At 33.7% G+C, this 51,767-nt stretch carries 45 protein-coding genes and 1 other annotated feature; of the genes, 40 read left to right on the forward strand and 5 right to left on the reverse strand.

Going from position 1 to position 51,767, the window contains the following annotated elements:
- Positions 1–540 precede the first annotated feature (540 nt).
- Positions 541–1,923 (reverse strand): MocR-like pyridoxine biosynthesis transcription factor PdxR, encoded by a 1,383-nt coding sequence (locus tag HMPREF2658_RS08465; RefSeq protein WP_000799259.1) that lies wholly within the window; start codon positions 1,921–1,923, stop codon positions 541–543.
- A gap of 103 nt (positions 1,924–2,026) precedes the next feature.
- On the opposite strand from HMPREF2658_RS08465, the gene pdxS reads away from it, so the two are divergent.
- On the forward strand, positions 2,027–2,914 hold the full coding sequence (gene pdxS / locus HMPREF2658_RS08470; RefSeq protein ID WP_000034728.1) for a pyridoxal 5'-phosphate synthase lyase subunit PdxS: 888 nt from the start codon (positions 2,027–2,029) through the stop codon (positions 2,912–2,914).
- 3 nt (positions 2,915–2,917) lie between these two features.
- Positions 2,918–3,478 (forward strand): pyridoxal 5'-phosphate synthase glutaminase subunit PdxT, encoded by a 561-nt coding sequence (pdxT, locus tag HMPREF2658_RS08475; RefSeq protein ID WP_070854345.1) that lies wholly within the window; start codon positions 2,918–2,920, stop codon positions 3,476–3,478.
- Positions 3,479–3,685: 207 nt separating this feature from the next.
- On the opposite strand, the gene HMPREF2658_RS08480 is transcribed toward pdxT, so the two are convergent.
- On the reverse strand, positions 3,686–4,900 hold the full coding sequence (locus HMPREF2658_RS08480; protein ID WP_000547794.1) for a NupC/NupG family nucleoside CNT transporter: 1,215 nt from the start codon (positions 4,898–4,900) through the stop codon (positions 3,686–3,688).
- A 157-nt stretch (positions 4,901–5,057) separates the two neighbouring features.
- Here HMPREF2658_RS08480 and HMPREF2658_RS08485 point away from each other — a divergent pair, with 157 nt between their 5' ends.
- The 28 genes from HMPREF2658_RS08485 to tuf all read left to right on the forward strand — a co-directional run bounded on the left by HMPREF2658_RS08485 (position 5,058) and on the right by tuf (position 36,405).
- Positions 5,058–5,519 (forward strand): CtsR family transcriptional regulator, encoded by a 462-nt coding sequence (locus tag HMPREF2658_RS08485; RefSeq protein WP_000551763.1) that lies wholly within the window; start codon positions 5,058–5,060, stop codon positions 5,517–5,519.
- A gap of 18 nt (positions 5,520–5,537) precedes the next feature.
- Positions 5,538–6,104, forward strand: coding sequence for a UvrB/UvrC motif-containing protein (locus HMPREF2658_RS08490; RefSeq protein WP_000882065.1), 567 nt, complete (start codon positions 5,538–5,540; stop codon positions 6,102–6,104).
- Complete coding sequence (locus HMPREF2658_RS08495; protein ID WP_000149503.1) at positions 6,094–7,101, forward strand: protein arginine kinase; 1,008 nt, start codon at positions 6,094–6,096, stop codon at positions 7,099–7,101. The genes HMPREF2658_RS08490 and HMPREF2658_RS08495 overlap by 11 nt, the downstream gene beginning before the upstream one ends.
- Before the next feature lie 13 nt (positions 7,102–7,114).
- On the forward strand, positions 7,115–9,571 hold the full coding sequence (locus HMPREF2658_RS08500; RefSeq protein ID WP_000897128.1) for an ATP-dependent Clp protease ATP-binding subunit: 2,457 nt from the start codon (positions 7,115–7,117) through the stop codon (positions 9,569–9,571).
- A gap of 483 nt (positions 9,572–10,054) precedes the next feature.
- Positions 10,055–11,419 (forward strand): DNA repair protein RadA, encoded by a 1,365-nt coding sequence (gene radA, locus HMPREF2658_RS08510; protein ID WP_054194619.1) that lies wholly within the window; start codon positions 10,055–10,057, stop codon positions 11,417–11,419.
- A 24-nt stretch (positions 11,420–11,443) separates the two neighbouring features.
- The gene (locus HMPREF2658_RS08515; protein WP_001028373.1) at positions 11,444–12,517 is read left to right on the forward strand and encodes a PIN/TRAM domain-containing protein; all 1,074 of its coding nucleotides are present in this window, start codon (positions 11,444–11,446) and stop codon (positions 12,515–12,517) included.
- Positions 12,518–13,073: 556 nt separating this feature from the next.
- Complete coding sequence (gene gltX / locus HMPREF2658_RS08520; RefSeq protein WP_001283786.1) at positions 13,074–14,528, forward strand: glutamate--tRNA ligase; 1,455 nt, start codon at positions 13,074–13,076, stop codon at positions 14,526–14,528.
- A 423-nt stretch (positions 14,529–14,951) separates the two neighbouring features.
- Positions 14,952–15,599: a serine O-acetyltransferase gene (gene cysE, locus HMPREF2658_RS08525; RefSeq protein ID WP_001805237.1), complete on the forward strand. Its 648-nt coding sequence runs from the start codon at positions 14,952–14,954 to the stop codon at positions 15,597–15,599.
- Entirely contained in the window at positions 15,583–16,983 is a 1,401-nt protein-coding gene (cysS, locus tag HMPREF2658_RS08530; protein WP_000631980.1) for a cysteine--tRNA ligase, read from the forward strand. Before cysE ends, cysS begins: the two co-directional genes overlap by 17 nt.
- Positions 16,976–17,380: a Mini-ribonuclease 3 gene (locus HMPREF2658_RS08535; RefSeq protein ID WP_000370179.1), complete on the forward strand. Its 405-nt coding sequence runs from the start codon at positions 16,976–16,978 to the stop codon at positions 17,378–17,380. Before cysS ends, HMPREF2658_RS08535 begins: the two co-directional genes overlap by 8 nt.
- Positions 17,381–17,387: 7 nt before the next feature.
- Positions 17,388–18,134, forward strand: a complete 747-nt coding sequence (rlmB, locus tag HMPREF2658_RS08540; protein WP_000390332.1) for a 23S rRNA (guanosine(2251)-2'-O)-methyltransferase RlmB — start codon at positions 17,388–17,390, stop codon at positions 18,132–18,134.
- Entirely contained in the window at positions 18,134–18,658 is a 525-nt protein-coding gene (locus HMPREF2658_RS08545) for an NYN domain-containing protein (RefSeq protein WP_000664731.1), read from the forward strand. Before rlmB ends, HMPREF2658_RS08545 begins: the two co-directional genes overlap by 1 nt.
- 80 nt (positions 18,659–18,738) lie before the next feature.
- Positions 18,739–19,308 (forward strand): sigma-70 family RNA polymerase sigma factor, encoded by a 570-nt coding sequence (locus tag HMPREF2658_RS08550; protein WP_000872878.1) that lies wholly within the window; start codon positions 18,739–18,741, stop codon positions 19,306–19,308.
- 114 nt (positions 19,309–19,422) lie between these two features.
- Entirely contained in the window at positions 19,423–19,566 is a 144-nt protein-coding gene (rpmG, locus tag HMPREF2658_RS14215; protein WP_001788193.1) for a 50S ribosomal protein L33, read from the forward strand.
- Positions 19,567–19,621: 55 nt separating this feature from the next.
- Entirely contained in the window at positions 19,622–19,804 is a 183-nt protein-coding gene (gene secE, locus HMPREF2658_RS08555) for a preprotein translocase subunit SecE (RefSeq protein ID WP_001074473.1), read from the forward strand.
- Between the two features lie 12 nt (positions 19,805–19,816).
- Entirely contained in the window at positions 19,817–20,365 is a 549-nt protein-coding gene (gene nusG / locus HMPREF2658_RS08560; protein WP_001288302.1) for a transcription termination/antitermination protein NusG, read from the forward strand.
- 180 nt (positions 20,366–20,545) lie between these two features.
- Positions 20,546–20,968, forward strand: a complete 423-nt coding sequence (rplK, locus tag HMPREF2658_RS08565) for a 50S ribosomal protein L11 (protein ID WP_001085792.1) — start codon at positions 20,546–20,548, stop codon at positions 20,966–20,968.
- A gap of 207 nt (positions 20,969–21,175) precedes the next feature.
- The gene (rplA, locus tag HMPREF2658_RS08570; protein ID WP_001074619.1) at positions 21,176–21,868 is read left to right on the forward strand and encodes a 50S ribosomal protein L1; all 693 of its coding nucleotides are present in this window, start codon (positions 21,176–21,178) and stop codon (positions 21,866–21,868) included.
- Between the two features lie 87 nt (positions 21,869–21,955).
- Positions 21,956–22,102, forward strand: a sequence feature (ribosomal protein L10 leader region).
- Positions 22,103–22,139: 37 nt separating this feature from the next.
- A complete protein-coding gene (rplJ, locus tag HMPREF2658_RS08575; protein WP_001273085.1) occupies positions 22,140–22,640 on the forward strand; it encodes a 50S ribosomal protein L10 in 501 nt (166 codons plus the stop codon).
- A 42-nt stretch (positions 22,641–22,682) separates the two neighbouring features.
- Complete coding sequence (gene rplL, locus HMPREF2658_RS08580; RefSeq protein ID WP_001273586.1) at positions 22,683–23,051, forward strand: 50S ribosomal protein L7/L12; 369 nt, start codon at positions 22,683–22,685, stop codon at positions 23,049–23,051.
- A gap of 174 nt (positions 23,052–23,225) precedes the next feature.
- Entirely contained in the window at positions 23,226–23,834 is a 609-nt protein-coding gene (locus tag HMPREF2658_RS08585) for a class I SAM-dependent methyltransferase (RefSeq protein ID WP_000020295.1), read from the forward strand.
- Between the two features lie 214 nt (positions 23,835–24,048).
- Positions 24,049–27,600, forward strand: coding sequence for a DNA-directed RNA polymerase subunit beta (gene rpoB, locus HMPREF2658_RS08590; RefSeq protein ID WP_000918680.1), 3,552 nt, complete (start codon positions 24,049–24,051; stop codon positions 27,598–27,600).
- 163 nt (positions 27,601–27,763) lie between these two features.
- Entirely contained in the window at positions 27,764–31,360 is a 3,597-nt protein-coding gene (rpoC, locus tag HMPREF2658_RS08595; RefSeq protein WP_001827373.1) for a DNA-directed RNA polymerase subunit beta', read from the forward strand.
- 136 nt (positions 31,361–31,496) lie between these two features.
- Positions 31,497–31,751, forward strand: coding sequence for a ribosomal L7Ae/L30e/S12e/Gadd45 family protein (locus HMPREF2658_RS08600; protein WP_000031892.1), 255 nt, complete (start codon positions 31,497–31,499; stop codon positions 31,749–31,751).
- A 97-nt stretch (positions 31,752–31,848) separates the two neighbouring features.
- Positions 31,849–32,262 (forward strand): 30S ribosomal protein S12, encoded by a 414-nt coding sequence (gene rpsL / locus HMPREF2658_RS08605; RefSeq protein ID WP_001142337.1) that lies wholly within the window; start codon positions 31,849–31,851, stop codon positions 32,260–32,262.
- A gap of 65 nt (positions 32,263–32,327) precedes the next feature.
- Positions 32,328–32,798, forward strand: coding sequence for a 30S ribosomal protein S7 (rpsG, locus tag HMPREF2658_RS08610; protein ID WP_001137495.1), 471 nt, complete (start codon positions 32,328–32,330; stop codon positions 32,796–32,798).
- A 122-nt stretch (positions 32,799–32,920) separates the two neighbouring features.
- The gene (fusA, locus tag HMPREF2658_RS08615; RefSeq protein WP_000090315.1) at positions 32,921–35,002 is read left to right on the forward strand and encodes an elongation factor G; all 2,082 of its coding nucleotides are present in this window, start codon (positions 32,921–32,923) and stop codon (positions 35,000–35,002) included.
- 218 nt (positions 35,003–35,220) lie between these two features.
- A complete protein-coding gene (gene tuf, locus HMPREF2658_RS08620) occupies positions 35,221–36,405 on the forward strand; it encodes an elongation factor Tu (RefSeq protein ID WP_001040566.1) in 1,185 nt (394 codons plus the stop codon).
- 281 nt (positions 36,406–36,686) lie between these two features.
- Here the strand turns inward: tuf and HMPREF2658_RS08625 are convergent, their stop codons facing one another.
- A complete protein-coding gene (locus tag HMPREF2658_RS08625) occupies positions 36,687–37,862 on the reverse strand; it encodes a M20 family metallopeptidase (RefSeq protein ID WP_000887909.1) in 1,176 nt (391 codons plus the stop codon).
- A 170-nt stretch (positions 37,863–38,032) separates the two neighbouring features.
- Between HMPREF2658_RS08625 and HMPREF2658_RS08630 the strand changes: the two genes are divergently transcribed.
- The 6 genes from HMPREF2658_RS08630 to HMPREF2658_RS08655 all read left to right on the forward strand — a co-directional run bounded on the left by HMPREF2658_RS08630 (position 38,033) and on the right by HMPREF2658_RS08655 (position 45,650).
- Positions 38,033–39,220 carry a glycine C-acetyltransferase gene (locus HMPREF2658_RS08630; protein ID WP_000250816.1) on the forward strand — a complete coding sequence of 396 codons (1,188 nt, stop codon included), beginning with the start codon at positions 38,033–38,035 and terminating at the stop codon, positions 39,218–39,220.
- A gap of 232 nt (positions 39,221–39,452) precedes the next feature.
- Positions 39,453–40,331 (forward strand): glyoxalase III HchA, encoded by an 879-nt coding sequence (gene hchA / locus HMPREF2658_RS08635; protein WP_000076398.1) that lies wholly within the window; start codon positions 39,453–39,455, stop codon positions 40,329–40,331.
- A gap of 157 nt (positions 40,332–40,488) precedes the next feature.
- Positions 40,489–42,126, forward strand: coding sequence for a ribulokinase (locus HMPREF2658_RS08640; protein WP_000122350.1), 1,638 nt, complete (start codon positions 40,489–40,491; stop codon positions 42,124–42,126).
- 213 nt (positions 42,127–42,339) lie between these two features.
- Positions 42,340–43,305 (forward strand): NAD-dependent epimerase/dehydratase family protein, encoded by a 966-nt coding sequence (locus HMPREF2658_RS08645; protein ID WP_000723303.1) that lies wholly within the window; start codon positions 42,340–42,342, stop codon positions 43,303–43,305.
- Between the two features lie 334 nt (positions 43,306–43,639).
- Positions 43,640–44,716: a branched-chain amino acid aminotransferase gene (locus HMPREF2658_RS08650; RefSeq protein WP_000076024.1), complete on the forward strand. Its 1,077-nt coding sequence runs from the start codon at positions 43,640–43,642 to the stop codon at positions 44,714–44,716.
- A gap of 250 nt (positions 44,717–44,966) precedes the next feature.
- A complete protein-coding gene (locus tag HMPREF2658_RS08655; protein ID WP_000454778.1) occupies positions 44,967–45,650 on the forward strand; it encodes an HAD family hydrolase in 684 nt (227 codons plus the stop codon).
- Positions 45,651–45,766: 116 nt separating this feature from the next.
- On the opposite strand, the gene HMPREF2658_RS08660 is transcribed toward HMPREF2658_RS08655, so the two are convergent.
- Positions 45,767–46,429 carry a deoxynucleoside kinase gene (locus tag HMPREF2658_RS08660; RefSeq protein ID WP_001067257.1) on the reverse strand — a complete coding sequence of 221 codons (663 nt, stop codon included), beginning with the start codon at positions 46,427–46,429 and terminating at the stop codon, positions 45,767–45,769.
- The gene (locus HMPREF2658_RS08665) at positions 46,422–47,039 is read right to left on the reverse strand and encodes a deoxynucleoside kinase (RefSeq protein WP_001039519.1); all 618 of its coding nucleotides are present in this window, start codon (positions 47,037–47,039) and stop codon (positions 46,422–46,424) included. Before HMPREF2658_RS08665 ends, HMPREF2658_RS08660 begins: the two co-directional genes overlap by 8 nt.
- Before the next feature lie 66 nt (positions 47,040–47,105).
- Between HMPREF2658_RS08665 and tadA the strand changes: the two genes are divergently transcribed.
- From tadA to HMPREF2658_RS08685, 4 genes are all read left to right on the forward strand, one after another.
- The gene (tadA, locus tag HMPREF2658_RS08670; protein WP_000180281.1) at positions 47,106–47,576 is read left to right on the forward strand and encodes a tRNA adenosine(34) deaminase TadA; all 471 of its coding nucleotides are present in this window, start codon (positions 47,106–47,108) and stop codon (positions 47,574–47,576) included.
- A gap of 146 nt (positions 47,577–47,722) precedes the next feature.
- Complete coding sequence (locus HMPREF2658_RS08675; RefSeq protein ID WP_000593357.1) at positions 47,723–48,592, forward strand: Cof-type HAD-IIB family hydrolase; 870 nt, start codon at positions 47,723–47,725, stop codon at positions 48,590–48,592.
- Between the two features lie 19 nt (positions 48,593–48,611).
- On the forward strand, positions 48,612–49,178 hold the full coding sequence (locus HMPREF2658_RS08680) for an NADPH-dependent FMN reductase (protein ID WP_000677257.1): 567 nt from the start codon (positions 48,612–48,614) through the stop codon (positions 49,176–49,178).
- Between the two features lie 431 nt (positions 49,179–49,609).
- Positions 49,610–51,767 (forward strand): SdrD B-like domain-containing protein (locus tag HMPREF2658_RS08685; RefSeq protein WP_070854347.1); only part of this gene is annotated, 2,158 nt, incomplete at its 3' end.

Here is a 51,767-nt window from a genome sequence, read left to right on the forward strand (position 1 = left end):
TGAGACCGCAAGGTCTCTTTTTTTATGTCTAAAATGTCAAAGTAAAAAAGAAAACACAAAGAAAAATGGCTTGGCGAAGTGAAAACGTTTGAATCTGACGAAACAAGAAAAGAGCGTAACGAGTTTAGTAGAGCTAAATGAGTAAGCGAGAGCCGAAGAAGAGGAAAGAAGCAAGCGATTGTCACAAGACAAGAAAGGTTCTTAGCGACGATGGTAGCCAACTTACGTTCCGCTAGAGTAGAACGTTGCCAGGCAAAAATGGATGCGATGAGCCGCATTGAGTTTTGGAAATGATAATTTAATAATGTTCATTTTCGATTGTCTAAGTATGTACAATTTTAATTTTGTGTTTATATAAATCTAAAATGATATCATCTAAAACAAAATATTGTATAAATAGAGAAGAGCAGTAAGACAGTATCTAATTGAAAATGATCTTACTGCTCTTTTATATACTTTATCGAATTACAAAAAGGAAATTAATTATTATACAATAGACAAGCTATTGCATAAGTAACACTAACTTTTGTCAAAGAAGTGTTACTTTATAATTAATGATTTTATTAGAGCGTCTACATGCGGTTTTAAAGCATCATCGTCTATACCGCCAAAGCCTAATATAAATTTAGGGGTTTTCTTATAGTCTTGATCATCATCGAAATTATAAACTTGTAATTTTAAGTTTACTTTGTTTGCTCTATCAAGACACTTTTGTAATGTTAATCCATTTTTTACTGTAATTGTAAAATGCATACCCGTTTCAGCACCTTGAATATCAAGCTGCTCTTTGTAAGGTTTCAATCTTTTTAAAATATAGGTTAGTTTTCTACGATAAATTCGTCTCATTTTATTTAAATGCCTTTCAAAACCACCGGAAGATATAAACGTTGCAATAAGGTTTTGCATATGAACAGGTACAGTGTTGCCTTCAATGTGATTTTGAGAATGATATTTTTTCATTATAGAATAGGGTAACACCATATATGCAACACGACAGCTAGGAAAAATAGACTTTGAAAATGTACTGATATAAATCACTTTTTCTCCTCTTGAATATAGACCTTGAATTGCTGGAATGGGTTTACCGAAATATCTAAACTCGGAATCATAATCATCTTCTATAATAAATCGTTCTTCTTTTTCTTGGGCCCATTGTATTAATTGAGTTCGCTTTTTTAAGTCCATTACATATCCAGTTGGAAATTGATGGGAAGGTGTTATATAAACTATATTTTTTTGTGATTTAATAACTTCATCTACGTTTATTCCATTATCTTCAACTTCAATTTGTTCATATTCAACTTGTTTTTTATCTAAAATATTTTTGATTGGTGGATAACTAGGTTTTTCGATAATAAACGTTGAAGTATAAAGTAAATCGACTAATTGATTTACTAATTGTTCGGTAGATGAGCCAATTATAATTTGATTAGGATCACAAATTACACCACGATTAGTAAATAAATAAAATGCCAGTTGAAATCTTAAATGTAATTCTCCTTGAAAGTGTCCTCTACGTAATTGATTTAAATGATTTGTATCATAAAGATCTTTGGAATACTTTCTGAAAAGTTCTATAGGGAAATGTTTCGTATCTATTTCATCCAAATTAAAAGCATAATCATAAGATTCATCACTCGCTTTTGGATTATATGAATCATCATCAAAAAGAGAAGGGATAGGTTGATTGTTTAAAATTGTTAAAGATTCAATTTCGGACACAAAATATCCAGAGCGAGGTCTTGAATAAATGTAACCTTCATCTAATAGAAGTTGATATGCATGTTCTACGGTTGTTTGGCTGATAGATAAATGTTTGCTTAATTGTCTTTTAGAATAAAATTTATCGCCTTCTTTAAATTGACCTTCAATTATTTGTTTTTTTAATTTTTCATAAAGTTGATGGTATAAAGTGTTTTTCAATTTTATAACTGACCTCCTAAATTTATCTTATTTTGTACCTTTTTAAATATCAGTTTATACATTACAATGTATTTAATCAACTTGAAAAGGGATTTTATGTATAATGAGTAAAATTATTGGATCAGACAGAGTCAAAAGAGGTATGGCTGAAATGCAAAAAGGCGGCGTTATTATGGATGTCGTTAATGCTGAGCAAGCAAGAATTGCAGAAGAAGCTGGCGCGGTAGCAGTTATGGCATTAGAACGAGTACCTTCTGATATTAGAGCTGCTGGTGGCGTTGCACGTATGGCAAACCCTAAAATTGTAGAAGAAGTAATGAATGCTGTTTCTATTCCAGTCATGGCTAAAGCACGTATTGGTCATATCACTGAAGCAAGAGTATTAGAGGCGATGGGTGTTGACTATATTGATGAATCAGAAGTGTTAACACCAGCAGATGAGGAATATCACTTAAGAAAAGATCAATTTACAGTACCATTTGTATGTGGATGTCGTAATTTAGGTGAAGCTGCGCGTAGAATTGGTGAAGGTGCTGCTATGTTACGTACTAAAGGTGAACCAGGTACAGGTAATATTGTTGAAGCTGTAAGACATATGAGACAAGTTAATTCAGAAGTTAGTCGATTGACTGTAATGAATGATGATGAGATTATGACTTTCGCGAAAGATATCGGTGCGCCTTATGAAATTTTAAAACAAATTAAAGACAATGGTCGTTTACCGGTAGTTAACTTTGCAGCTGGTGGCGTTGCGACTCCTCAAGATGCTGCTTTAATGATGGAATTAGGTGCCGATGGTGTATTCGTTGGATCAGGTATTTTTAAATCAGAAGATCCAGAAAAATTTGCTAAAGCAATTGTTCAAGCAACAACACATTACCAAGACTATGAACTAATTGGAAGATTAGCAAGTGAACTTGGCACTGCTATGAAAGGTTTAGATATCAATCAATTATCATTAGAAGAACGTATGCAAGAGCGTGGTTGGTAAGATATGAAAATAGGTGTATTAGCATTACAAGGTGCAGTACGTGAACATATTAGACATATTGAATTAAGTGGTCATGAAGGTATTGCAGTTAAAAAAGTTGAACAATTAGAAGAAATCGAGGGCTTAATATTACCTGGTGGCGAGTCTACAACGTTACGTCGATTAATGAATTTATATGGATTTAAAGAGGCTTTACAAAATTCAACTTTACCTATGTTTGGTACATGCGCAGGATTAATAGTTCTAGCGGAAGATATAGTTGGTGAAGAAGGATACCTTAAAAAGTTGAATATTACTGTACAACGAAACTCATTCGGTAGACAAGTTGACAGCTTTGAAACAGAATTAGATATTAAAGGTATCGCTACAGATATTGAAGGTGTGTTTATAAGAGCGCCACATATTGAAAAAGTAGGTCAAGGCGTAGATATCCTATGTAAGGTTAATGAGAAAATTGTAGCTGTCCAGCAAGGTAAATATTTAGGCGTATCATTCCATCCTGAATTAACTGATGACTATAGAGTAACGGATTACTTTATTAATCATATTGTAAAAAAAGCATAGCTTAATGTATGCTAAATCAACGAATTATTGATATTTATAGATTTGTTGAGAAGACAATATCTCCTTCAAACTTAGCTTTGGAGGAGTTATTTTTTATGTCAAAATTAAAAATGATAAAAAATAAAGATATACATAAGAAAAAACCCCTTCAAAGAGACTGAGAATAGTCAAATTTTTGAAGGGGTAAATTCGATGTTGATGTATTTGTTAAATAAAGAATCCAGCGATTGCAGCTGAAATGAATGATACTAGTGTTGCACCGAATAATAGTTTCAAACCAAAGCGGGCAACTGTATCTCCTTTTTTGTCATTAAGTGATTTAATCGCACCTGAAATAATACCAATAGAGCTAAAGTTAGCAAATGATACTAAGAATACAGATGTAACACCTTTTGCGTGTTCAGATAAATCACTAAGTTTACCAAGTGCTTGCATTGCTACAAATTCGTTAGATAATAGTTTTGTCGCCATAACTGAACCGGCTTGAACTGCATCTTGCCATGGCACACCGACTAAGAATGCAAATGGTGCAAAGACAAAACCAATTAATGTTTGGAAATCCCAAGAAATAGCGCCACCTGAAACTGTACTAAAGATATTGCTTACAATTCCATTTAATAGAGCGATAATGGCAATGTATCCGATTAACATTGCGCCTACAATGACAGCTACTTTAAATCCATCTAAAATATATTCTCCTAGCATTTCGAAGAATGATTGTTGTCTTTCTTCAGTTTCTTCAACTAATAATTTGTCATCTTCTTCATTAACTTTATAAGGGTTAATAATTGAAGCGATAATGAAACCACCAAATAAGTTTAAGACAACAGCCGTTACAACATATTTAGGTTCAATTAAGGTAAAGTACGCACCGATAATTGAAGCAGATACAGTCGACATTGCTGAAGCTGTTAATGTGTATAAACGTTGCTTAGGTATGTATGGTAATTGTTTTTTAATTGAAATAAATACTTCAGACTGTCCCAAAATTGCTGCAGCAACTGCATTGTATGATTCTAAACGTCCCATACCATTAATTTTAGAAATTAAGAATCCTAAAACATTAATGATTAAAGGTAAAATCTTTGTGTATTGAAGGATACCGATAATCGCTGAAATAAATACGATAGGTAATAATACACTGAAGAAGAATGGTGGTTGCTTAGGATCGATATATTGAATACCACCGAATACAAAGTTAACACCATCTGCAGCTTTTAATAATAAGTAGTTAAAACCGTTTGAAATACCACCAATAACCTTGATTCCCATTGTAGTTTTAAGCAAGATAAATGCAAAGATAAGCTGAATTGCAAGTAAAATTCCTACATATTTCCAGCGAATATTTTTCCTGTCTGAGCTAAATAGAAACGCAAGTGCTAAAAAGAAGATAATTCCGATAATCCCAATTAGAATATGCATATATTTCTCATTCCTTTAGTTTTTTCTACAATCTATCATACAATAAAATGGAAGGGCTAACATCATAAATTTTTGAAAATATAAAAACAAATTAATTGAAAAAGGTCAAAATAGGTCATATAATATAGTCAAAGAAGGTCAAAAAGGGGTGATATACATGCACAATATGTCTGACATCATAGAACAATACATCAAACGTTTATTTGAAGAGTCGAATGAGGATGTCGTTGAAATTCAGAGAGCGAATATCGCGCAGCGTTTTGATTGCGTACCATCACAATTAAACTATGTAATCAAAACACGATTCACTAATGAACATGGTTATGAAATCGAAAGTAAACGTGGTGGTGGTGGTTACATCAGAATCACTAAAATTGAAAATAGAGATGCAACAGGTTATATTAATCATTTGCTTCAGCTGATTGGACCTTCTATTTCTCAACAACAAGCTTATTATATTATTGATGGGCTTTTAGATAAAATGTTAATAAATGAACGTGAAGCTAAAATGATTCAAGCAGTTATTGATAGAGAAACGCTATCAATGGATATGGTTTCTAGAGATATTATTAGAGCAAATATTTTAAAACGTTTGTTACCAGTTATAAATTATTACTAAATGAAATGAGGTGTTGAAGTGCTTTGTGAAAATTGTCAACTTAATGAAGCGGAATTAAAAGTTAAAATTACAAGTAAAAATAAAACAGAAGAAAAAATGGTGTGTCAAACTTGTGCTGAGGGGCACCATCCGTGGAATCAAGCTAATGAACAACCTGAATATCAAGAACATCAAGATAATTTCGAAGAAGCATTTGTTGTTAAGCAAATTTTACAACATTTAGCTACGAAACATGGCATTAATTTTCAAGAAGTAGCGTTTAAAGAAGAAAAACGTTGCCCATCATGTCATATGACTTTGAAAGATATTGCACATGTTGGTAAATTTGGATGTGCTAATTGTTATGCAACATTTAAAGATGACATCATTGATATCGTCCGCAGAGTTCAAGGTGGACAATTTGAGCACGTTGGAAAGACACCACATTCTTCACATAAAAAGATAGCTTTAAAGAGAAAAATCGAAGAAAAGAATGAATATTTGAAAAAACTTATTGAAATCCAAGATTTTGAGGAAGCGGCCATTGTTAGAGATGAAATTAAAGCACTAAAAGCTGAGAGTGAGGTGCAACATGATGACGCATAATATTCATGATAATATCAGCCAATGGATGAAAAGTAATGAAGAAACACCAATTGTTATGTCTTCTAGAATTCGGTTAGCGCGTAATTTAGAAAATCATGTGCATCCACTAATGTATGCTACTGAAAATGATGGATTTAGAGTTATAAATGAGGTACAAGATGCCTTGCCAAATTTTGAATTAATGCGTCTTGATCAAATGGATCAACAAAGTAAAATGAAAATGGTTGCAAAGCATTTGATTAGTCCTGAACTAATAAAACAACCAGCAGCCGCAGTATTAGTGAATGATGATGAATCTTTAAGTGTCATGATAAATGAAGAGGACCATATTCGTATTCAAGCTATGGGAACTGACACGACATTACAGGCTTTATATAATCAAGCTTCATCAATTGATGATGAATTAGATCGAAGCCTTGATATAAGTTATGATGAACAACTTGGTTATTTAACTACATGTCCTACCAATATAGGTACTGGTATGAGAGCAAGCGTGATGCTACATTTACCAGGTCTATCTATTATGAAAAGAATGACACGGATTGCTCAAACCATTAATCGTTTTGGATATACAATCAGAGGTATTTACGGTGAAGGTTCGCAAGTTTATGGACATACTTATCAAGTATCCAACCAACTTACACTTGGTAAATCTGAGTTAGAAATCATAGAAACATTAACAGAAGTTGTTAATCAAATCATTCATGAAGAAAAACAAATACGACAAAAGTTAGACACTTATAATCAATTAGAAACACAAGACCGTGTTTTTCGCTCGCTAGGTATTTTACAAAACTGTAGAATGATAACTATGGAAGAGGCTTCTTATAGATTAAGCGAAGTTAAACTTGGTATAGATTTAAATTACATTGAATTACAAAACTTTAAATTTAATGAATTGATGGTAGCTATACAGTCACCATTTTTATTAGATGAAGAAGATGACAAATCTGTAAAAGAAAAACGAGCAGATATACTAAGAGAACATATAAAGTAGGAGGTCATTATTTATGTTATTTGGTAGATTAACTGAACGTGCACAGCGCGTATTAGCACATGCACAAGAAGAAGCAATTCGTTTAAATCATTCAAATATAGGAACAGAACACCTATTATTGGGGTTAATGAAAGAACCTGAAGGAATTGCTGCAAAAGTATTAGAAAGTTTTAATATCACTGAAGATAAAGTAATTGAAGAAGTTGAAAAATTAATCGGACATGGTCAAGATCATGTTGGTACATTGCATTATACACCTAGAGCTAAAAAAGTCATTGAATTATCGATGGATGAAGCTAGAAAATTACATCATAATTTTGTTGGAACGGAACATATTTTATTAGGCTTGATTCGTGAAAATGAAGGTGTTGCAGCAAGAGTTTTTGCAAATCTAGATTTAAATATTACTAAAGCACGTGCACAAGTTGTGAAAGCTTTAGGCAACCCTGAAATGAGTAATAAAAATGCACAAGCTAGTAAGTCAAATAATACTCCAACTTTAGATAGTTTAGCTCGTGACTTAACAGTCATTGCCAAAGACGGTACATTAGATCCTGTTATAGGACGTGATAAAGAAATTACACGTGTAATTGAAGTATTAAGTAGACGTACGAAAAACAATCCTGTGCTTATTGGAGAGCCAGGTGTTGGTAAAACTGCTATTGCTGAAGGTTTAGCGCAAGCCATAGTGAATAATGAGGTACCAGAGACATTAAAAGATAAGCGTGTTATGTCTTTAGATATGGGAACAGTAGTTGCAGGTACTAAATATCGTGGTGAATTTGAAGAGCGTCTGAAAAAGGTTATGGAAGAAATCCAACAAGCAGGTAATGTCATCCTATTTATTGATGAGTTGCATACTTTAGTTGGTGCTGGTGGTGCTGAAGGTGCTATCGATGCTTCGAATATTTTGAAACCGGCATTAGCACGTGGTGAATTACAATGTATTGGTGCTACTACATTAGATGAATATCGCAAAAATATTGAAAAAGACGCGGCTTTAGAACGTCGTTTCCAACCTGTACAAGTTGATGAACCTTCAGTAGTAGATACAGTTGCTATTTTAAAAGGATTAAGAGATCGTTACGAAGCACACCATCGTATTAATATTTCAGACGAAGCTATTGAAGCAGCTGTTAAATTAAGTAACAGATACGTTTCAGATCGTTTCTTACCAGATAAAGCAATTGATTTAATTGATGAAGCAAGTTCTAAAGTAAGACTTAAGAGTCATACGACACCTAATAATTTAAAAGAAATTGAACAAGAAATTGAAAAAGTTAAAAATGAAAAAGATGCCGCAGTACATGCTCAAGAGTTTGAAAATGCTGCTAATCTGCGTGATAAACAAACAAAACTTGAAAAGCAATATGAAGAAGCTAAAAATGAGTGGAAAAACGCACAAAATGGCATGTCAACTTCATTGTCAGAAGAAGATATTGCTGAAGTCATTGCAGGATGGACAGGTATCCCATTAACTAAAATCAATGAAACAGAATCTGAAAAACTTCTTAGTCTAGAAGATGCATTACATGAGAGAGTTATTGGGCAAAAAGATGCTGTTAATTCAATCAGTAAAGCGGTTAGACGTGCTCGTGCAGGGTTAAAAGATCCTAAACGACCAATTGGTAGCTTTATCTTCCTTGGACCAACTGGTGTTGGTAAAACTGAATTAGCTAGAGCTTTAGCTGAATCAATGTTTGGCGATGATGATGCGATGATCCGTGTAGACATGAGTGAATTTATGGAAAAACACGCAGTGAGCCGATTAGTTGGTGCTCCTCCAGGATATGTTGGTCATGATGATGGTGGACAATTAACTGAAAAAGTTAGACGTAAACCATATTCTGTAATTTTATTTGACGAAATTGAAAAAGCACATCCGGATGTATTTAATATTCTATTACAAGTTTTAGATGACGGACATTTGACAGATACAAAAGGACGTACAGTTGATTTCAGAAATACAATTATCATAATGACATCAAACGTTGGAGCACAAGAATTACAAGATCAACGATTTGCTGGATTCGGTGGTTCAAGTGATGGACAAGATTATGAAACAATCCGAAAAACAATGTTGAAAGAATTGAAAAATTCATTCCGCCCAGAATTCTTAAACCGTGTTGATGATATCATTGTATTCCATAAATTAACAAAAGAAGAATTAAAAGAAATCGTAACAATGATGGTTAATAAATTAACAAACCGATTGTCAGAACAAAATATTAATATTATTGTTACTGATAAAGCGAAAGATAAAATCGCTGAAGAAGGATATGATCCTGAATATGGTGCAAGACCATTAATTAGAGCGATACAAAAAACTATCGAAGATAATTTAAGTGAATTAATATTAGATGGTAATCAAATTGAAGGTAAGAAAGTTACAGTAGATCATGATGGTAAAGAGTTTAAATATGACATTGCTGAACAAACTTCAGAAACTAAAACATCATCGCAAGCATAATTAAAAAACAGTCCAAAACAAATTAAAGTTTTGGGCTGTTTTTTAGTAGCATTGAACTATAGAAATTCGTGAAAGTATCCACCAACGAAACAATCTAATAAAATAATCATCAAAGGATAGTTAAGAATTATATGAAACAAGTTAATGAGCCTACAGCGATAGCACAAAGGTGTGAATTTTTATAAAGGTTTTTTGTTTGAAGATACTAGCAACTTACGTCAAAATAAAATAGGTCTATATAATATTGTGATAAATCTAGAGAAAAGAGTTTACTAAGAAATTATTAAGATTTTATCTTTGAAAGATACCGACTATCAACATGATGTAAGTTTATTTTATAATATTCATAAAAAATAAATATGATAAAACAGTTTGCGTTAGTAGTCATGTTAAAATACAAACAAATGTAACTCACATTTAATTTGTCATAATGGGAATGTGCGTTTAAAATAGATTTGTTCAAAGGAAAGTGGAGGTGCAATTTTGGCCAAGAAAAAAGTGATTTTTGAATGTATGGCTTGTGGTTATCAATCTCCTAAATGGATGGGGAAATGTCCTAATTGTGGCGCTTGGAATCAAATGGAGGAAATTGTTGAAAAAGCAGCCAATCCTAAACATGGAGTGAAAACCAAAGAATTAGCAGGTAAAGTACAAAAATTAAATAGTATTAAACATGAAACAACGCCGAGAGTATTAACAGATTCAGCAGAATTCAACCGTGTATTAGGTGGAGGTATTGTGAGTGGATCGTTAGTACTTATTGGTGGGGATCCAGGAATTGGTAAGTCAACGTTACTTTTACAAATTTGTGCATCGTTATCTCAAAAGAAAAAAGTACTATATATTACTGGAGAAGAATCGCTTAGTCAGACTAAATTACGTGCAGAGCGATTAGATGAAGATTCAAGTGAATTGCAAGTATTAGCTGAAACAGATCTTGAAGTTATTTATCAAACAGTAAAAGAAGAACAACCTGATTTACTAGTAGTGGATTCGATTCAAACAATATATCATCCTGAAATCAGCTCTGCGCCAGGTTCTGTTTCACAAGTTCGTGAAAGTACACAAAGTTTAATGAATATTGCTAAACAAATGAACATTGCAACTTTTATAGTGGGTCATGTAACGAAAGAAGGTCAAATTGCTGGCCCAAGATTGCTAGAACACATGGTTGATACTGTGCTTTATTTTGAAGGCGATGAACACCACGCATATCGAATTTTGCGAGCTGTTAAAAACCGTTTTGGTTCAACGAATGAAATGGGAATCTTCGAAATGAAGCAAAGTGGATTAAAAGGTGTAAATAATCCATCTGAAATGTTTTTAGAAGAACGTTCAACAAATGTTCCAGGTTCAACAATTGTTGCAACCATGGAGGGAACCAGACCACTTTTAATAGAAGTTCAAGCGCTGGTAACTCCAACGACTTTTAACAATCCGAGACGAATGGCAACAGGGATTGATCATAATCGATTAAGTTTGTTGATGGCTGTTTTGGAAAAGAAAGAAAATTATCTATTACAACAACAAGATGCTTATATCAAAGTAGCTGGCGGTGTAAAGTTAACGGAGCCAGCAGTTGATTTAAGTGTAATTGTAGCAACTGCGTCTAGCTTTAAAGATAAAGCTGTCGACGGATTAGATTGCTATATTGGAGAAGTTGGTTTAACGGGTGAGGTACGTCGTGTATCTCGGATAGAACAACGCGTGCAAGAGGCTGCAAAACTAGGTTTCAAACGTGTAATTATTCCTAAAAATAATATAGGCGGATGGACATATTCTGAAGGTATACAAGTAATAGGTGTAACTACTGTACATGAAGCATTGTCATTTGCTCTTCATTCATAAAACATCAAGAAAGGAGGACATTGTGTGAATATCGTTAAACTAATGGTTATTATTATTTACTTAATTATTGGGAGCGCATTAGGAATAATTATTATTCCTGAAATTGCAAATGATCTTGGATTACAAAACTCCAGCTTTTTAAAAAATCACTATGTAGATGGCATTATCGGTAGTATTTTTATGTTCTTAATTTTTGGTGTATTTATTAGACGAGTTACTAACGCTATAAAAGGTTTAGAACATTTTATTATGCGTAGAAGTGCTGTTGAAATACTATTCGCAACAATAGGTTTAATAATCGGATTACTTATTTCTGTTATGGTGTCGTTTATATTAGAATCAATTGGCAACTCTATTTTTAATCATTTCATTCCTGTCATAATTACGATATTACTATGTTATTTCGGTTTCCAATTTGGCCTTAAAAAACGAGATGAAATGTTAATGTTTTTACCTGAGAATATAGCGCGTTCCATGTCACAACATACTAAAAGTGCTACTCCAAAAATTATCGACACAAGCGCAATTATTGACGGACGTATTTTAGAAGTCATTCGTTGCGGTTTTATCGATGGCAATATTTTAATTCCACAAGGTGTTATTAATGAATTACAAATTGTTGCAGATTCAAATGACAGTGTTAAACGTGAAAAGGGTAAAAGAGGCTTAGATATTTTAAATGAATTGTATGATTTAGATTATCCTACAAAAGTCATACATCCGACTAAATCACATAGTGATATTGATACGATGTTATTAAAGCTAGCTAAACAATATCACGCAAATATTATAACGACAGACTTTAATTTGAATAAAGTTTGTCATGTACATGGTATCAAAGCATTAAATGTTAATGATTTATCAGAAGCAATCAAACCTAATGTTCATCAAGGTGATCAACTGCATATTTTACTGACAAAAATGGGTAAAGAGCCTGGTCAGGCAGTAGGATATCTAGATGATGGTACGATGGTGGTTGTTGATAATGCTAAAAATCTTATTGGCAGTCATGTCAATTTAGAAGTAGTCAGCTTATTGCAAACATCTTCAGGAAGAATTGTTTTTGCTAAAAAAATCGAAGATACAGTATCATTATAAAAACTGTAGTTGACGAAAACAAAATAGATATTAAAAGGTATATGAAATGGCGAAGTTTGTAATTTGAAGTATAACTATAACTAAATACAAAACATATCAGTTATCAAAAAATGCAAATAGTGCTAATATATCATTGAAACAAGTTCATTAAGTGTTAAATTTTAGATATTAATAAAGTTATTCTTATAGCAATCGAGACATACAAAATTAGAATCAATTTTAACGTATTTGAATAGTTAATTTGAAGTTTAATTTTACAGCACATAATATTCATTTTTAAGTCGTTGAAATGCGTATGTAGTGCAGTCTTGATTCTTAGGGATAGCTTTTTTAAAGTGTTGAAAAAACAACTGCTTTCTATTTAAAATTTAAGCATATTACCCAGGGAATTATGTTATGATTAAACAATGAAATTATTTTAAGGTCATGTTAAAAAGCATTGTTTCGTTTTAACAATAAGACGAGTTACACATTTGTTATGACGGTCGAAGATAGCAAATGAACAATTTATATGAACTAACTTGAAAATCTGATATTTAATTTAGGAGTGAAAAAAATGAGCGATCGTATAAGAGTAAGATATGCACCAAGTCCAACTGGTTATCTTCATATTGGTAATGCAAGAACAGCATTATTCAATTACTTGTATGCTAAACATTACAACGGAGATTTTGTGATTCGAATTGAAGATACTGATAAAAAACGTAATTTAGAAGATGGAGAAACATCACAATTTGATAATCTTAAATGGTTAGGATTAGATTGGGATGAGTCTGTAGATAAAGACAATGGCTACGGACCATATCGTCAATCTGAACGTCAACATATCTACCAACCATTAATAGATCAGTTACTAGCAGAAGATAAAGCATATAAATGCTATATGACAGAAGAAGAATTAGAAGCTGAACGTGAAGCGCAAATCGCTCGTGGTGAAATGCCTCGCTATGGTGGTCAACATGCGCATTTGACTGAAGAACAACGTCAACAATTTGAAGCAGAAGGACGCCAACCATCAATTCGTTTCCGAGTACCTCAAAATCAAACGTATTCATTTGATGATATGGTTAAAGGGAATATTTCATTTGATTCAAATGGTATTGGTGACTGGGTTATCGTTAAAAAAGATGGCATTCCAACGTACAATTTTGCAGTAGCTATAGATGATCATTACATGGAAATTTCAGATGTCATTCGTGGTGATGATCATATTTCAAACACGCCTAAACAAATTATGATTTATGAAGCATTTGGCTGGGAGCCACCTCGTTTTGGTCATATGTCATTAATTGTTAATGAAGAACGTAAAAAGTTAAGTAAACGTGATGGGCAAATTTTACAATTTATTGAGCAATATCGTGACTTAGGTTATTTACCTGAAGCGTTATTTAATTTTATTGCGTTATTAGGTTGGTCTCCTGAAGGTGAAGAAGAAATCTTTTCTAAAGAAGAATTTATCAAAATCTTTGATGAAAAGCGTTTGTCAAAATCACCAGCATTTTTCGATAAGCAAAAATTAGCATGGGTTAATAACCAATATATGAAACAAAAAGATACTGAAACAGTATTCCAATTAGCATTACCTCATTTAATTAAAGCGAATTTGATTCCTGAGGTGCCGTCAGAAGAGGATTTATCTTGGGGACGCAAATTAATTGCGCTTTATCAAAAAGAAATGAGTTATGCCGGTGAAATTGTACCTTTATCAGAAATGTTCTTTAAAGAAATGCCAGCTCTTGGTGAGGAAGAACAACAAGTGATCAATGGAGAGCAAGTACCAGAGTTAATGATGCACTTATTCAGTAAATTAGAAGCACTTGAACCATTTGAAGCGGCTGAAATTAAAAAGACAATTAAAGAAGTTCAAAAAGAAACAGGAATAAAAGGCAAGCAATTATTTATGCCTATTCGTGTTGCTGTAACAGGCCAAATGCATGGTCCTGAATTACCAAATACAATTGAAGTACTTGGTAAAGAAAAAGTGCTAAACCGTTTAAAACAATATAAGTAATGAAATAGACAAGATCAAGGTAGTATATACTTGAATTTTATAACGTAACCACATATGATAAAGTTGTATTAACAAATTACAACAATATGAATAGAGTATTTTATAAAAAACGAAGGATTAGTAATTAAATTTATACGATGCAGAGAGTGTACGGTTGCTGTGAGTACAACGTAGAAATTAATGAATGCACCTTCGTAAAATGAATTAAATATATAATGAGAGTGATGAGCATTAAGTTGACTAAGTTTCCTTGATAATTTGGAAGCGCCCGCAATTTTATTAATGTAATTCGCTAAATTCAGAGTGGAACCGTGCGGAAGCGCCTCTAACAATACAATTTGTATGTTAGTGGTGCTTTTTTTGATATTTAATTTCGCAGGTACTTCAATTATGTATTTACGTAGTTCAATCATTGAGGAGGAAATGATCTTGTTAAAAAGAATGAGAGACGATATAAAAATGGTATTTGAGCAGGATCCAGCGGCACGTTCAACATTAGAAGTCATTACAACGTATGCAGGTTTACATGCAGTTTGGAGTCATTTGATTGCACATAAGTTATACAACCAAAAAAAATATGTTGCAGCACGCGCGATATCTCAAATTTCAAGATTTTTCACAGGTATAGAAATCCATCCAGGTGCTAAAATTGGAAAGCGTCTATTTATAGATCATGGTATGGGCGTTGTAATAGGAGAAACATGTACAATTGGTGATAATGTGACAATCTATCAAGGCGTGACACTTGGTGGGACAGGGAAAGAAAGAGGGAAAAGACACCCAGATATAGGAGACAATGTTTTAATAGCAGCGGGTGCGAAAGTTTTAGGAAATATTAAAATAAATTCAAATGTAAATATTGGTGCAAATTCAGTTGTTTTACAATCAGTTCCAAGTTATTCAACGGTTGTTGGTATACCAGGACATATTGTTAAGCAAGATGGTGTTCGAGTTGGAAAAACATTTGATCATCGCCATCTACCTGATCCAATTTATGAACAAATTAAGCATTTAGAACGACAACTTGAAAAGACTAGGAATGGAGAGATTCAAGATGATTACATTATATAATACGCTTACACGTCAAAAAGAAGTGTTCAAGCCAATAGAGCCAGGAAAAGTAAAAATGTATGTATGTGGTCCTACTGTATATAACTACATTCATATTGGTAACGCGAGACCAGCAATTAATTATGACGTAGTGAGACGTTACTTTGAATACCAAGGATATAATGTAGAATATGTATCAAATTTTACAGATGTAGATGATAAATTAATTAAACGTTCTCAAGAATTAAATCAGTCTGTTCCCGAAATTGCAGAAAAATATATTGCTGCTTTTCATGAAGATGTTGGTGCGTTAAATGTTAGAAAAGCGACTTCAAATCCAAGGGTAATGGACCATATGAATGACATTATTCAATTTATTAAAGATTTGGTTGATCAAGGTTATGCATATGAAAGTGGTGGCGATGTTTACTTTAGAACACGTAAATTTGAAGGTTATGGTAAATTAAGTCATCAATCCATAGATGACTTAAAAGTGGGTGCTCGTATAGATGCAGGAGAGCATAAGGAAGATGCACTTGATTTTACATTGTGGAAAAAAGCGAAGCCTGGCGAGATTAGTTGGGATAGCCCATTTGGTGAAGGAAGACCAGGATGGCATATTGAATGTTCTGTAATGGCATTTCATGAGCTAGGACCTACAATTGATATACATGCGGGTGGTTCAGATTTACAATTTCCACATCATGAAAATGAAATAGCACAATCGGAAGCACATAATCATGCGCCATTCGCTAATTATTGGATGCATAATGGTTTCATTAATATTGATAATGAAAAAATGAGTAAATCACTAGGCAACTTTATTTTAGTTCACGATATTATTAAAGAAATTGATCCAGATGTATTAAGATTCTTTATGATTAGCGTACATTATAGAAGTCCAATTAACTATAATCTAGAATTGGTTGAATCAGCACGTAGTGGATTAGAGCGTATTCGCAATAGTTATCAATTAATTGAAGAGCGCGCACAAATTGCTACTAATATTGAAAATCAACAAGCATATATTGATCAAATTGATGCGATTTTAAATCGTTTTGAAACAGTTATGAATGATGATTTTAATACAGCTAATGCAATTACAGCTTGGTATGATTTAGCAAAACTTGCAAATAAATATGTACTAGAGAACACAACATCAACAGAAGTAATTGATAAATTTAAAGCAGTTTATCAAATTTTTAGCGATGTTTTAGGTGTACCGTTAAAATCTAAAAATGCAGATGAATTATTGGATGAAGATGTTGAAAAATTAATCGAAGAGCGTAATGAAGCAAGGAAAAACAAAGATTTTGCACGAGCAGATGAGATTCGAGACATGCTGAAATCACAAAACATTATATTAGAAGACACACCTCAAGGGGTTAGATTTAAACGTGGATAATCAACAAGATAATCACATTAAATTATTGAATCCATTGACCTTAGCATATATGGGAGACGCAGTCTTAGATCAATATGTACGTACGTATATCGTTTTAAAGCTTAAAAGTAAGCCTAATAAACTACATCAAATGTCTAAAAAATATGTATCTGCCAAAAGTCAGGCGCAAACGTTAGAATATTTAATGGAGAAAGAATGGTTTACAGACGAAGAAATGGATATTTTGAAGCGAGGGCGTAACGCGAAAAGTCATACTAAAGCTAAAAATACTGATGTTCAAACATATCGTAAAAGTTCAGCGATAGAAGCAGTGATAGGTTTTCTTTATTTAGAAAAAAGAGAAGAACGATTAGAGGCATTATTAAATGAAATAATAACAATAGTAAACGAAAGGTAGTGACAATGTGGAAGATACGGTTATTGTTGGTAGGCATGCTGTTAGAGAAGCGATTATTACTGGGCATCCGATAAATAAGATATTGATTCAAGAAGGAATTAAAAAGCAACAAATTAATGAAATTTTAAAAAATGCAAAAGATCAAAAAATCATTGTTCAAACTGTACCAAAATCTAAATTAGATTTTTTAGCAAATGCACCACATCAGGGGGTTGCAGCGCTTATTGCACCATATGAATATGCTGACTTCGATCAATTTTTAAAACAGCAAAAAGAAAAAGAAGGTTTATCGACAGTACTTATATTAGACGGCTTAGAAGATCCGCATAACTTGGGATCAATTTTAAGAACAGCAGATGCAACGGGAGTTGATGGTGTTATTATTCCTAAACGTCGTTCAGTTACACTAACGCAAACAGTTGCAAAAGCCTCAACAGGTGCAATTGAACATGTACCAGTTATTCGAGTGACAAATTTAGCTAAAACTATCGATGAACTAAAAGATAATGGCTTTTGGGTAGCTGGCACTGAAGCTAATAATGCAACAGATTATAGAAATCTTGAAGCGGACATGTCATTGGCTATTGTAATTGGTAGCGAAGGACAGGGTATGAGTCGCCTGGTAAGTGATAAATGCGATTTTTATATTAAGATTCCAATGGTTGGACATGTAAACAGTTTGAATGCTTCGGTTGCAGCAAGTTTAATGATGTACGAAGTATTTCGAAAAAGACATGATGTTGGAGAAATATAATGAAAGAACGTTACTTAATCATTGATGGATACAATATGATAGGACAATCACCAACGCTAAACGCCATTGCAAAAGAGAATTTAGAAGAAGCTAGAATGCAATTAATAGATGCAATTGCAAATTATAATGCAGTTATTTCAGATGAAATTATTTGTGTTTTCGATGCTTATGACCAATCGGGTGTTGAAAGAGAATACATGTATCATGGCGTTAAAACGATTTTTACCAAGGAAAAAGAAACAGCTGATAGTTTCATAGAACGTTATGTCTATGAACTTTATGACAAGCACACTAAGCATATTACAGTTGTAACAAGTGATATGAGTGAGCAACATGCTATCTTTGGATCAGGTGCATATAGAATATCATCTCGCGAAATGTGGAGAGACTTAAAAGAAAATGAAATTGATGTGAGTAAATCATTAGATGATATAAGTGAAAACAAGCCAAGAACTCGAATTCCGTTATCTTCTGAAATCCTTGCAGAATTTGAAAAAATACGAAGAGGACATCATAAGAAATGACATTTCCGTCATCTTGAAATTTTGAATGTAACAATATTAAACTAACCTTAAATTTTAGATAGAAGGGGTTAGTTTAATACTTGAAATATGATTTGACAACTCAAGATAGTACAATCAAACGTAACAATGCAATAAATGATAAAGACTTCGAAAAGTTAGTAATGGATCTACAACCATTAATTATTCGACGCATCAAAACATTTGGATTTAATCATTATGATTTAGAAGACTTATATCAAGAAATACTTATACGGATGTATAGGTCGGTCCAAACATTTGATTTTAGTGGAGAGCAGCCTTTCACAAATTATGTTCAATGTTTAATTACGTCTGTAAAGTATGATTATTTGAGAAAATATTTAGCTACAAATAAAAGAATGGATAATTTGATTAATGAATATAGAGTTACGTATCCATGTGTAATAAAGCGTTATGATGTTGAAAACAATTATTTGAATAAATTAGCAATTAAAGAGTTGATTCGTCAGTTTAAGTATTTGAGTGCATTTGAAAAAGATGTCATGTATTTAATGTGTGAACAATATAAGCCGAGAGAAATTGCTCAACTGATGCATGTAAAAGAGAAAGTGATTTATAATGCCATACAACGATGTAAAAATAAAATAAAACGTTATTTCAAAATGATTTGAAAAGCGCCTTAGGACGTGAATTGAATTAGAACGTGTTACTTCTTGATGGTTTGACATTTGTTATAAATTTTATGTATAGTATACTGGTATTATAATGAATAAAGGTGAATTATTGTGAGGAAAATACCTTTAAATTGTGAAGCTTGTGGCAATAGAAATTATAATGTTCCTAAGCAAGAAGGCTCGGCAACAAGATTAACCTTAAAGAAATATTGTCCAAAGTGTAACGCGCACACAATTCATAAAGAATCGAAATAAATACATTCGAAATAATACTTTGATAATATGTTCAAAGGATTTGGAGGTTGAGCAGATGGCTAAAAAAGAAAGTTTCTTTAAAGGCGTTAAGTCTGAAATGGAAAAAACAAGTTGGCCGACGAAAGAAGAGCTATTTAAATATACTGTAATTGTAGTTTCTACTGTTATATTCTTCTTAGTCTTTTTCTATGCCTTAGATTTAGGAATTACAGCATTGAAAAATTTATTATTTGGTTAGAGGAGTGAAGACATGTCTGAAGAAGTTGGCGCAAAGCGTTGGTATGCAGTGCATACATATTCTGGATATGAAAATAAAGTTAAAAAGAATTTAGAAAAAAGAGTAGAATCTATGAATATGACTGAACAAATCTTTAGAGTAGTCATACCGGAAGAAGAAGAAACTCAAGTAAAAGATGGCAAAGCTAAAACGACTGTTAAAAAAACATTCCCTGGATATGTTTTAGTGGAATTAATCATGACAGATGAATCATGGTATGTGGTAAGAAATACACCAGGCGTTACTGGTTTTGTAGGTTCTGCAGGTGCAGGGTCTAAGCCGAATCCATTGTTACCAGAAGAAGTTCGCTTCATCTTAAAACAAATGGGTCTTAAAGAAAAGACTATCGATGTTGAACTCGAAGTTGGCGAGCAAGTTCGTATTAAATCAGGTCCATTTGCGAATCAAGTTGGTGAAGTTCAAGAAATTGAAACAGATAAGTTTAAGCTAACAGTATTAGTAGATATGTTTGGCCGAGAAACACCAGTAGAAGTTGAATTCGATCAAATAGAAAAGCTTTAATTAACAATTAAAGTTATTAAACTAACCAAAAGATAAAAAAGAGTATTGATTTTTTAATTAGAAAAGTGTTAAAATTATGTGGTCGCGCTTTTAGAGCGCCCATTTCGTCACGAAATGTTAAGAGTGGGAGGGCAAAACTGAGCCCTGTGACCACATCACGATATCAAGGAGGTGCACATCGTGGCTAAAAAAGTAGATAAAGTTGTTAAATTACAAATTCCTGCAGGTAAAGCGAATCCAGCACCACCAGTTGGTCCAGCATTAGGTCAAGCAGGTGTGAACATCATGGGATTCTGTAAAGAGTTCAATGCACGTACTCAAGATCAAGCAGGTTTAATTATTCCGGTAGAAATCAGTGTTTATGAAGATCGTTCATTTACATTTATTACAAAAACTCCACCGGCTCCAGTATTACTTAAAAAAGCAGCTGGTATTGAAAAAGGTTCAGGTGAACCAAACAAAACTAAAGTTGCTACAGTAACTAAAGATCAAGTACGCGAAATTGCTAACAGCAAAATGCAAGACTTAAACGCTGCTGACGAAGAAGCAGCTATGCGTATTATCGAAGGTACTGCACGTAGTATGGGTATCGTTGTAGAATAATTTTACGAATATTAAATTTGATTACATGATTTAAACGATGAAGCAGATAACAGAGATAATAATGATGAATTATAAATATAATCTGAATGACTAGATTAATGATTGATTTATTCATAAGATTAATTCTTCTGTTGTCTGCTCTTAACTTGCATCTAGCAAGTAATGTGGGAGGAAATTCCGCTAAAACCACTAAAGGAGGAACTATAAATGGCTAAAAAAGGTAAAAAGTATCAAGAAGCAGCTAGTAAAGTTGACCGTACTCAGCACTACAGTGTTGAAGAAGCAATTAAATTAGCTAAAGAAACAAGCATTGCTAACTTTGACGCTTCTGTTGAAGTTGCATTCCGTTTAGGAATTGATACACGTAAAAATGACCAACAAATCCGTGGTGCAGTTGTATTACCAAACGGAACTGGTAAATCACAAAGTGTATTAGTATTCGCTAAAGGTGACAAAATTGCTGAAGCTGAAGCAGCAGGTGCTGACTATGTAGGTGAAGCAGAATACGTTCAAAAAATCCAACAAGGTTGGTTCGACTTCGATGTAGTAGTTGCTACACCAGACATGATGGGTGAAGTTGGTAAATTAGGTCGTGTATTAGGACCAAAAGGTTTAATGCCAAACCCTAAAACTGGAACTGTAACAATGGATGTTAAAAAAGCTGTTGAAGAAATCAAAGCTGGTAAAGTAGAATACCGCGCTGAAAAAGCTGGTATCGTACATGCATCAATTGGTAAAGTTTCATTTACTGATGAACAATTAATTGAAAACTTCAATACTTTACAAGATGTATTAGCTAAAGCTAAACCATCATCTGCTAAAGGTACATACTTCAAATCTGTTGCTGTAACTACAACAATGGGTCCTGGAGTTAAAATTGATACTGCAAGTTTCAAATAATAAATGATATAAACAATTACAGGCTGAAAGAAATATCTTTCAGTCTGTAAAAATATATTGACAATAAGTAATTTCCAAGTTATATTACTTATTGTGATTATTTTACCTAAGACAGTAGGAGTTATTTATAACTTAAAATTTATCCTACCGAGGCTAAAATTGACTTGAACGTGATGATCTATGATCTTTCAAGCACTTTTTGCCGTGGGTAGAAAGTGCTTTTTTTATTAATTTTAAAAAAAGCACCAAAAATTTAAATGGAGGTGTCTGAATGTCTGCTATCATTGAAGCTAAAAAACAACTAGTTGATGAAATTGCTGAGGTACTATCAAATTCAGTTTCAACAGTAATCGTTGACTACCGTGGATTAACAGTAGCTGAAGTTACTGACTTACGTTCACAATTACGTGAAGCTGGTGTTGAGTATAAAGTATACAAAAACACTATGGTACGTCGTGCAGCTGAAAAAGCTGGTATCGAAGGCTTAGATGAATTCTTAACAGGTCCTACTGCCATTGCAACTTCAAGTGAAGATGCTGTAGCTGCAGCGAAAGTAATTTCTGGATTTGCTAAAGATCATGAAGCATTAGAAATTAAATCAGGCGTTATGGAAGGCAATGTTATTACAGCAGAAGAAGTTAAAACTGTTGGTTCATTACCTTCACACGATGGTCTTGTATCTATGCTTTTATCAGTATTACAAGCTCCTGTACGCAACTTCGCTTATGCGGTTAAAGCTATTGGAGAACAAAAAGAAGAAAACGCTGAATAATTTTTAGCGTAAAAAAATTAAAAATAATGGAGGAATTATAAAATGGCTAATCATGAACAAATCATTGAAGCGATTAAAGAAATGTCAGTATTAGAATTAAACGACTTAGTAAAAGCAATTGAAGAAGAATTTGGTGTAACTGCAGCTGCTCCAGTAGCAGTAGCAGGTGCAGCTGGTGGCGCTGACGCTGCAGCAGAAAAAACTGAATTTGACGTTGAGTTAACTTCAGCTGGTTCATCTAAAATCAAAGTTGTTAAAGCTGTTAAAGAAGCAACTGGTTTAGGATTAAAAGATGCTAAAGAATTAGTAGACGGAGCTCCTAAAGTAATCAAAGAAGCTTTACCTAAAGAAGAAGCTGAAAAACTTAAAGAACAATTAGAAGAAGTTGGAGCTACTGTAGAATTAAAATAATTCAAGTATCTTAAACTTAATAATCAAAGTTTTATAGCAAGTATTGCTATAATATAATGATTCTTTGAGAAGTTAAAACCCCGTTATTTTGATAACGGGGTTTTATTCATTTAAAGACTGAGTGAAATGTTATAATTATAATGACGAGTTACAAAGTGAAGATGAGGTGGAATAATGAGTCATTATTATGATGAAGATCCAAGTGTAATTAGCAATGAACAACGTATTCAATATCAATTAAAGCATCATAAAATTGATTTAATAACTGATAACGGAGTGTTTTCGAAAGATAAAGTAGATTATGGTTCAGATGTTCTTGTTCAAACTTTTTTAAAAACGCATCCACCTGGTCCAAGTAAGCGAATTGCCGATGTTGGTTGTGGTTACGGACCAATTGGTTTGATGATTGCTAAAGTATCACCACATCATTCAATTACAATGCTAGATGTTAATCACAGAGCGCTAGCCTTAGTTGAAAAAAATAAAAAATTAAACGGTATTGATAATGTGATCGTAAAGGAAAGTGATGCTTTGTCTGCTGTGGAAGACAAAAGTTTTGATTTTATTTTAACCAATCCACCAATAAGAGCAGGGAAAGAAACCGTGCATCGCATATTCGAGCAAGCATTACATAGATTAGACTCGAACGGTGAACTATTCGTGGTAATTCAGAAGAAGCAAGGTATGCCATCTGCAAAGAAAAGAATGAATGAACTTTTTGGAAATGTAGAAGTGGTAAATAAAGATAAAGGATATTACATTCTGAGAAGCATAAAAGCTTGAAATGAAATGGATATTCTGTTATAGTTATATAATGTAAAAATTTATGTTCAATAAGTGTGTACTTTTACGTTAAATAGATAAGTTAATTAAGAATAAATATAGAATCGAAAATGGTGTCATCATTAGTGTTGCCGTTTTCTTTTTGTCTTTTTATTAATATGCTTATGGTATTTAGCTAAAAGCGGATCACATAATTTTTGAGGGGTGAATCTGTTTGGCAGGTCAAGTTGTCCAATATGGAAGACATCGTAAACGTAGAAACTACGCGAGAATTTCAGAAGTATTAGAATTACCAAACTTAATAGAAATTCAAACTAAATCTTACGAGTGGTTCCTAAGAGAAGGTTTAATCGAAATGTTTAGAGACATTTCTCCAATTGAAGATTTTACTGGTAATTTGTCATTAGAGTTTGTGGATTACCGTTTAGGAGAACCAAAATATGATTTAGAAGAATCTAAAAACCGTGACGCTACTTATGCTGCACCTCTTCGTGTAAAAGTGCGTCTAATCATTAAAGAAACAGGAGAAGTTAAAGAACAAGAAGTCTTTATGGGTGATTTCCCATTAATGACTGATACAGGTACGTTCGTTATCAATGGTGCAGAACGTGTAATCGTATCTCAATTAGTTCGTTCACCATCCGTTTATTTCAATGAAAAAATCGACAAAAATGGTCGTGAAAACTATGATGCAACAATTATTCCAAACCGTGGTGCATGGTTAGAATATGAAACAGATGCTAAAGATGTTGTATACGTGCGTATTGATAGAACACGTAAACTACCATTAACAGTATTGTTACGTGCATTAGGTTTCTCAAGTGACCAAGAAATTGTTGACCTTTTAGGTGACAATGAATATTTACGTAATACTTTAGAGAAAGACGGCACTGAAAACACTGAACAAGCGTTATTAGAAATCTATGAACGTTTACGTCCAGGTGAACCACCAACTGTTGAAAATGCTAAAAGTCTATTGTATTCACGTTTCTTTGATCCAAAACGCTATGACTTAGCAAGCGTGGGTCGTTATAAAACAAACAAAAAATTACATTTAAAACATCGTTTATTCAATCAAAAATTAGCTGAGCCAATTGTGAATACTGAAACTGGTGAAATTGTAGTTGAAGAAGGTACAGTGCTTGATCGTCGTAAAATCGACGAAATCATGAATGTACTTGAATCAAACGCAAACAGCGAAGTGTTTGAATTGCATGGTAGCGTAATAGACGAGCCAGTAGAAATTCAATCAATTAAAGTATATGTTCCTAACGATGATGAAGGTCGTACGACAACTGTAATTGGTAATGCTTTCCCTGACTCAGAAGTTAAATGTATTACACCAGCAGATATCATTGCTTCAATGAGTTACTTCTTTAACTTATTAAGCGGTATTGGATATACAGATGATATTGACCATTTAGGTAACCGTCGTTTACGTTCTGTAGGTGAATTACTACAAAACCAATTCCGTATCGGTTTATCAAGAATGGAAAGAGTTGTACGTGAAAGAATGTCAATTCAAGATACTGAGTCTATCACACCTCAACAATTAATTAATATTCGACCTGTTATTGCATCTATTAAAGAATTCTTTGGTAGCTCTCAATTATCACAATTCATGGACCAAGCAAATCCATTAGCTGAGTTAACGCATAAACGTCGTCTATCAGCATTAGGACCTGGTGGTTTAACACGTGAACGTGCTCAAATGGAAGTGCGTGACGTTCACTACTCTCACTATGGCCGTATGTGTCCAATTGAAACACCTGAGGGACCAAACATTGGATTGATTAACTCATTATCAAGTTATGCACGTGTAAATGAATTCGGCTTTATTGAAACACCATATCGTAAAGTTGATTTAGATACACATGCTATCACTGATCAAATTGACTATTTAACAGCTGACGAAGAAGATAGCTATGTTGTAGCACAAGCAAACTCTAAATTAGATGAAAATGGTCGTTTCATGGATGATGAAGTTGTATGTCGTTTCCGTGGTAACAATACAGTGATGGCTAAAGAAAAAATGGATTATATGGATGTATCGCCGAAGCAAGTTGTTTCAGCAGCGACAGCATGTATTCCATTCTTAGAAAATGATGACTCAAACCGTGCATTGATGGGTGCGAACATGCAACGTCAAGCAGTGCCTTTGATGAATCCAGAAGCACCATTTGTTGGCACAGGTATGGAACACGTTGCAGCTCGTGATTCTGGTGCAGCTATTACAGCTAAGCACAGAGGTCGCGTTGAACATGTTGAATCTAATGAAATTCTTGTACGTCGTCTAGTTGAAGAGAACGGCGTTGAGCATGAAGGTGAATTAGATCGCTATCCATTAGCTAAATTTAAACGTTCAAACTCAGGTACATGTTACAACCAACGTCCAATCGTTGCAGTTGGAGATGTTGTTGAGTATAACGAGATTTTAGCAGATGGACCATCTATGGAATTAGGAGAAATGGCATTAGGTAGAAACGTAGTAGTTGGTTTCATGACTTGGGACGGATACAACTATGAGGATGCCGTTATCATGAGTGAAAGACTTGTGAAAGATGACGTGTATACTTCTATTCATATTGAAGAGTATGAATCAGAAGCACGTGATACTAAGTTAGGACCTGAAGAAATCACAAGAGATATTCCTAATGTTTCTGAAAGTGCACTTAAGAACTTAGACGATCGTGGTATCGTTTATATTGGTGCAGAAGTAAAAGATGGAGATATTTTAGTTGGTAAAGTAACGCCTAAAGGTGTAACTGAGTTAACTGCCGAAGAAAGATTGTTACATGCAATCTTTGGTGAAAAAGCACGTGAAGTTAGAGATACTTCATTACGTGTACCTCACGGCGCTGGCGGTATCGTTCTTGATGTAAAAGTATTCAATCGCGAAGAAGGCGACGATACATTATCACCTGGTGTAAACCAATTAGTACGTGTATATATCGTTCAAAAACGTAAAATTCACGTTGGTGATAAGATGTGTGGTCGACATGGTAACAAAGGTGTCATTTCTAAGATTGTTCCTGAAGAAGATATGCCTTACTTACCAGACGGACGTCCGATCGATATCATGTTAAACCCTCTTGGTGTACCATCTCGTATGAACATCGGACAAGTATTAGAGCTACACTTAGGTATGGCTGCTAAAAATCTAGGTATTCATGTTGCATCACCAGTATTTGACGGTGCAAACGATGACGATGTATGGTCAACAATTGAAGAAGCTGGTATGGCTCGTGATGGTAAAACTGTACTTTATGATGGACGTACAGGTGAACCATTTGATAACCGTATTTCAGTAGGTGTAATGTACATGTTGAAACTTGCGCACATGGTTGATGATAAATTACATGCGCGTTCAACAGGACCATATTCACTTGTTACACAACAACCACTTGGCGGTAAAGCGCAATTCGGTGGACAACGTTTCGGTGAGATGGAGGTATGGGCACTTGAAGCATATGGTGCTGCATACACATTACAAGAAATCTTAACTTACAAATCCGATGATACAGTAGGACGTGTGAAAACATACGAGGCTATTGTTAAAGGTGAAAACATCTCTAGACCAAGTGTTCCAGAATCATTCCGAGTATTGATGAAAGAATTACAAAGTTTAGGTTTAGATGTAAAAGTTATGGATGAGCAAGATAATGAAATCGAAATGACAGACGTTGATGACGATGATGTTGTAGAACGCAAAGTAGATTTACAACAAAATGATGCTCCTGAAACACAAAAAGAAGTTACTGATTAATACGCAATTTACAAAACAGGCAAAAAGATACTAAGCTGAATTTTATTGATGATTCAGTTTAGTACTTTAAGCCATTTTAAAAAAATGCAAATCAATCAAATAGCACAGCTAATCTAAATTGAAGGAGGTAGGCTCCTTGATTGATGTAAATAATTTCCATTATATGAAAATAGGATTGGCTTCACCTGAAAAAATCCGTTCTTGGTCTTTTGGTGAAGTTAAAAAACCTGAAACAATCAACTACCGTACATTAAAACCTGAAAAAGATGGTCTATTCTGTGAAAGAATTTTCGGACCTACAAAAGACTGGGAATGTAGTTGTGGTAAATACAAACGTGTTCGCTACAAAGGCATGGTCTGTGACAGATGTGGAGTTGAAGTAACTAAATCTAAAGTACGTCGTGAAAGAATGGGTCACATTGAACTTGCTGCTCCAGTTTCTCACATTTGGTATTTCAAAGGTATACCAAGTCGTATGGGATTATTACTTGACATGTCACCAAGAGCATTAGAAGAAGTTATTTACTTCGCTTCTTATGTTGTTGTAGATCCAGGTCCAACTGGTTTAGAAAAGAAAACTTTATTATCTGAAGCTGAATTCAGAGATTATTATGATAAATACCCAGGTCAATTCGTTGCAAAAATGGGTGCAGAAGGTATTAAAAATTTACTTGAAGAGATTGATCTTGACGAAGAACTTAAATTGTTACGTGATGAGTTGGAATCAGCTACTGGTCAAAGACTTACTCGTGCAATTAAACGTTTAGAAGTTGTTGAATCATTCCGTAATTCAGGTAACAAACCTTCATGGATGATTTTAGATGTACTTCCAATCATCCCACCAGAAATTCGTCCAATGGTTCAATTAGATGGTGGACGATTTGCAACAAGTGACTTAAACGACTTATACCGTCGTGTAATTAATCGAAATAATCGTTTAAAACGTTTATTAGATTTAGGTGCACCTGGTATCATCGTTCAAAACGAAAAACGTATGTTACAAGAAGCCGTTGACGCTTTAATTGATAATGGTCGTCGTGGTCGTCCAGTTACTGGCCCAGGTAACCGTCCATTAAAATCTTTATCACATATGTTAAAAGGTAAACAAGGTCGTTTCCGTCAAAACTTACTTGGTAAACGTGTTGACTATTCAGGACGTTCAGTTATCGCGGTAGGTCCAAGCTTGAAAATGTATCAATGTGGTTTGCCAAAAGAAATGGCACTTGAACTATTTAAACCATTCGTAATGAAAGAATTAGTTCAACGTGAAATTGCAACTAACATTAAAAATGCGAAGAGTAAAATCGAACGCATGGATGATGAAGTTTGGGACGTATTGGAAGAAGTAATTAGAGAACATCCTGTATTACTTAACCGTGCACCAACACTTCATAGACTTGGTATTCAAGCATTTGAACCAACTTTAGTTGAAGGTCGTGCGATTCGTTTACATCCACTTGTAACAACAGCTTATAACGCTGACTTTGATGGTGACCAAATGGCGGTTCACGTTCCTTTATCAAAAGAGGCACAAGCTGAAGCAAGAATGTTGATGTTAGCAGCACAAAACATCTTGAACCCTAAAGATGGTAAACCAGTAGTTACACCATCACAAGATATGGTACTTGGTAACTATTACCTTACTTTAGAAAGAAAAGATGCAGTAAATACAGGCGCAATCTTTAATAATACAAATGAAGTATTAAAAGCATATGCAAATGGCTTTGTACATTTACACACAAGAATTGGTGTACATGCAAGTTCATTCAACAATCCAACATTTACTGAAGAACAAAACAAAAAGATTCTTGCTACGTCAGTAGGTAAAATTATATTTAATGAAATCATTCCAGATTCATTTGCTTATATTAATGAACCTACGCAAGAAAACTTAGAAAGAAAGACACCAAACAGATATTTCATCGATCCTACAACTTTAGGTGAAGGTGGATTAAAAGAATACTTTGAAAATGAAGAATTAATTGAACCTTTCAACAAAAAATTCTTAGGTAATATTATTGCAGAAGTATTCAACAGATTTAGCATCACTGATACATCAATGATGTTAGACCGTATGAAAGACTTAGGATTCAAATTCTCATCTAAAGCTGGTATTACAGTAGGTGTTGCTGATATCGTAGTATTACCTGATAAGCAACAAATACTTGATGAGCATGAAAAATTAGTCGACAGAATTACAAAACAATTCAATCGTGGTTTAATCACTGAAGAAGAAAGATATAATGCAGTTGTTGAAATTTGGACAGATGCAAAAGATCAAATTCAAGGTGAATTGATGCAATCACTTGATAAAACTAACCCAATCTTTATGATGAGTGATTCAGGTGCCCGTGGTAACGCATCTAACTTTACACAGTTAGCAGGTATGCGTGGATTGATGGCCGCACCATCTGGTAAGATTATCGAATTACCAATCACATCTTCATTCCGTGAAGGTTTAACAGTACTTGAATACTTCATCTCAACTCACGGTGCACGTAAAGGTCTTGCCGATACAGCACTTAAAACAGCTGACTCAGGATATCTTACTCGTCGTCTTGTTGACGTGGCACAAGATGTTATTGTTCGTGAAGAAGACTGTGGTACTGATAGAGGTTTATTAGTTTCTGATATTAAAGAAGGTACAGAAATGATTGAACCATTTATCGAACGTATTGAAGGTCGTTATTCTAAAGAAACAATTCGTCATCCTGAAACTGATGAAATAATCATTCGTCCTGATGAATTAATTACACCTGAAATTGCTAAGAAAATTACAGATGCTGGTATTGAACAAATGTATATTCGCTCAGCATTTACTTGTAACGCACGCCATGGTGTTTGTGAAAAATGTTACGGTAAAAACCTTGCTACTGGTGAAAAAGTTGAAGTTGGTGAAGCAGTTGGTACAATTGCAGCCCAATCTATCGGTGAACCAGGTACACAGCTTACAATGCGTACATTCCATACAGGTGGGGTAGCAGGTAGCGATATCACACAAGGTCTTCCTCGTATTCAAGAGATTTTCGAAGCACGTAACCCTAAAGGTCAAGCGGTAATTACTGAAATCGAAGGTGTCGTAGAAGATATTAAATTAGCAAAAGATAGACAACAAGAAATCGTTGTTAAAGGTGCTAATGAAACAAGATCATACCTTGCTTCAGGTACTTCAAGAATTATTGTAGAAATAGGTCAACCAGTTCAACGTGGTGAAGTATTAACTGAAGGTTCTATTGAACCTAAGAATTACTTATCAGTTGCTGGATTAAACGCGACAGAAAGCTACTTATTAAAAGAAGTACAAAAAGTTTATCGTATGCAAGGGGTAGAAATCGACGATAAACACGTTGAGGTTATGGTTCGACAAATGTTACGTAAAGTTAGAATTATCGAAGCAGGTGATACGAAGTTATTACCAGGTTCATTAGTTGATATTCATAACTTTACAGATGCAAATAGAGAAGCATTTAAACACCGTAAGCGTCCTGCAACAGCTAAACCAGTATTACTTGGTATTACTAAAGCATCACTTGAAACAGAAAGTTTCTTATCTGCAGCATCATTCCAAGAAACAACAAGAGTTCTTACAGATGCAGCAATTAAAGGTAAGCGTGATGACTTATTAGGTCTTAAAGAAAACGTAATTATTGGTAAGTTAATTCCAGCTGGTACTGGTATGAGACGTTATAGCGACGTAAAATACGAAAAAACAGCTAAACCAGTTGCAGAAGTTGAATCTCAAACTGAAGTAACGGAATAATAAGTATATAACAGAGGCTAAGGCTTTAGCCTCTTGTTATTTTTATGTAAATTATTTGATTTAATGTTGACGAATTCTCTTGTTCAATGTTAATATATTAAAGGTTGATGCAAGCAGAACTTTGGAGGATAAGTTATTGTCTAAGGAAAAAGTTGCACGCTTTAACAAACAACATTTTGTAGTTGGTCTTAAAGAAACGCTTAAAGCGTTAAAGAAAGATCAAGTTACATCTTTGATTATTGCTGAAGACGTTGAAGTATATTTAATGACTCGCGTGTTAAGCCAAATCAATCAGAAAAATATACCTGTATCTTTTTTCAAAAGCAAACATGCTTTGGGTAAACATGTAGGTATTAACGTCAATGCGACAATAGTAGCATTGATTAAATGAGAATTAGTAAGTGTTTTACTTACTAAATTTTATTTAACCTAAAAATGAACCACCTGGATGTGTGGGATTAAAAAGTGAAGAGAGGAGGACATATCACATGCCAACTATTAACCAATTAGTACGTAAACCAAGACAAAGCAAAATCAAAAAATCAGATTCTCCAGCTTTAAATAAAGGTTTCAACAGTAAAAAGAAAAAATTTACTGACTTAAACTCACCACAAAAACGTGGTGTATGTACTCGTGTAGGTACAATGACACCTAAAAAACCTAACTCAGCGTTACGTAAATATGCACGTGTGCGTTTATCAAACAACATCGAAATTAACGCATACATCCCTGGTATCGGACATAACTTACAAGAACACAGTGTTGTACTTGTACGTGGTGGACGTGTAAAAGACTTACCAGGTGTGCGTTACCATATTGTACGTGGAGCACTTGATACTTCAGGTGTTGACGGACGTAGACAAGGTCGTTCATTATACGGAACTAAGAAACCTAAAAACTAAGAATTTAGTTTTTAATTAAATCTTAAACTTAAAATATTTAATATAAGGAAGGGAGGATTTACATTATGCCTCGTAAAGGATCAGTACCTAAAAGAGACGTATTACCAGATCCAATTCATAACTCTAAGTTAGTAACTAAATTAATTAACAAAATTATGTTAGATGGTAAACGTGGAACAGCACAAAGAATTCTTTATTCAGCATTCGACCTAGTTGAACAACGCAGTGGTCGTGATGCATTAGAAGTATTCGAAGAAGCAATCAACAACATTATGCCAGTATTAGAAGTTAAAGCTCGTCGTGTAGGTGGTTCTAACTATCAAGTACCTGTAGAAGTTCGTCCAGAACGTCGTACTACTTTAGGTTTACGTTGGTTAGTTAACTATGCACGTCTTCGTGGTGAAAAAACGATGGAAGATCGTTTAGCTAACGAAATTTTAGATGCAGCAAATAATACAGGTGGTGCCGTTAAGAAACGTGAGGACACTCACAAAATGGCTGAAGCAAACAAAGCATTTGCTCACTACCGTTGGTAAGATAAAAGCTTTTACCCTGAGTGTGTTCTATATTAATGAATTTTCATTAAGCGTTCATGCTTAGGGCATCGCCATATCTATCGTATTTATTCAGTAATATAAACTGGAAGGAGAAAAAATACATGGCTAGAGAATTTTCATTAGAAAAAACTCGTAATATCGGTATCATGGCTCACATTGATGCTGGTAAAACGACTACGACTGAACGTATTCTTTATTACACTGGCCGTATCCACAAAATTGGTGAAACACACGAAGGTGCTTCACAAATGGACTGGATGGAGCAAGAACAAGACCGTGGTATTACTATCACATCTGCTGCAACAACAGCAGCTTGGGAAGGTCACCGTGTAAACATTATCGATACACCTGGACACGTAGACTTCACTGTAGAAGTTGAACGTTCATTACGTGTACTTGACGGAGCAGTTACAGTACTTGATGCACAATCAGGTGTTGAACCTCAAACTGAAACAGTTTGGCGTCAGGCTACAACTTATGGTGTTCCACGTATCGTATTTGTAAACAAAATGGACAAATTAGGTGCTAACTTCGAATACTCTGTAAGTACATTACATGATCGTTTACAAGCTAACGCTGCTCCAATCCAATTACCAATTGGTGCGGAAGACGAATTCGAAGCAATCATTGACTTAGTTGAAATGAAATGTTTCAAATATACAAATGATTTAGGTACTGAAATTGAAGAAATTGAAATTCCTGAAGATCACTTAGATAGAGCTGAAGAAGCTCGTGCTAGCTTAATCGAAGCAGTTGCAGAAACTAGCGACGAATTAATGGAAAAATATCTTGGTGACGAAGAAATTTCAGTTTCTGAATTAAAAGAAGCTATCCGCCAAGCTACTACTAACGTAGAATTCTACCCGGTACTTTGTGGTACAGCTTTCAAAAACAAAGGTGTTCAATTAATGCTTGACGCTGTAATTGATTACTTACCTTCACCACTAGACGTTAAACCAATTATTGGTCACCGTGCTAGCAACCCTGAAGAAGAAGTAATTGCGAAAGCAGACGATTCAGCTGAATTTGCTGCTTTAGCGTTCAAAGTTATGACTGACCCTTATGTTGGTAAGTTAACATTCTTCCGTGTGTACTCAGGTACAATGACATCTGGTTCATACGTTAAGAACTCAACTAAAGGTAAACGTGAACGTGTAGGTCGTTTATTACAAATGCACGCTAACTCACGTCAAGAAATCGATACTGTATACTCTGGAGATATCGCTGCTGCGGTAGGTCTTAAAGATACAGGTACTGGTGATACTTTATGTGGTGAGAAAAATGACATTATCTTGGAATCAATGGAATTCCCAGAGCCAGTTATTCACTTATCAGTAGAGCCAAAATCTAAAGCTGACCAAGATAAAATGACTCAAGCTTTAGTTAAATTACAAGAAGAAGACCCAACATTCCATGCACACACTGACGAAGAAACTGGACAAGTTATCATCGGTGGTATGGGTGAGCTTCACTTAGACATCTTAGTAGACCGTATGAAGAAAGAATTCAACGTTGAATGTAACGTAGGTGCTCCAATGGTTTCATATCGTGAAACATTCAAATCATCTGCACAAGTTCAAGGTAAATTCTCTCGTCAATCTGGTGGTCGTGGTCAATACGGTGATGTTCACATTGAATTCACACCAAACGAAACAGGCGCAGGTTTCGAATTCGAAAACGCTATCGTTGGTGGTGTAGTTCCTCGTGAATACATTCCATCAGTAGAAGCTGGTCTTAAAGATGCTATGGAAAATGGTGTCTTAGCAGGTTATCCATTAATTGATGTTAAAGCTAAATTATATGATGGTTCATACCATGATGTCGATTCATCTGAAATGGCCTTCAAAATTGCTGCATCATTAGCACTTAAAGAAGCTGCTAAAAAATGTGATCCTGTAATCTTAGAACCAATGATGAAAGTAACTATTGAAATGCCTGAAGAGTACATGGGTGATATCATGGGTGACGTAACATCTCGTCGTGGACGTGTTGATGGTATGGAACCTCGTGGTAATGCACAAGTTGTTAATGCTTATGTACCACTTTCAGAAATGTTCGGTTATGCAACATCATTACGTTCTAACACTCAAGGTCGCGGTACTTACACTATGTACTTCGATCACTACGCTGAAGTTCCAAAATCAATCGCTGAAGATATTATCAAGAAAAATAAAGGTGAATAATATAACTTGTTTTGACTAGCTAGCCTAGGTTAAAATACAAGGTGAGCTTAATTCTAAGCTATCATCTTTATAGTTTGATTTTTTGGGGTGAATGCATTATAAAAGAATTGTAAAATTCTTTTTGCAATCGCTATAAATGATCTTCTCATGATGGTGAGAAACTATCATGAGAGATAAATTTAAATATTATTTTTAATTAGAATAGGAGAGATTTTATAATGGCAAAAGAAAAATTTGATCGTTCTAAAGAACATGCCAATATCGGTACTATCGGTCACGTTGACCATGGTAAAACTACTTTAACAGCAGCTATCGCTACTGTATTAGCTAAAAATGGTGACTCAGTTGCACAATCATATGACATGATTGACAACGCTCCAGAAGAAAAAGAACGTGGTATCACAATCAATACTTCTCATATTGAGTACCAAACTGACAAACGTCACTATGCTCACGTTGACTGCCCAGGACACGCTGACTACGTTAAAAACATGATCACTGGTGCTGCTCAAATGGACGGTGGTATCTTAGTAGTATCTGCTGCTGACGGTCCAATGCCACAAACTCGTGAACACATTCTTTTATCACGTAACGTTGGTGTACCAGCATTAGTAGTATTCTTAAACAAAGTTGACATGGTTGACGATGAAGAATTATTAGAATTAGTAGAAATGGAAGTTCGTGACTTATTAAGCGAATATGACTTCCCAGGTGACGACGTACCTGTAATCGCTGGTTCAGCTTTAAAAGCTTTAGAAGGCGATGCTAAATACGAAGAAAAAATCTTAGAATTAATGGAAGCTGTAGATACTTACATTCCAACTCCAGAACGTGATTCTGACAAACCATTCATGATGCCAGTTGAGGACGTATTCTCAATCACTGGTCGTGGTACTGTTGCTACAGGCCGTGTTGAACGTGGTCAAATCAAAGTTGGTGAAGAAGTTGAAATCATCGGTTTACATGACACATCTAAAACAACTGTTACAGGTGTTGAAATGTTCCGTAAATTATTAGACTACGCTGAAGCTGGTGACAACATCGGTGCATTATTACGTGGTGTTGCTCGTGAAGACGTACAACGTGGTCAAGTATTAGCTGCTCCTGGTTCAATTACACCACATACTGAATTCAAAGCAGAAGTTTACGTATTATCAAAAGACGAAGGTGGACGTCACACTCCATTCTTCTCAAACTATCGTCCACAATTCTATTTCCGTACTACTGACGTAACTGGTGTTGTACACTTACCAGAAGGTACTGAAATGGTAATGCCTGGTGATAACGTTGAAATGACAGTAGAATTAATCGCTCCTATCGCGATTGAAGACGGTACTCGTTTCTCAATCCGTGAAGGTGGACGTACTGTAGGATCAGGCGTTGTTACTGAAATCATTAAATAATTTCTAATTTCTTAGATTTTATATAAAAAGAAGATCCCTCAATCGAGGGGTCTTTTTTTTAATGTGTAAATTTTGTAATGGCTATTCGATTTAGAAGAACAATAATTGATGAAAGTCTGACTAATAAAACTTATAACTGATAATACTGTTTAAATAAAATTGTAGAGTCTTGAACATTGTAAAATGCTCCATTCAAAGTTTTCATTTTTTCAATGTCTACTTTGAATGGAGCATTTCATTAGTTTATGTCTCAGATTCATGTCTTTCAATTAATTTAATACTTAATTTGTTTTAAATACTTGCTCTAATTCAATGATTTTTAAAAATACAGCTACAGCGTATTTTAATGATTTTTCATCAATATCAAATTTGGGATTATGGTGTGGCGCTGTAATACCTTTACTTTCATTACCACAACCAGTCAGAAAGAATGCACCTGGTCGTACTTTCAAATAATGTGAAAAATCTTCTCCAATCATCATTAAATCTGATTCATTAAAGCGTACATGTAAGTCATTTGTTGCTTCTTTAATAACTTGATATGCTTTCTCGTTGTTATGGACAGGCAAATACCCTTTAATATAATTCAAATCGTAGTTAATATCATTTGCTATTGCTAAACCTTGTAGTAGCTTATCCATTTTGTCCATTACATGATTCTGTATATCTGAATCGAATGTTCTAACTGTACCTTTACAAAATGCTTGATCAGGAATAACGCTATCTGTGGTACCTGCTTGAATCATTCCAAATGAAAGGACAGCTTGTTTAACTGGATCGATTGTACGTGAAATTATTTTTTGTGCACTTAAAATGAACTCTGCCATGATTACTATTGGGTCAATGGTTTCATGAGGTTTGGCACCATGACCGCCACGACCTTTAATTGTGACACTAAATTCATCTGGAGAGGCCATGATTGCCCCCGCACGTGAATGAATAGTTCCTGTAGGATAACCACTCCATAAATGTGTACCGTAAATTCTATCTACATCTTCCAGACATCCAGCATCTATCATTTCTTGAGAACCACCTGGCATGATTTCTTCGCCGTACTGGAATATTAATACAACATTACCTTCTAATAAATGTTTATGTTCATCTAAAATTTCTGCAACAGTAAGTAAAATTGCTGTATGACCATCATGCCCACACGCATGCATACATCCTGGATTTTTAGACTTATAAGGCACATCGTTTAATTCCTCGACAGGTAACGCATCAAAGTCAGCTCTTAGTGCAATTGTGGGTCCGTCGCCTGAGCCTTTAAATGTTGCTTTAATTCCATGAAGTCCAATAGGAGTTTCAATATCACAAGATAACTGGCTTAATTGGTTAACAATATAATCATGTGTTTGAAATTCTTCAAAAGATAACTCAGGATATTGGTGTAAATAACGTCTGAGTTGAATTGTTTTATTTTCTTTATTATTTGCTAGTTGAAACCAATCTAACACCCTTATCACTACTTTCTAAAATAATGTTTATAGTATAACATTTTATGAAATTATCGTACTAAATGATTGCTTTGAGATATTTTATCTATGAATGATAAGGCTTTCAAGTTATGTAGAATTACTGTATGATAAAGGTATTACCAAACAATACTTAAGGGGGATTATATACTGTGGTTCAATCATTACATGAGTTTTTAGAGGAAAATATAAATTATCTAAAAGAAAATGGTTTGTATAATGAAATAGATACAATTGAAGGTGCAAACGGACCAGAAATCAAAATCAATGGGAAATCATACATTAACTTATCTTCAAATAATTATTTAGGACTAGCAACAAATGAAGATTTGAAATCAGCTGCAAAAGCAGCTATTGATACACATGGTGTAGGTGCAGGCGCTGTTCGTACAATCAATGGTACATTAGATTTACACGACGAATTAGAAGAAACACTAGCAAAATTTAAAGGAACAGAAGCTGCAATAGCTTATCAATCAGGATTTAATTGTAATATGGCTGCTATTTCGGCTGTTATGAATAAAAATGATGCTATTTTATCAGATGAGCTTAATCATGCATCAATTATTGATGGATGTCGCTTATCTAAAGCTAAAATTATTCGAGTTAATCATTCAGACATGGATGATTTACGTGCGAAAGCAAAAGAAGCAGTTGAATCAGGTCAATACAATAAAGTTATGTATATCACTGATGGCGTTTTTAGTATGGATGGTGATGTGGCTAAATTACCTGAAATTGTAGAAATTGCAGAAGAATTTGGTTTATTAACTTATGTTGACGACGCTCATGGTTCAGGTGTTATGGGTAAAGGTGCTGGTACGGTTAAACATTTTGGTTTACAAGATAAAATCGATTTCCAAATTGGTACGCTTTCTAAAGCAATTGGTGTCGTTGGCGGTTATGTAGCAGGTACAAAAGAGTTAATAGATTGGTTAAAAGCACAATCACGACCATTCTTATTCTCTACATCATTAGCACCTGGGGATACTAAAGCAATCACTGAAGCAGTTAAAAAGTTAATGGCTTCAACTGAATTACATGATAAATTATGGGACAATGCGCAATATTTAAAAAATGGATTGTCAAAATTAGGATATGATACAGGTGAGTCAGAAACTCCAATTACACCAGTAATTATTGGTGATGAAAAAACAACTCAAGAATTTAGTAAGCGTTTGAAAGACGAAGGTGTCTATGTGAAATCTATCGTTTTCCCAACAGTGCCAAGAGGTACAGGACGTGTAAGAAATATGCCTACAGCTGCACATACAAAAGACATGTTGGATGAAGCAATTGCGGCTTATGAAAAAGTAGGAAAAGAAATGAAGTTGATTTAATATTTATTTATTCCCACGGCAAATATTGTCGTGGGCTTTTTTTAAAATGTTTAGTGCTCCCCAAAATTCAAGTTTGAATTTTAAAAGCATCTTGTAGAATTTAGTTTTATTTTTACAAAGAAATTCATTTTGATTATTTTTGATAATGAGCATTTTAATAGTAATACATGTTTATGGTGTGTAGTATATGTCTATACTAGTATTAACTATATAGAGAAAGTAGGAATAAACTATGTCACAAGATGTAAATGAATTAAGTAAGCAACCAACGCCAGATAAAGCAGAAGATAACGCATTTTTCCCATCACCATATTCCCTTAGTCAATATACAGCACCTAAAACAGATTTTGATGGTGTTGAACACAAAGGTGCCTATAAAGATGGTAAATGGAAAGTATTGATGATTGCTGCTGAAGAGAGATATGTATTATTGGAAAATGGAAAAATGTTCTCTACGGGTAATCACCCTGTTGAAATGTTATTACCTTTACATCATTTAATGGAAGCAGGTTTTGATGTTGATGTTGCGACATTATCTGGTTATCCAGCTAAATTAGAATTATGGGCTATGCCAACTGAAGACGAGGCAGTTATAAGCACTTATAATAAATTGAAAGAAAAATTAAAACAGCCAAAAAAATTAGCAGATGTGATTAAAAATGAATTAGGACCTGATTCAGACTATTTATCTGTCTTTATCCCAGGTGGGCATGCTGCAGTTGTTGGTATTTCTGAAAGTGAGGACGTTCAACAAACATTAGATTGGGCATTAGAAAATGACCGCTTTATAGTTACATTATGTCATGGACCAGCAGCACTACTTTCAGCAGGGCTTAATAGAGAAAAATCTCCATTAGAAGGATACTCTGTTTGTGTCTTCCCTGACTCATTAGATGAAGGTGCAAATATTGAAATAGGTTATTTACCTGGACGCTTGAAATGGTTAGTTGCTGATTTATTAACTAAACAAGGATTAAAAGTAGTCAACGACGATATGACAGGAAGAACGTTAAAAGATCGCAAATTATTAACAGGTGACAGTCCTTTAGCTTCAAATGAGTTAGGAAAATTAGCAGTTAATGAAATGTTAAATGCAATACAAAATAAATAATTAAATATTAATTAGAGGAGCCTCATATGTAAATGTATGAGTGCTCTTTTTTTGGCAAAATTTTAGTGATACTTGTAAAATAGAACCTATTATGAGTATGATTTAAGAAAACGCTTGCAAAACTAATAACCGCAACTAGCGATATGGAGGAAACATGATGTCTTATAGCATTGGAATTGATTATGGAACTGCTTCAGGCCGTGTGTTTTTAATTAATACAACTAACGGTCAAGTAGTATCAAAATTTGTGAAACCATATACACATGGTGTCATTGAGAGTGAATTAAATGGTTTGAAAATACCACATACATATGCACTTCAAAATAGTAATGATTATTTAGAAATTATGGAAGAAGGAATATCATATATAGTACGTGAATCAAAAATTGATCCAGTCAATATAGTAGGTATTGGTATAGACTTTACTTCATCTACTATTATTTTTACTGACGAAAACCTTAATCCGGTACATAATTTAAAACAATTTAAAAACAATCCACATGCGTATGTGAAACTTTGGAAACATCATGGTGCATATAAAGAAGCAGAGAAATTATATCAAACTGCTATTGAAAATAATAATAAGTGGTTAGGCCATTATGGATATAATGTTAGTAGTGAATGGATGATTCCCAAAATAATGGAAGTCATGAATCGAGCACCAGAAATTATGGAAAAAACGGCTTATATTATGGAAGCGGGCGATTGGATTGTAAATAAATTAACTAATAAAAATGTACGCTCGAATTGTGGATTAGGTTTCAAAGCATTTTGGGAAGAAGAAACAGGGTTTCATTATGATTTATTTGATAAAATAGACCCCAAATTATCAAAAGTAATTCAAGATAAAGTATCTGCACCGGTTGTTAATATTGGTGAAGCAGTAGGGAAACTGGATGATAAAATGGCACAGAAATTAGGATTATCAAAAGAGACTATGGTAAGTCCTTTTATTATTGATGCCCATGCTAGTTTATTAGGTATTGGATCTGAAAAAGATAAAGAAATGACTATGGTGATGGGAACAAGCACATGCCATCTTATGTTAAATGAAAAGCAACATCAAGTGCCAGGTATATCAGGTTCTGTAAAAGGAGCAATTATTCCAGAATTATTTGCTTATGAAGCGGGGCAATCAGCAGTAGGTGATTTGTTTGAGTATGTCGCTAAGCAAGCACCAAAGTCATATGTAGATGAAGCAGCAAATAGAAATATGACTGTATTTGAATTAATGAATGAAAAGATAAAACATCAAATGCCAGGTGAAAGTGGGCTCATTGCTCTTGATTGGCATAATGGAAATCGAAGTGTATTAAGTGATAGCAATTTAACAGGTTGTATCTTTGGATTAACTTTACAAACTAAGCATGAGGATATTTATAGAGCATATTTAGAAGCTACAGCATTTGGTACTAAGATGATTATGCAACAGTATCAAGATTGGCATATGGAAGTAGAAAAGGTATTTGCATGTGGCGGTATACCTAAAAAGAATGCTGTTATGATGGATATCTATGCGAATGTACTGAATAAAAAACTAATTGTTATGGATAGTGAGTATGCACCAGCAATAGGCGCAGCAATATTGGGTGCAGTCAGTGGTGGCGCACATAATTCAATTAATGATGCAGTTGATGCTATGAAAGAGCCAATTTTATACGAAATTAATCCAGAAGCGGAAAAAGTACAAAGGTATGAAACATTATTTAAAGCTTATAAGTCTTTACATGATATCCATGGTTATAAAAAAGCTAATATAATGAAAGATATTCAGAGTTTAAGAGTTGAGGGATAAAAAATTTAATTTGACATTAATTAGTAATATTCAACGCTATAAATTACTAAAATCAATTAATACAGCTAGAATTTCCATTTACAGAAATATCAGCAACATGTACATGTCATATATACAAGAAAGCGCTTTTATATTATAATTATTATGAAAATGAATATTATGTCCGCGCGTGGTGGACTATGGTTATATAGAAGAGACAAAGGAGATATTTCTATGAAAAAAATTATGATTACTGGTGCATTAGGACAAATTGGTACAGAATTAGTTGTTAAGTGCAGAGAAATTTATGGGACAGATAATGTTCTTGCTACAGATATTAGGGAACCTGAAGCAGACTCACCTGTACAAAATGGACCATTTGAAATCTTAGACGTAACAGATCGTGACCGCATGTTTGAGTTAGTTAGGGACTTTGAAGCGGATAGTCTAATGCATATGGCAGCATTATTATCAGCAACTGCTGAGAAAAATCCAATTCTTGCTTGGGATTTAAATATGGGTGGATTAATGAATGCATTAGAAGCTGCAAGAACTTACAATTTGCACTTTTTCACACCAAGTTCAATTGGTGCATTTGGAGACTCAACTCCTAAAGTTAATACGCCACAAGTAACGATTCAGCAACCTACGACAATGTATGGTGTAAATAAAGTAGCTGGCGAATTGTTGTGTCAATATTATTTCACACGATTTGGTGTAGATACAAGAAGTGTTAGATTCCCTGGTTTAATCTCGCATGTTAAAGAACCGGGTGGTGGCACAACGGACTACGCAGTTGAAATTTACTTCAAGGCTGTAAGAGAAGGACATTATACAAGCTTCATAGATAAAGGGACATATATGGATATGATGTATATGGATGATGCGATTGATGCAATTATTAAACTTATGGAAGCAGACGATGCGAAATTAGAAACAAGGAATGGTTATAATTTAAGTGCAATGAGCTTTGATCCAGAAATGGTTAAAGAAGCAATACAAGAATATTACCCAGATTTCAAATTAGAATATGATGTTGATCCTATTAGACAAGGTATCGCTAATAGTTGGCCGGATTCTATTGATACAAGCTGTTCACGTGGCGAATGGGGATTTGATCCTAAATATGATTTAGCGAGCATGACTAAATTAATGTTAGAAGCTATTGAACAAAAAGATACTGTTAAAAATAATAACTAATCATTTCCATTCACTTTAATACACGGAATGATATTTTAAATTACTCTTTATTTTAATAAACTAGTGCATGAATTCTAATATTATTAATTATACATATTGAATTCGCGAGCTTAGTTCATTTTTAAATAAAGAGTTTTTTGTATTAAAAAGATATAATTCAAACACAGATTACTTGTCTCTATGAAAATAATACGTTTATACTAAAAGATATAGGCTTTCTGAAAAAGTGTTAATTAATTTCGAATTTTTAGAAAATTTATTGAACAGTAAAATAGGGATTGTTATAATTTATGTTAAACAAATTCTTATACTATATTATTAGGAGGCAATCACCATGTCACAAGCAGTTAAAATTGAATTACGCGAAACATTAAAAGAAAAACCAGATACATCTCAATTAGGATTTGGTAAGTATTTTACAGATTATATGTTGAGTTATGATTATGATGCGGATAAAGGATGGCATGATTTGAAGATTGTGCCTTATGGTCCAATTGAAATTTCGCCAGCAGCACAAGGTGTTCACTATGGACAATCAGTGTTCGAAGGTTTAAAAGCATATAAAAAAGATGGAGAGGTTGCACTTTTCCGTCCAGATGAAAACTTTAAGCGTCTTAATAACTCGTTAGCACGCTTAGAAATGCCTCAAGTCAATGAAGGTGAATTGCTAGAAGGACTTAAGCAATTAGTTGATTTAGAGAGAGAATGGGTTCCGGAAGGTGAAGGTCAATCATTATATATTCGTCCTTTTGTTTTTGCGACAGAAGGGGTACTTGGCGTTGGTGCATCACATCAGTATAAATTATTAATTATTTTATCTCCTTCAGGTGCATATTATGGTGGTGAAACTTTAAAACCAACTAAAATCTATGTAGAAGATGAATATGTACGTGCTGTTCGTGGCGGTGTAGGCTTTGCGAAAGTTGCAGGTAACTATGCGGCAAGTTTATTAGCACAAACTAATGCAAATAAATTAGGTTATGACCAAGTATTATGGCTTGATGGTGTTGAACAGAAATATATCGAAGAAGTTGGTAGCATGAACATTTTCTTCGTTGAAAATGGCAAAGTAATTACACCAGAGTTGAATGGCAGTATTCTACCTGGTATTACACGTAAATCTATTATCGAATTAGCTAAAAACTTAGGATATGAAGTCGAAGAGCGCCGCGTATCAATCGATGAATTATTCGAATCATATGATAAAGGTGAGTTAACAGAAGTATTTGGTAGTGGTACTGCAGCAGTTATTTCACCTGTGGGTACATTGAGATACGAAGATCGTGAAATTGTGATTAATAATAATGAGACTGGTGAAATTACTCAAAAATTATATGACGTCTACACTGGTATTCAAAATGGTACTTTAGATGATAAAAATGGTTGGAGAGTCGTTGTACCAAAATATTAATAAAAATTGAATATGATCATGAAAACAAAATGTAAAAGTTAATCATGACTAAAATCCCTTTCAATGAAGCGAAGCATGGTAATAAATTAAGTTTACAATGTTTATTGTTAAGTATTGAAGGGGATTTCACTTATTATTATATTTAATTCAATATTTAAAAAGAACAATATTACGAGTTCATTTTCAGGGGAATAACGAACATCATAGAATCAGCATAATACGAAATAAATAAATAGGAGTATTGATATTAATGGAATGGATATTATTTGATAAAGATGGTACGTTAATTGAATTTGATAGAAGTTGGGAAAAAATAGGCGTAAGATTTGTTGAATCATTACTAGATACATTTCCAGTACAAAATAAAGAAGTGGCACTTAGACAACTCGGTGTCATTAAAGAATCTATTGATCCAAAATCAGTGATGGGTTCAGGATCTTTACAACAAATTATAGATGCATTTAATGATGTGACAGGACAAGATACAACTGAATGGTCAAAGTCAACGAGTCAAAAACTTGTAGATGAAAGAATTCCTGAAATTAATTGGGTAGATGGTGTTGAGGAAACGCTTCAAAAGTTGAAATCACGAGGATACAAATTAGGTGTCGTAACCAGTGATACTAAAAAAGGTGTAGAACAATTTTTGACTCATACGAATGCAACATCATTATTCGATATAATTATTTCGACTGAAGCACATGCCTATGAGAAGCCCAACCCTAAAGTTTTAGCCCCATTATTTGACAATCATGATGTGGCTCCTAATCAAGTAGCTATTGTAGGTGATACTGCCAACGATATGAAAACCGCTAGCAATGCAAATTTAGGGATGGCAATTGGTGTATTAACTGGCGTTGCAACTAAAGAGGAATTGCACGAAGCCGATGTAATTTTAAACAGTGCGAAAGATATTTTAGAAGTATTAAAATAAAAAGAAAGACATAGTGTAAATGCAGAAGAATGTACGCATAGAAATTCAATAAGGTAATAGATGATTTCTATGGAATATACATTAAATTAAAGCTTTTATACTATGTCTTAATATATTTATCGCATATCTATTTGACGATACGTTTTTATAATACGAGCGATTTTATCAATCATAGGATTTAAAGAATCAGGATCTTTGTGTATATCATATTCATTAATGTTGATACGTACAACTGGACATGCATTAAAGCTGTTAATCCAATCGTCATAACGTTTAAATAACTTTTTCCAATATTCAGGGTCAGTATTTATTTCCATTTCGCGACCACGTTCAATAATGCGATCAATGACCTCATCATAGTTACATTCTAAATAAATCATTACATCAGGTTTAGGAAAATAAGGTGTCATGACCATGGCATTAAATAAGTCTGAATATGTTTTGAAATCCTCTTTACTCATTGTGCCTTCTTCTTCATGCATTTTTGCAAAAATATCAACATCTTCATAAATTGAGCGATCTTGGACAAAACCACCACCATATTCAAACATACGCTTTTGTTCTTTAAAACGTTCAGCTAAGAAGTAAATTTGCAAATGGAAACTCCATCGTTCAAAATCGCTGTAAAATTTATCTAAATATGGATTATGTTCGACATTTTCAAAAGACGTTTTAAAGTTTAATTTATCTGCAAGTGCTTGCGTTAGAGTTGATTTTCCAACACCAACTGTACCTGCAATGGTTATAATGGCATTTTGTGGAATACCGTAATTATTCATTGGTAATATCTCCTATCATAGGTAATATAATATGTAATATATCTTCGTAATCTTGTTCATTTTTAAGAAAATCAATAGAAGTTGTATCGATTAAAACTACATTTGAACCATTACTTTGTAAGGACTCATAATATTCACGATAATCTTTTTTTAACTTTAACAGATATTCATCTTCTATTTGATGCTCAAAACTACGGTTACGTTTAGCAATTCTAGATTTTAACACATCAAGGTCTGCATCTAAAAAGATAATCATATTCGGCATAATCATATCTTCAGTTAAAATATCATAAATTTTACTGAATTTCTGAAATTCAACAGAACTCAAAGTATTTTTAGCAAATATCTTATTTTTATGTATATGATAATCACTAACTACACCTTGATTTAGTTGTGTTACATCTTGAAATTGCTTATATCTATTGCATAAAAAGAACATTTCAGTTTGAAAACTCCATTTAGAGATATCTTCATAAAAGTCTGATAAAAATGGATTTTCTGTGATGATTTCTTTTTCTTCATAAAAATCTAAAGTTTGACTTAATTTGTGTGCAAGTGAAGATTTACCTACGCCAATAGGACCTTCAATTGCTATAAAAGGTTTGTTCATATTCACATCTCCAAATGTTAAAATAGACATTGAGTATTGTACCATAAGTGAGGTATCTGGACATAAATGACAAATGATATATATTTTATGACATTAGCGATTGAAGAAGCTAAAAAAGCAGCTCAACTTGGCGAAGTACCTATAGGTGCTATCATCACTAAAGATGATGAAGTTATCGCTAGAGCACATAATTTAAGAGAAACACTACAACAACCAACGGCGCATGCTGAACATATTGCAATTGAACGTGCAGCCAAAGTGTTAGGTAGTTGGCGTTTAGAAGGTTGCACATTATATGTAACCCTAGAACCATGTGTCATGTGCGCAGGAACAATTGTAATGAGTCGCATTCCAAGAGTCGTCTATGGCGCAGATGATCCTAAAGGTGGCTGTAGTGGCAGTTTAATGAATTTATTGCAGCAATCTAATTTTAATCATCGTGCAATTGTTGATAAAGGTGTACTTAAAGAAGCATGTAGCACATTATTAACAACATTTTTTAAAAACTTAAGAGCCAATAAGAAATCCACCAATTAGACGATAGTACATACTAATTAAAATTTGTTAGAATTACATTATATGATAAATTAATGACAATATAAATGTTAATAGAAAAGTATGTGCGCTGAGTATATATTCTTATTTAAGAACAAGATTTTAAATTTACGAAACGAGGTAACATAATGATAAAACTAATAGCCACTGATATGGATGGCACGCTACTTAATGCAGCACATGAAATTTCTCAACCTAATATTGATGCGATTAAATACGCTCAAGAACAAGGGATAACGGTTGTTATCGCGACAGGTCGAGCATTTTATGAAGCACAAGCACCAGTTGCTGACACAGATTTAACAGTACCATATATTTGTTTGAATGGTGCTGAAGTACGTGATGAGACTTTCAATGTAATGAGCACTTCACACCTTAATAAATCGTTAGTACACAAAATTAAAAATGTTTTAAAAGATGCAGGTATTTATTATCAAGTATACACGAGTCGTGCGATTTATACTGAAGATCCACAAAGAGATTTAGACATTTATATAGATATTGCTGAGCGTGCAGGTCAACACGCAAACGTTGAGCGTATTAAAAATGGTATTCAAAGACGCATAGATAATGGTACGTTGAAAGTTGTTGATAATTATGATGCTATTGAAAACATTCCTGGTGAATTAATTATGAAAATATTAGCATTTGATGGAAATTTAGAAAAAATTGACAAAGCTAGTAAGATTTTAGCTGAATCTCCGAATTTAGCTATATCATCATCTTCGAGAGGAAATATAGAAATAACACATTCAGATGCACAAAAAGGTATTGCGCTAGAAACAATTGCCGAAAGATTAGGGATTGAAATGAAAGATGTCATGGCAATAGGTGACAATTTAAATGACGTATCAATGTTAGAGAAAGTTGGCTACCCAGTTGCGATGGAAAATGGTGCTGAAGAAGTTAAAAAAATAGCAAAATATGTCACAGATACGAATGAAAATAGTGGTGTTGGAAAAGCTATTATGAAATTATTACGTGAACAACAAGATTAATAAAAAAGAGGGGTCAAATATGAAAGGATTAATTATTATTGGCAGTGCACAAGTGAATTCACATACAAGTGCACTAGCAAGATACTTAACTGAGCATTTTAAAACACATGATATTGAAGCGGAAATATTCGATTTAGCAGAAAAACCGTTAAATCAATTAGATTTTTCAGGAACAACACCGTCTATAGATGAAATCAAACAAAATATGAAAGATTTGAAAGAGAAAGCAATGGCGGCGGACTTTTTAATATTAGGAACGCCAAACTATCATGGTTCATATTCTGGAATATTGAAAAATGCTTTAGACCATCTAAATATGGATTATTTTAAAATGAAGCCAGTAGGATTAATAGGCAATAGTGGAGGTATTGTCAGCGCTGAACCGTTATCACATTTAAGAGTTATTGTCAGAAGTTTATTAGGCATTGCAGTACCAACTCAAATTGCAACACATGATTCAGATTTTGCTAAAAATGAAGATGGTACATATTACTTAAATGACAGTGAATTCCAATTACGTGCAAGATTATTCGTCGATCAAATTGTATCATTTGCGCATAATAGTCCATATGAACATTTAAAATAAATTAAATAAAACATGTGAATATACATTAAAAATAGGTATGTAGCTTAAGACATTTCATTGAGAATGCTTTTAAGTCACATGCCTATTTTTTGTTCTAATGCACCAATAGTAAGCCTTTGAGTTTACTGTTGTGAGCAATGTTATTAATTAAAATAAGATGTAATAGCGAAATGAAAACAAGCTTAGATTAAAAGTAAGGTTTAAAAATATAGATAAATAATTTAAAGCAATGGAAGAAGAAAAGTATTAAAAATTGCAATTCTTAATCTGAAATACATATTAATATTTACTGTAAATAACATTGTAAAATAAAAGAAAAAAATTAAAACATTGTACTTTATCGAAAAGTGTATTAAGATAGAAAGGCAGAAATTTTTATATGCAAATTATTATATTTATCAAATTTTGATATTTTAAAGGAGTATTATTAAATGAATAATAAAAAGACAGCAATAAATAGAAAAGGCATGATACCAAATCGATTAAACAAATTTTCGATAAGAAAGTATTCTGTAGGTACTGCTTCAATTTTAGTGGGGACAACATTGATTTTTGGGTTAAGTGGTCATGAAGCTAAAGCGGCAGAACATACGAATGGAGAATTAAATCAATCAAAAAATGAAACGACAGATTCAAGTGAGAATAAAACAACCGAAAAAGTTGATAGTCGTCAACAAAATAATATTGAACAAAGTACAACGTCAAACCAACCAAAAGTAAATGAGTCTGATAATACTTCAGTTAAAGAAACTACTGAAGAAGCTCAAAATACAACTTCTACACAACCAACTAAACAAAATAACGATGCGACGGCAAATAAAGATAATTTAGAGGCTCAAAATATTTCAACGCAGGCTAAAGATGTTTCAGCTACTCCCAAAACAACGACTATTAAACCAAGAACATTAAACCGTTTGGCTGTGAACACAGTAGCAGCACCACAACAAGGTACAAATGTTAATGATAAAGTTCATTTTTCAAATATTGATATTGCTATTGATAAAGGACATGTCAATTCTACAACAGGTAAAACTGAATTTTGGGCGACTTCTAGTGATGTTTTAAAATTAAAAGCGAATTACACAATCGATGATTCTGTTAAAGAGGGCGATACATTTACATTTAAATATGGACAGTATTTCCGTCCGGGTTCTGTAAGATTACCTTCACAAACTCAAAATTTATATAATGCCCAAGGTAATATTATTGCAAAAGGTATTTATGATAGTACAACAAACACAACAACATATACTTTTACGAACTATGTGGATCAATATACAAATGTTAGCGGTAGCTTTGAACAAGTTGCATTTGCGAAACGTGAAAATGCGATAACTGATAAAACTGCTTATAAAATGGAAGTAACTCTTGGTAATGATGCGTATAGCGAAGAAATCATCGTAGATTATGGTAATAAAAAAGCACAACCGCTTATTACAAGTACAAATTATATTAATAATGAAGATTTATCTCGAAATATGACTGCGTATGTAAATCAGCCTAAAAATACATACACAAAAGAAACATTTGTTAGTACTTTAACAGGTTACAAATTTAATCCAAATGCTAAAAACTTTAAAATTTATGAAGTAACTGATCAAAATCAATTTGTTGATAGCTTTACACCTGACACTTCAAAGCTTACAGACGTAACTGATCAATTTGATATTACTTACAGCAATGATAATAAGACTGCAACAGTTGATTTAATGAAAGGCCAAACAAGTAGTAATAAACAATATATTATTCAACAAGTTGCTTATCCAGAGAATACATCTACAGACAATGGAAAAATTGATTATACGTTAGAAACAGACAAAACTAAGTACAGCTGGTCGAATAGTTATTCCAATGTAAATGGCTCATCAACTGCTAATGGCGACCAAAAGAAATATAATCTAGGTGACTATGTATGGGAAGATACAAATAAAGATGGTAAACAAGATGCCGATGAAAAAGGAATTAAAGGTGTTTATGTCATTCTTAAAGATAGTAACGGTAAAGAATTAGATCGTACGACTACTGATGAAAATGGTAAATATCAGTTCACTGGTTTAAGTAACGGTACATACAGTGTAGAGTTTTCAACGCCAGACGGTTATACTCCGACAACTGCCAATGCAGGGACTGATGATGCAGTTGATTCAGACGGTCTAACTACAACAGGTGTCATTAAAGATGCAGATAATTGGACATTAGATAGCGGATTTTATAAAACACCAAAATACAGTTTAGGTGATTATGTTTGGTACGACAGTAATAAAGATGGTAAACAAGACTCAACTGAAAAAGGAATTAAAGGTGTTAAAGTTACTTTGCAAAATGAAAAAGGCGAAGTCATTGGTACAACTGAAACAGATGAAAATGGTAAATATCGTTTCGATAATTTAGATAGTGGTAAATATAAAGTTATCTTTGAAAAGCCTGCTGGCTTAACACAGACAGGTACAAATACAACTGATGATGATAAAGATGCAGATGGTGGCGAAGTTGACGTAACAATTACGGATCATGATGATTTCACACTTGATAATGGCTACTACGAAGAAGAGACATCAGATAGCGACTCAGACTCAGATAGCGACTCAG

The sequence above is a fragment of the Staphylococcus sp. HMSC062H10 genome (assembly GCF_001836945.1).
Taxonomy (GTDB): Bacteria; Bacillota; Bacilli; order Staphylococcales; family Staphylococcaceae; genus Staphylococcus; species Staphylococcus aureus.

Coding starts and splice junctions, on each gene's coding strand:
- pdxS (WP_000034728.1), top strand. CDS start 2,027: ATGAGTAAAATTATTGGATCAGACAGAGTCAAAAGAGGTATGGCTGAA.
- pdxT (WP_070854345.1), top strand. CDS start 2,918: ATGAAAATAGGTGTATTAGCATTACAAGGTGCAGTACGTGAACATATT.
- HMPREF2658_RS08480 (WP_000547794.1), bottom strand. CDS start 4,900: ATGCATATTCTAATTGGGATTATCGGAATTATCTTCTTTTTAGCACTT.
- HMPREF2658_RS08485 (WP_000551763.1), top strand. CDS start 5,058: ATGCACAATATGTCTGACATCATAGAACAATACATCAAACGTTTATTT.
- HMPREF2658_RS08495 (WP_000149503.1), top strand. CDS start 6,094: ATGACGCATAATATTCATGATAATATCAGCCAATGGATGAAAAGTAAT.
- HMPREF2658_RS08500 (WP_000897128.1), top strand. CDS start 7,115: ATGTTATTTGGTAGATTAACTGAACGTGCACAGCGCGTATTAGCACAT.
- gltX (WP_001283786.1), top strand. CDS start 13,074: ATGAGCGATCGTATAAGAGTAAGATATGCACCAAGTCCAACTGGTTAT.
- cysE (WP_001805237.1), top strand. CDS start 14,952: ATGATCTTGTTAAAAAGAATGAGAGACGATATAAAAATGGTATTTGAG.
- cysS (WP_000631980.1), top strand. CDS start 15,583: ATGATTACATTATATAATACGCTTACACGTCAAAAAGAAGTGTTCAAG.
- HMPREF2658_RS08545 (WP_000664731.1), top strand. CDS start 18,134: ATGAAAGAACGTTACTTAATCATTGATGGATACAATATGATAGGACAA.
- secE (WP_001074473.1), top strand. CDS start 19,622: ATGGCTAAAAAAGAAAGTTTCTTTAAAGGCGTTAAGTCTGAAATGGAA.
- nusG (WP_001288302.1), top strand. CDS start 19,817: ATGTCTGAAGAAGTTGGCGCAAAGCGTTGGTATGCAGTGCATACATAT.
- rplA (WP_001074619.1), top strand. CDS start 21,176: ATGGCTAAAAAAGGTAAAAAGTATCAAGAAGCAGCTAGTAAAGTTGAC.
- rplJ (WP_001273085.1), top strand. CDS start 22,140: ATGTCTGCTATCATTGAAGCTAAAAAACAACTAGTTGATGAAATTGCT.
- rplL (WP_001273586.1), top strand. CDS start 22,683: ATGGCTAATCATGAACAAATCATTGAAGCGATTAAAGAAATGTCAGTA.
- HMPREF2658_RS08585 (WP_000020295.1), top strand. CDS start 23,226: ATGAGTCATTATTATGATGAAGATCCAAGTGTAATTAGCAATGAACAA.
- rpoC (WP_001827373.1), top strand. CDS start 27,764: ATGAAAATAGGATTGGCTTCACCTGAAAAAATCCGTTCTTGGTCTTTT.
- rpsL (WP_001142337.1), top strand. CDS start 31,849: ATGCCAACTATTAACCAATTAGTACGTAAACCAAGACAAAGCAAAATC.
- rpsG (WP_001137495.1), top strand. CDS start 32,328: ATGCCTCGTAAAGGATCAGTACCTAAAAGAGACGTATTACCAGATCCA.
- fusA (WP_000090315.1), top strand. CDS start 32,921: ATGGCTAGAGAATTTTCATTAGAAAAAACTCGTAATATCGGTATCATG.
- tuf (WP_001040566.1), top strand. CDS start 35,221: ATGGCAAAAGAAAAATTTGATCGTTCTAAAGAACATGCCAATATCGGT.
- hchA (WP_000076398.1), top strand. CDS start 39,453: ATGTCACAAGATGTAAATGAATTAAGTAAGCAACCAACGCCAGATAAA.
- HMPREF2658_RS08640 (WP_000122350.1), top strand. CDS start 40,489: ATGTCTTATAGCATTGGAATTGATTATGGAACTGCTTCAGGCCGTGTG.
- HMPREF2658_RS08645 (WP_000723303.1), top strand. CDS start 42,340: ATGAAAAAAATTATGATTACTGGTGCATTAGGACAAATTGGTACAGAA.
- HMPREF2658_RS08650 (WP_000076024.1), top strand. CDS start 43,640: ATGTCACAAGCAGTTAAAATTGAATTACGCGAAACATTAAAAGAAAAA.
- HMPREF2658_RS08655 (WP_000454778.1), top strand. CDS start 44,967: ATGGAATGGATATTATTTGATAAAGATGGTACGTTAATTGAATTTGAT.
- HMPREF2658_RS08660 (WP_001067257.1), bottom strand. CDS start 46,429: ATGAATAATTACGGTATTCCACAAAATGCCATTATAACCATTGCAGGT.
- HMPREF2658_RS08665 (WP_001039519.1), bottom strand. CDS start 47,039: ATGAACAAACCTTTTATAGCAATTGAAGGTCCTATTGGCGTAGGTAAA.
- tadA (WP_000180281.1), top strand. CDS start 47,106: ATGACAAATGATATATATTTTATGACATTAGCGATTGAAGAAGCTAAA.
- HMPREF2658_RS08675 (WP_000593357.1), top strand. CDS start 47,723: ATGATAAAACTAATAGCCACTGATATGGATGGCACGCTACTTAATGCA.
- HMPREF2658_RS08680 (WP_000677257.1), top strand. CDS start 48,612: ATGAAAGGATTAATTATTATTGGCAGTGCACAAGTGAATTCACATACA.